This window comes from Halomonas sabkhae, from assembly GCF_030409265.1.
GTDB lineage: Bacteria > Pseudomonadota > Gammaproteobacteria > Pseudomonadales > Halomonadaceae > Halomonas > Halomonas halmophila.
Window position 1 is genome coordinate 181,522 of record NZ_JAUFPM010000003.1, and the last position, 57,671, is coordinate 239,192.

A 57,671-nucleotide genomic window follows, 5' to 3' on the forward strand; every position below is an offset into this window, starting at 1 on the left:
AAGTCCCAGTCATCCTCGATGTCGCGTTGCAGGCGGCGCTCTTCCAGCAGGTCCTCCAGGCGCCGGCGGGCCCGCAGCCGGTCCGCACGGCTGGCGGGACGCTCCGGAGTGGCGTCGGCATCCGTGTCGTCCTCGGGGGCTGCTGCATCGTAATCTTCATCGTCCAGCGTGTCGGGGCGCATGCGATTTCCTCCCATGGCCGGCCGCTTTCCTCGGGAGCGGCGGTTGCCAGCGTTTCCTCGCCAGTGCCGCAGGGCGGCGCAAGGCAAGGGCACCTGCCGGCTATATAAGACGAGATCGCCCTGAGTGCAAGCCCTGACACGCGAACAGCCGATAGCGGCGCAGCCGGTTCACTAGGCCGGGGCCCCGGTTAGACAGTAGTATGGGGACTCCTTTCGGTTGAGATTCGGGGGCTTGATGTCACTTGTTCGAATTCAGTACTGCACCCAGTGCCAGTGGTTGCTGCGCAGCGCCTGGTATGCGCAGGAGCTGCTTTCCACCTTCGGCGAGGCGCTGGAGGAAGTGGCGCTGGCACCCTCCCATGGCGGGCATTTCGAGATCTTTCTCGATGACGAGAGCCTCTGGGAGCGCAAGCGCGATGGTGGCTTTCCGGACAGCAAGGTGCTGAAACAGAAGGTCCGCGATCGGCTGGACCCGGAGCGCGACCTGGGGCACGTCGATCGATAATGGAGGGCGAGCTTCGAGCTTCGAGCTTCGAGGTGTTAGGTGTGAGGCGTGAAGTGTGAGGTCGCGACAAGCGTTCGGGGCGTTTTTTACAGATATAGCGGGGAAATGTCATGACAGGGGATCGTCGCGCGATAGGCTACGGCCTGGGAGCAGTGGGGCTTTGGTCGACGGTGGCCACGGCCTTCAAGGTGGCGCTGGACCAGATGTCGCCCTTGATGCTGATGTGCATTGCTTCCGTGGTTTCCTGGGCGCTGATCGGTGCACTGGTGCTGTATCGCGGCGAAGGGCGTCTGGCCCTGCGCAGTGGCTGGCGTACCGCTGCCTGGGCAGGCTTGATGAATCCGGTGGCCTACTATCTGGTGCTGTTCGCCGCCTATGATCGCCTGCCCGGCCAGGAGGCCATGGCGCTCAACTACACCTGGGCCCTGACCATGGCGTTTCTCGCCGTGCCGATTCTCGGCCAGCGCCTGACGCGCATGGATGTGCTGGCCGGTCTGATCGCCTATGCCGGCGTCTGGGTGATCGCCACCCGCGGTCAGGTGATCGACGTGAATTTCGCCGACCCGCTGGGCGTTGGCCTGGCGCTTGTCTCGACCCTGATCTGGGCCCTGTACTGGCTGCTCAACACCCGCGATCATCGACCACCGCTGGTGGCCCAGTGGCAGAACTTCAGTGTCGGCGTGCCGGTACTGTTCCTGCTGCTCCTGCTCGGCCCCGACATGGAGTGGGTGGGCATGACCGGGCTGGCCGCCGGGGTCTATGTGGGACTCTTCGAGATGGGGATCGCCTTCGTGTTCTGGCAACTGGCCATGCACACGGTGTCGCGCACCGCCCGGATCTCCAACCTGATCTTTCTGTCGCCGCCGATTTCGCTGTTGCTGCTGTTCTTCATCGTCGGTGAGCCCATCCTGCCCTCGACCCTGGTGGGGCTGGTGCTGATCCTTGGCGGGCTGGGGCTGCAGCAGCGACAGAAGGCGCCGGCCGCGGCCAGCGCCCAGCAGTGAAGCAAAGGGGGCGTGAAGCGCAGCCCTCACTCGGCATTGGCGAGTGTCACGCCGCTGCTCTCCAGCAGGGGCGACAGCACCGGCCAGACGTTGTCGAGCACCCTGGGCTGGGCCTCGGCGGTGGGGTGAATGCCGTCTTCCTGCATCAGCCCGTCATTCAAGGCCACGTCTTCCAGCAGGAAGGGCACCAGCGGCACCTCGTAGCGTTCCGCGAGATCGGAGAAGACCTGCCTGAAGGCGTCACGATAGGCCTGGCCATAGTTGGGCGGGATATCGATGCCGAGCAGGGCGACCTGCGCCCCGGAGGCCTGACTGGCCTCGATCATCGCGGCGAGGTTGGTGCGCATCTGCCCGGGTGAAAGGCCCCTTAGCCCGTCGTTGCCGCCGAGTTCGATCAGAACAATATCCGGGTCATGCTGTCCCAGTTGGTCGGGTAGCCGGGTCCTGCCGCCAGCGGTGGTTTCACCACTGATGCTGGCATTGACGACTTCGGCCTTGCCCTCAAGGCGGTCGGCCAGCAAGCTGACCCAGCCGGCGTCACGCTCGATGCCATAGGCCGCGCTCAAGCTGTCGCCCATGACCAGCACCACGGGTCCTGAAGCGGCCCACAGCGGGACGCTGGCTAGACACAAGAACATCGCCAGCCAGACCCGCCGCAGGAACAGCGGGAAGGGATTGCGAACTCGAACCACGGGGGAATGCTCCAGCATGTCCAACTCCTCGCACGCGAATGCCAATACGCCGATTCTACACGCCGAGGGCCTGAGCAAGGAGGTCGTCAGTGGCGAACGCCGCCTGATCATTCTACAGGCCCTGGATCTCGAGGTGCATGCCGGCGAGAGCGTCGCCATCCTGGGGCAGAGTGGGGCAGGCAAGTCGACCCTGCTGGGGTTGATGGCCGGTCTCGACGCCCCGAGTGGCGGCCGGCTGGCCATGTTCGGGCAGTCGCTGGGGGATCTGGACGAGGATGGCCGGGCCGGGCTGCGCGCCGGGCGTGTCGGCTTCGTGTTCCAGAACTTCCAGCTGTTGCCGACCCTGACCGCCCTGGAAAATGTGCTGATGCCGCTGGAACTGACCGCGGCCACCGATGCCGACAGCCTGGCGAGGCGCTGGCTGGAGCGCGTGGGCCTGGGGGAACGCCTCGAGCACCTGCCCAAGCAACTGTCCGGTGGCGAGCAGCAGCGCGTTGCCCTGGCACGCGCCTTCGTGACCGGCGCCGAGCTGGTGTTCGCCGACGAACCCACCGGCAACCTCGACCCCGCCACCGGGGAGCGCATCATCGACACCCTGTTCGAGCTGAATCATGAAGCCGGTACCACCCTGGTGCTGGTCACCCACGACCATGCCCTGGCACGACGCTGCGACCGTTGCCTGCGGCTGGCCGATGGGCACCTGGTCGAGATGACGCGCGATGAGGTGGGCGCATGACGGGCTTGGCACGTCTCTGGGGGCTTTCCTGGCGCGGCCTGAAACGCGACATGCGCGCCGGCGACGTGCGCGCCCTGTTTCTGGCCCTGGCGCTGGCCGTGGCCGCCTCGACCATGATCGGCTTCTTCCTCGATCGCCTCGATCGCGGCCTGACCCGGCAGGCCGGGCAGCTGCTGGGCGGTGATGTGGTGCTCGAGCAATCGCGGCCCTTCGACGCGGTGCTGCGCGAGACGCTCGAGTCCGCGGGGCTGACGCTGTCGGACCAGGTCGACATGGTGTCCATGGTCAGCCAGGACGATGCCTTCCAGTCGGTGAGTCTCAAGGCGGTGGATGATGCCTATCCGCACTATGGTGTGTCGCGGATTGCGCGAGGCGACGAGGTGGCCGAGGTGGCGTCCGGACCCGCGCGTGGCGATGTCTGGATCGCGCCGCGTCTGGCCATGCTGCTCGATGCCGGGGTGGGCGACAGCCTGCGGGTAGGCAGCGCCGAGCTGCGTGTCGATGGGGTCATCGAGCGTGAGGCCGATCCCTCGGCGGGTTTCGGCAGCTTCAATCCGCGTTTGATGATGCATGTGGACGACCTGCCGGCCACGGGGCTGGTGCAGGAAGGCTCGCGCATCGAATACGAGCTGCTGGCCGCAGGTTCGGCCGAGGCGGTGGCTTCGGTGGCGCCGGTGCTCGAACGCCTGCGCGGCGAGGGTGTCGAGGTGCAGGATGTGCGCGAGGATCGGCCGCGACTGGGTAGTGCCCTGGAGCGTGCCGACCGTTATCTGAGCCTTGCCGGGCTGGCGGCGGTCCTGCTGGCTGGCGTGGCGGTGGCCATGGCCACACGGCGCTATGTCGAACGACACCTGGATACCGCGGCGCTGTTACGCTGCTTCGGGGCCAGTCAGCGCGATCTGGTGGGGCTTTTTGCCTTGCAATTGCTGTGGCTGGCGCTGGCGGCGTCGCTGGTCGGTGCTCTGGTCGGACTGGCCGGTCAGGCCCTGCTGCTGGCACTCCTGGGGGCGGTGATGCCCATCGAGCTGCCGCCGCCGGGACTCCTGCCGCTGGGCATGGGCATCTTTACCGCGCTGGCCGTGCTGGCGGGCTTTGCCGGCCCTACGTTGCTTCGCTTGCGACGCGTCAGCGCGCTGAAGGTATTGCGCCGCGAGCTTGATCCGCTGCCGGCCTCGGCCTGGGTCGTGGTGGTCATGGCGGCGGCGGTCTTCGGTGGCCTGTTGTGGCTCTATTCCGGTGATGTGCTGCTGGCGCTGGGCTTGCTGCTGGGGGGTATGATCGCCCTGGTGGTGTTATGGGGGCTGGGAAGTGTCCTGCTGGCGTTGCTGGCCAGGCTCTGCCGGCGGCTGCCCAACGACGCCGGAGCGCCGGACAACCCCTGGCGGGCCCTGAGAATGGGCGGTCAGCAGCTGGCGCGCCGGCGTAATGCCAGCCTCGGCCAGTTGCTGGCATTTGCCACGGCGCTGTTTGCCATGGCCATGATCGCCCTGGTACGCGGCGATCTGCTGGATGCCTGGCAGGCTCAGCTGCCCGAGGACACCCCCAACCACTTCGCCATCAATATCCAGCCCGGCGAGCGTGATGCCTTCGAGGCGACACTCAACGAGGCCGCTGACGCGCACAGTGACCTTTATCCGATGGTGCGCGGACGCATTACTGCCATCGAGGGGCAGTCGCCGCAGGATGTCGTGCCGCAGGAGGCGCGGGGGGACAATGCCCTGCGGCGTGAGCTCAACCTGACCTGGAGCGACGAAGTGCCCACCGGCAATCGGCTGGTCGCCGGGGAATGGTTCGCGGCCTCGGCATCCGCCAGCGAGGGCTGGATGGGCGCCGTGGATGCGCGGTCCATCGCGCCCATCTCGCTGGAAAGCGGCCTGGCGAAACGGCTCGGACTGGGCGTTGGCGATACCCTGACCTTCACGCTGGGCAGCGAGACCCTGCAAGGGCAGATTGCCAGCTTGCGGGAGCTGGACTGGGACAGCTTCCGGCCCAACTTCTATGTCATCTTCCCGCCTGGCGTGCTGGAAGAATTCGGCCACAGCTACATCACCGCCTTTCACCTCGATACGGCCCAGCGTGGCGTGTTGCGCGGCCTGGTCGAGGACTTCCCGGCGGTCACCCTGCTGGATGTCGAGTCGATCCTGTCGCGGGTTCGCGAGGTGCTCGGTCAGGTCACCCGTGCCGTCGAGCTGGTCCTGGTCTTCGTGCTTCTGGCGGGCATCAGCGTACTCTATGCGGCGCTGGTCGCGAGCATGCCGGTGCGTGCCCATGAAGCCGGCCTGCTGCGCGTGTTCGGGGCCGGCAATCGGCTGCTGGCGAGGATCCAGGGCGCGGAATTCGCGCTGCTGGGTCTGGCCAGCGGGGTGCTGGCAGCGATGCTGGCCGAGCTGGCGGCGGCGGGCATCTATATCACCTGGCTGGACCTGACGCCACGCTGGCATCCCTGGCTGTGGCTCGGGCTGCCGTTCGGCGGCATCCTGCTGGTGGGTGGTATCGGGCATTGGCTGTCGAGGGGGCTGCGGCGGCAAGCCCCCATGGCCAGTCTGGGTCTGCTTGGCGAAACCTAGTCAGTTGGCATCCGTTCCCGCCACACCGGCGGGGAAGGCGCCTGTCAGTGGCATGACAGGCTTGGTGCGGGGAGGGAACCAGGGACATGGGCAGGGAGAAACGATGAAGGCATCATGGCGCCTGGAGTTGCTCGAGGCCCAGCTCGAGCTCGCCCGACAGGCCTCGCGCTCGGTCGTCCTGCTGGTGACCGGGCATGCGGCGGCCGGCAAGGCGGCGCTGATCAACGAGCTCAACCATCGGCTGGAAAACCGCCTGACGGAAGTGCATGCCCTGGTGCCCAGCAGCGAGGACCGCGAGCGCCCCTACTGGTGGCGCTTCTGGCGTCGCCTGCCAGCGCGAGGGCGGCTGGGCGTCTTCGTCCATGGCTGGTATGGCGATGCACTCTTCGCCCGCGCCGAGCAACGCCTCGGCCCCGGCGGCTTTGCCGATCGACTGGCCGATATACGTGCCTTCGAAGCGGAGCTGGCCGCCGAGGGCGTGACCATTCTCAAGGTGTGGATGGACATCGAGCCCGAGGTGCAGGGAGAGCACCTCAAGACCTTGTGGCAGGACCCGGAGCAGGCCTGGCAGGTCAAGGATCATGATTGGCAGCGTCACCTTCAGCATGCGGTCATTGATCAGCTCGGGAGCGAGATGCGGGCCGCCACGGATGCCACGCATTCGCCCTGGTATCGACTGCCGGGTGGCCCCGGAACCCAACCCTTCAAGCAACTGGCACAGCACCTGGTCGCGGCCATCACGGCGCCCTTTGGCGAGCCGCCTGCCGAGGCCACTGAAGCAACACAGCATGCTGCCCCGTCACTGAAACACCTCGCCGCCGGGCACAGCGGCGCGCTCGACAAGTCGGATTACCGGCAGCGTCTGGCCGAGGCGCAGGCCCGGCTCGCCCGGAATGCGCGCGAGCTGCAGCAGCGCCGCATTCCATTGGTACTGGTCTTCGAAGGCCAGGATGCCGCCGGCAAGGGCGGCAGCATTCACCGCCTGACCTCGGCACTGGATGCCCGACAGTATCGGGTTCATCAGATCGGCCCGCCCAGCGATGAAGAACTGGCCCACCCCTGGGCCTGGCGCTTCTGGCGACGCCTGCCGCTGGATGGCCGGATCGCCATTTTCGACCGCTCCTGGTATGGCCGAGTGCTGGTGGAGCGGGTGGAAGGGCTGGTGCCGCCAGAGACCTGGCAGCGCGCCTATAGCGAAATTCGGCGCTTCGAACGCCAGCTGCTGGCGCATGGCGCCGTGCTCGGCAAGCTTTTCCTGGCCATCGACAAGGATGAGCAGAAGCAACGCTTCGAGGCGCGTGCCGCCACGCCCCACAAGCGCCACAAGCTGACCGACCAGGACTGGCGTAATCGCGAGCGCTGGGCGGAGTACTGCCAGGCCATCGATGATGTCTTCATGCATACTCATCAACAGGGGGCGGATTGGGCCTTGATCGATGCCAATGACAAGCGCCGCGCCCGCATTGACGTCCTGGAACACGTCAATCGCCTGATGGAAAAGCGGTTGCTCGAGCCGCGATAACCCTTGATTCAAACGATCACCAGGGAGGTGACCGCAATGCGCATGACCCCACTCCGCACCGGCTTGATGGCCGCTGCACTGACCGTTCTCCCCTGCAGCCTGGCTCAGGCCGATGCCGAACGTCTGGAGGCGGACCTCGAGGCATTGTTTGCCGAGCGCCCGGGCGAGCTGACCATCGGTGATGTCTCCGAGAGCATGCTGGGTGGCGAGACTCGGGCGGACAATATCGAATACGTCAGCGAGCAGGGGGAGCGCCTCCGGATCGACCGCTACGTCGTCGAGGGCGATTATGACGACCCTGACCAGGTGCTCATGGAAGGGATCAGGATGGCCGACGAGCAGGGCGACGAGGCTGGCACCATCGAGGTGCAGCGTCTGGTGGCGACCGGTCCGTCTCGCTCGGTATTGTCACTCGAGGACGGGTTGACCGACCTCGAGGCCGAGCAAATGGTGGTCGAGGGCCTGAGCGTCGAGCGTCGTGGCAGCGTCGTGTTCGATGACACCACCCAGCCGGCACGCACGCTGCGTAATCCGCGGCTGGCCATCGAGAACCTGGAGCTCGAGTCGCTATCGCCACAGCACATCGGCAGCCTGGTGGCCCGCAACATCAGCGGTAGTGCCGAGGCCATCGAGGATCTCGGGGATGGTGAATTCAGCCTGGCCAGCCTGGACCTTCAGGGGCTGCATGACCTGAACAGCCAGCAGGAGGCGCGGGCCGATCGTGTCGAGCTCGAGAACCTGGACATCAGTGCAGAGGGTCTGTCGACCACCCTGGAGCGGCTGCTGATCGACAGCGACATGACCGATGGTGCCGGTGGCTTGTGGCTGGAGTCGATGAACCTCGACCTGGCCAGGATGATCGAGCTCGCCCCGGCCGACGAGCGAACCCGGCTGCGCATGATGAGCAATGTGCTGACCGGGGGCAGCGGCCAGCTGACGCTGGATGCCGCCTTCGATGGGCAGTGGGAAGACGAGGGTGACAACCGGGCGCTACTGATCAGCGAGAGCCGTGTCACGGCCGGTGAAGCCTTTCGCTGGACCTTCGACAGCGAGACACCGGCGCGCATGCCGGAGGGCGTCGAGCCGGCCTCCTACCTGCCCCGTCTCGACAGGCTGGATGAGGTTACCCTGCTGGGGGGCGAGGTCGAGACGACCCTGACCGACCTCGGCCTGTTCGGCCGCTTGCCGGCCATCATCGCCTCCACCCAGGGCATGAGCGAGGCCGACTTCCTGGCCCAGGCGCGTACCCAGGCCAAGGGGCTGGGCAGCATGTTCGGGCCGGAAGCGGCCCGGCTACTGGGCGGGCTGGTCGACATGATGGAAGGCAAGGCCAGCGAGCTGATCGTCCACCTCTCGCTGCCGGAAGGCGGTGAGCATGAGATCGAGAGCCTGGCCAATGATCCCCTGGTATTGCCCAGCAAGCTGGACATGAAGGTCCAGACACGGTGAGCGGTCGAGTCGATGCTTCAGAATTTCTCAAGCCCGGATGAGAAATGATGGACCTTCCCGTGACGGCCTCTCATGTGAAAGCCGTCATGGGCTGGGGTATGATGAGCCTACTGATTATCCACCCAAACGAGGTCCTGAGCCGATGTTCAGCCGTGATATGCAGATTGCCGGGTTCGATGATGCTCTTCTCGATGCCATGCAAAAGGAAAGCGAGCGTCAGGAAGCGCACATCGAGCTGATTGCCTCCGAAAACTATGCCAGCCCCCGGGTGCTCGAGGCGCAGGGCAGCCAGCTGACCAACAAGTATGCGGAAGGCTACCCCGGCAAGCGCTACTACGGCGGCTGCGAGTTCGTCGACATCGTGGAGCAGCTGGCGATCGATTATGCCAGGCAACTGTTCGGTGCCAGCTACGCCAATGTCCAGCCGCACTCCGGCTCCCAGGCCAATGGCGCGGTCTTCCAGGCGCTGGTCAAGCCCGGCGACACCGTGCTGGGCATGAGCCTGGACGCAGGTGGCCACCTGACCCATGGCGCGCGCCCCAACTTTTCCGGCAAGCACTACAATGCCGTCCAGTACGGCATCGACGAGAGTGGCCGGATCGATTACGACGAGGTCGCACGGCTGGCTCGCGAGCACCAGCCGAAGATGATCATCGCCGGCTTCTCGGCCTATTCGCAGATCATCGACTGGGCGAGGTTCCGCGAGATCGCCGATGAGGTGGGTGCCTACCTGCTGGTCGACATGGCGCACATCGCCGGCCTGGTGGCGGCCGGAGTCTATCCGAGTCCCATGGCACATGCCCACGTGGTCACGACCACCACGCACAAGACGCTGCGCGGGCCGCGCGGCGGCCTGATCCTGTCCAGCGAGGACGACGTCGAGATCGAGAAGAAGCTGCAGGCCGCCGTCTTTCCGGGCGGGCAGGGTGGCCCCCTCGAGCATGTCATCGCCGCCAAGGCGATCTGCTTCAAGGAAGCCATGGAGCCCGAGTTCAAGACCTATCAGCAGCAGGTCGTCAAGAACGCCCAGGCCATGGCCGACGTCTTCATCGAGCGGGGCTTCGATATCGTCTCCGGCGGCACCGAGGACCACCTCTTCCTGCTGTCGATGGTCAAGCAGGGGCTGACCGGCAAGGACGCGGACGCCGCCCTGGGTCGTGCCCACATCACCGTCAACAAGAACGCCGTGCCCAATGACCCGCAGAGCCCCTTCGTGACCTCCGGGCTGCGCATCGGCACCCCCGCCGTGACCACCCGCGGCTTCAACGCGGACGATTGTCGGGCACTCGCCGGCTGGATCAGCGATATCCTGGACGTCATGGTCAAGGGCGAAGACACCAGCGCCATCGAAGCCGAGGTGAAGGGCAAGGTCGAGGAAATCTGCGGCCGGCTGCCCGTGTATCGGTAAGCGTCCGTGGCGATGCTGATGGGGCTGCAGGGCCCATGAACGACGACACCCCGCCGCGGCGGGGTGTCGTCGTTTCGGGCGCAGGGTGGTATCAGGCGATGTCCGTGCCGCTGTCCAGGTTCAGGCCCACGATCACCGGATCGTGGTCGGAACTGCGGAAAGCGTCCGGGGCGTATAGCGCCGCGTCCTGAGCGTCGTTGGTGTAGTCGATGTTGTAGTCCAGGGCGGAGGCTTCGTCGGCATTGATGTGCCAGGTGGTGGTGCCGGTGACCTGGCCGCTCAAGGAGTCGCTGGCCAGGGCATGATCCAGAGAACCCCAGAAACCGTCATAGACGTATGAATAGTCCTCGTTCAATTGTTCGAAACCGGCCTCGGTCAGGGTCGTGATGGGATCCTCCATGGAGTAGGCATTCAGGTCGCCCAGGATCAGCACGTCGCTGTCTCCACTGCCGGTGGGGTCGCTGGCGAGCCAGTCCCGCAGCTCCTGGGCTGCCCGACGCGCGTCGGGTTATTGTTGCCCTGGCCGTCCCCGGTGGCGGCTTCATCGTTGATGATGCTGCCCTTCGACTTGAAGTGATTGACCACAGCGGAGAAGGTCTCGCCACTCGCGTTATCCTGAAAGGTCTGCAGCACAGGAGCGCGGTTGGCCTCGGCGAAGGCTCCCTCAGTGTTGGTACGAGCATCGCCCTGGGCTGTCACGGCCTGGCTGTTGTAGATCATGCCGACGGCGATGGCGTCATTGCCTGGCGCCGCCGTATGGCCGTCGGCATCACGCGGGATGCTGTACTCCCAGGTCACGTCGTCGCCGGCGGCGGCGTTCAGTGCCTCCACTAGATGGGCAATGGCACTGTCCGGCCCGAAACCATTGTTCTCGATTTCCGTGAGACCGATGACATCCGCGTCGCTGCCGTTGATGGCCTCGACCAGCTTGGCTTGCTGACGCATGAACTCCTCGCTGTTATCGGCTCCGCGAGGCTGATGTGAGGTTCCGTCTGCGGTGACGGTCTGGTTGCCGGCCTCATCCAGAGTGTTGAAATAATTCAGCACGTTGAAGCCGGCGACCTTCAGGGAGGCGTTACCCAGGGCGTCGGCATCAGGGGCCTGTGGACGCACATCCCCCGTGAAGTCGAGACCGCCAGTGTTCTGCACACGCCATTCATCGAAGCTGAAATCAAGAACGCCTTCCAGCGTGTCCAACTGGTCGCCGCCGCGCAGCGGATTGTCGGCACTGAGCACTTCACCGTTACGCCCATGGGTCACCGGGTCGGGGTTCTGGATGCTGCTGGCGTCGTCGAGCAGGATGCTGCGTGCTTCGGCCCGCGCCAGCCAGTCGGCATTGGCCGCTGCGTCCGGTGCATTGACCTCGCTGAATTGCTCCAGACGCCCGCCCGAGGAAAGCATGACCTGCCCATAGCGGCCCAACTGATAAAGCTCGGTGACGGTCAGTGGTTCGCCGCCCTGACCCTCGATGGCCATGCGCATGCCTTCGAAGGCCTCCAGTGCCGACTTGTCCGCCACCGGCATGTTCAGGTGCGTGCTGGCCGGCAAGTTGAGGTCGCTTTCGAGTACCGTGATGTTGTCCGAATCAGCGCTGATCTGCGTCTTCTCGTGAAACTCGGCAACTTCGCCGCTCAGTTGAACCTTGTCGCCCGCGCGGATATCGCGTGATTCACCGCTGCCCGAACCGGTATAGACAAAGATACCCTCGGAGGTCGCTGCATCATTGTCATTGTCGGCATCCTCTTCTTGAACAAAGAAGCCGTCCAGTCCTGGAGTGGCCATGGTGACGATGGCTTCGACGGCCACCTGTTCGCCCTCGAGCGGGCTAGTGGTCGAGCTGCCCTGAATGTCCGAGATCAGCGTTGTCATAGGCGTGGTCCCGGCGCTCCCCGGCGAGGCGATGGCCGGCACATCAGAGTCGTCGCCACCCATGAGCGTTGAGCTCAGTGTGTTGTCGTCGCTCTGCTTGCTGAAGGCTTCGGCTTCAGGTAGCCAGGAGGCCGCATCGTGCTGCTCGGTGTCGGGGTAGGTGGCGGTGGCGACCCGGTCACCATCCACCGTGGGATCGTCTTGCCAAAGGATGGCGCTGTCGCCGCCGCTACCCAGTCCTGCTGCATCCCGGGCATAACCGATCTGAAGGTTGTCGATCGTGTCGAGGTTGGACCAGGCGGCGCGGAAGGTGTCGACAGCGTCGGGACCTGCATCGGCCAGCACGATCGCCGATTCGCCCGGCTTCAGTTCGCCGAGCCCCTCGACCCGAACGGCTTCCGCGGGTGCGGCACTTTCGTCGTCGTAAAACAGCGGCTCGGCGGCCAGGTCAAGCGTGGTTTCGCTCTGGTTGGTAATTTCGACCCAGTCTTCGGTGATGTCATCACCCGACTGGCCGGGCCAGATTTCGCTGATGGCCAGGCCGATGTCACGCTCACCCGGCTGGTAGGGCGTATCATTGGTTCCGATGCGGAAGTCGCGGGTTGCATCATCGGGCAGCGCCGCGTTGTCGCCACTCCAGTTGGTGGCATCGGCGATGGCCGTCAACAGTGCCGCGGCGGTATCCTGCCCGCTTCCCGCATAAGCCGCATTGTCGTATTCCGTGCTTGCGTCGGCACCGACGGCAACCGCCGTAACGCCCTCTTCAAGGCCGCTGGGCAGGGCGGAGTCGTTGGAACTGCTGGCTGTGTCTTGCCACTCGCTCGCGTTGGTCTGAACCGCGAACAGGAAGTTGGGCGCCTCGGCCTCGCCCGTGAAGGCGATGAGTTGATCACCCGATGCGGAAAGGTTGAGACCGTTGTTGCCCACGGCATCGCCGTTGGCATCGCGGAATTGATCGGTGTGGTCCTGGAGGGAAACCCGTGTGCCGGGGGCGACGCCTCCTTCAGGGGCTGTCCAGCTCACGGCACCTTCATTGGCCCGGAAGCTGTCGCCGGTCCAGCCGGAATCGGTAAAGGTGATGGTACTGCCGGCGGCGATGCCCTTGAGGGCCACGAAGCTGAAATCGTCCGGGTTGTCGCTGTTCAGGGAGGTGATGGCGATATCGCCCAGTCGGGGTGTGAAGTCCATGCTGGCTGGCAGGCTGATATCGCGACTGACGAAGCGCTGCTGCTCGGCCGGTAGATCCTTGGACGCCTGGCCGTCGCCCAGCCAGTCGACGTCGCCGCTGTCGAAGAGTACGCCGGCCTGGCCGCCGGAGCTGTCGAGTGTTGCGTCGTACAGAGCTTCCGGGCTGGCGCCGAGTTGATCGGCAACCTGGTTGAGGTCAATGTCGCCGAGCTGGCGGACAGCGTGTGCACCATCCCACTGATACAGGGCAAAGCCTGCGTCGCCGTCGTCGTGCTCGGGGCCGGCGAGCACCAGTGCGTTGCCATCCTCGAGTGTGATCATGTCACGGACTGCGCGGCCGTCCATGTCCAGCTTTCGAGGACTGTCAAAGGCGACTTCGGTTGACGCGCCGGTGACCAGTGCAGGCAGGTTGCTGACCGGGATCGTGACGGCCATGCCTGCATCCAGCGGGCCTCGCAAGCCGAGGTGCAGGGTATCGCCGATGAAGACGGCACCTTCCAGGTTGATCTTGTCACTGAGGCCCAGAGCATGTTCTCCAAGACCATGCTCACCATTGGCATCCCACGACTTCAACTGATCGTGGAGGCCTGCGAAGCGCCCCGTTACCTCAACGGAAAGGTCGTCGGGTGCCTCACCCGTGATCTCGGTGGCGAATACAAGCGACCGGTCCTGCCCCTCATGGGAGCCCAGCCAGTATTGCGTGCCGTTGTGGCTGGCTACGGCTTCCAGGTCGAGCTCATCATCTCCGTCAAGGCCGAGGTCAGCGTTGAGGTTGAATTCGGTTAACGGGGCGCCGCTTGAGTCCCGGTCGTACAGACGCAGCGTCTGGTCCTCATCGTCGGCGACCAGCATCAGGCGGTCGCCGATGGCGATGGCAGCCGAGGCGTCGGAAGCGCCGCGATGGTAATGCTCTGCCAGATCCAGGCTGGGGTTGTCGGCCGCCTCATCACCGCCATCATCATTGTCGTCGGAGTCGTCGGAGTCGTCGGAGTCGTCGGAGTCGTCGGAGTCGTCGGAGTCGTCGGAGTCGTCGGAGTCGTCGGAGTCGTCGGAGTCGTCGGAGTCGTCGGAGTCGTCGGAGTCGTCGGAGTCGTCAGAGTCGTCAGAATCGTCACTGTTGTCGGTGTTGTGGCCACTGTCCGCCGAAGGCAGCCCGTCCAGATACGACGCGATGATGTCGGCGGTGTCGGTCTCCTCGGGAACATCAAGCAGGGTGCGAAGCGCCATGTCACTTTGCTTCTGTTGTGCTTCGCTGCTGTTCAGTATGCGGCTCTGGACTTCCTCGCGACTGCTGTCTTCGTCCAGCTTGCCCAGCCAGTAGTCACGGCCCCCGGCGTCGGGCTCGCGTTGCAGTACGCCTGCATAGAGACTGCTGAGCCAGGACTCGTCCGTTTCCAGCTGCATGAGCCGGGCGTGTTCGGCGGAGTCTTGCATGTCACTGGCGATCTGCTCGAGCGATGTGCCCTGACGGTGGGCGTCGACCCAGTAGGCGAGTCCAGCTGCATCCGGGGCGCGATGCAGCTGTTCGGCATACAGCGACATGATGGGCTGGATCTGCTGGGCGTATTCTTCGCTTGCCATGAAACTCTGCACAATATCGCCGAGACTCGCGGCACCCGATTCGAGGCGGGAGTGCCAGAAGGCGAGCCCGGATGGGTCGGCGTCGCGCAGCAGGATATCGCGGTAGAGCGTCTCGAGTTGCTCGGTCAGTGACATGGTCTGGCCTTGTAATCAGGAATGGGGCAACAAGGCTGCGCAATAAAGGTGGCGTTCCTGTTACGGCACGGTGACGCCATTGTCATCTACCTGCCATATCGACCTGACAGTCTCTGTCTGGAAGCTATTCTTGTTACTGCTGACCACTGCCGAGGGAAGATTCATGAGTTATCGTCTTCAGTTGCTGCATGCCGCTGACATGGAAGGGGGCGGCGGAGATCTGCTGAATGCCCCAAATTTCGTTTCCATTGTCGACTATCTGGAAGATCTCGAGTCGAATTCGTTGTTTGTCAGTTCGGGGGACCTGGTGTTGCCCGGCCCCTATCTTGAAGCGGCCAGTGACGACAGCCTGCAGCCGGCGCTTCAAGCGGCCGCCGAGACCATCTACGACCAGCCCGAAGGTAGTCTCGAGGGCATCACGGCGGCGTCCGGGCGAGTGGAAACCCTGCTGGCCGACCTGATGGACACCGAAGCTGTCACCCTGGGCAATCATGAGTTCGACCAGGGCACCGGGCTGATTGCCGACATGGTGGCGGCTCGCGCCGGCGAGAGCGGTGAGCTGGCGGATATCGAGTGGCCCGGTTCAGGCTTTCCTTACCTTTCCGCCAACCTCGACTTTTCCGCTGATGAGGCACTGGCCGGGCTGGCCAGCGGCGAGCCGCTCGAAGACGCTGCCTTTCGTGCTTCTCCAGAGGCAGTCGCGGGAGGCGCAACACCGCCCAAGCTGGCGCCGGCCATGGTCACCGAACGGGGAGGTGAGCAGATCGGTGTGATTGGCCTGACGACCCAGATCCTGGAGAGTGTCTCCTCGCCGGGAGGCACCGAGGTGCTGGGCGGCGACGAGAATGACATGCCGGCTCTGGCCGAGATCGTGCAGCCGGTAGTCGACCAGCTGGAGTCGCAGGGGGTCAACAAGATCATCCTGGCTTCGCACCTGCAGCAGATCCAGCTCGAGGAGGAGCTGGCCACCCTGCTGGACGGGGTGGATATCGTCATGGCAGGCGGTTCCAACACCCTGCTGGCCGACCAGGAAGACTCCGAGCGGGGCCTGTTTCCGGGCGCCGGCGAGCCCTACAAGCAATACCCGATCATGACGCAGGACGCCGCGGGCGATGACGTGGCCGTTATCAACACGGATGGTGGCTGGCGTTATGTCGGGCGGCTGGTCGCCGAGTTCGACGACCAGGGACGCTTGATCAAGGAATCCATCGAGCCCCAGGACTCCGGGGTCTATGCCAGCACCGACGAGCAGGTCGCCGATCTGTGGGGCAGCCGGGAAGCGGCCTTCGCCGAAGGTACCAAGGGAGCGGTGGCCGAGGACCTCGTGGGGTCGGTGCAGGATTTCGTCGCCGAGCAGGACGGCAATGTTCAGGGCCTCAGTGATGTGTACCTCGAGGGCAGGCGTGAAGCGGTCCGTACCGAGGAAACCAACCTGGGCAACCTCACGGCCGATGCCAACCGCTGGTATGCCCGCCAGGTGGACGACAGTGTCCAGGTGTCGATCAAGAATGGCGGTGGTATCCGCGAGCCTATCGGCACCAGCGTGGTGGAGGGTGCCGATGGTCGGGTCGAGACGCTTCCGCCGCAGGCCAACGAGGAAATCGGCAAGCCGGCCGGCGGTGTGTCGCAACTCGATATCGGGGCGTCCCTGCGGTTCAACAACGACCTGGCGATCGTCAGCCTGAGTCGCGAGGAGCTGGTGGGCGCGCTGGAACATGCGGTGGCGGCATCGGCGCCGGATGTCACGGCCGGGCAGTTTGCCCAGGTGTCCGGCATTCGTTACAGCTTTGACTGGTCGCAGCCTGCCGGTGAGCGTCTGCAGAGTGCGGCCATCGTCGACGACAACGGTGATATGGCCGATGTGCTGGTGGCCAACGGCCAGCTGATAGGCAATGCCGATAGTGAAGTGCGTGTCGTGACGCTTGGCTTCCTGGCTGACGGTGGAGATGGTTATCCGCTGGGCGAGGGCGTCAACGATGAGCGCGTCGATCTGGTCGAGTCGGATATTGCCGCCGGCGAGTCCACTTTTGCGAAGACAGGGACCGAGCAGGATGCCTTCGCCGAATACCTACAGGCCATGTACAGCGAAACGCCTTTCGCGCAGGAAGAAACGCCGGCCAGTGAAGACAAACGTATTCAGAATCTGAATGAACGCGGAGATAGTGTGCTTGTCGGAAATGTCGATGGGGTCGCTCGCCTCTATGATGCCGCCTTCGATCGTGCAGCCGATGGCTCTGGGCTGGGGTACTGGCTGGGACACAGCGAGCAACTGAATCTGGATGACATCGCCGATTATTTTGTCTCATCCCAGGAATACGCTGCTCTGCATGGCAATCTGGACGATGACGCCTATGTTGATATGCTCTATGCCAATGTTCTGGAACGTGAAGCGGATGCCGACGGCCGTGATTACTGGATGCAGCAGTTGCAGTCCGGTGACTCGCGCGGCGATGTCATGGTTGGCTTTACCGAATCGGAAGAAAGTCTGATGTTGGCGGGTTGAAACTTCCAGAAACCGGATCGCTCGTGGCACACCTCTACCTTCGGGTAGGGGTGTCTGTTATTCTGCGCGATCATTTCCATCGCTTGACAATCTCTCCTCCCAACGGTGAATCGCTAAATGGCAAAGCAACAGGATGCCACAGACCTGCAGCGCGCATTGAGAGCCTGCAAGGGGTCGTTCGTTTCGGTGGGGTTCTTCAGCATGTTCGTCAACCTGCTGATGCTCGTCCCCCCCATGTACATGTTGCAGGTTTATGATCGAGTGCTGTCGACCCGCAGCTTCGAGACACTGCTGATGCTGACATTGGTGGTGGTATTTCTCTTCATCGTGATGGGGGCGCTGGAGCAAGTGCGCTCGCGGATACTGGTACGTGTCGGCAATCGTCTCGATACGAGCATCAATGCACGCCTTTACAGCGCGATGTTTCGGCGTAGTGTCGTGACTCAGGGGCAGCAGTCGGCTCAACCCCTGAACGATCTGACCAGTCTGCGTCAGTTTCTGACCGGCAACGGGCTTTTTGCCTTTTTCGATACGCCCTGGGTGCCGATCTATCTGGGCGTACTGTTTCTCTTCAATGTGTGGCTGGGTGTTTTTGCAACCTGCGCCGGCCTCATCCTGCTGGCGCTGGCCATCGCCAACGAAAAGGCGACCAAGGATCTGCTGGCGGAAGCCAACAGTGAGCATATCAAGGCGCAGGACCTGGCCAATGCCAACCTGCGCAATGCCGAGGTCCTGCATGCCATGGGCATGTTGCCGGGAATCATGGGCCGCTGGGCGACCAAGCATCATGAGTTTCTGGCCAAGCAATCCCGCGCCAGTGACCGCGGCGGCGTCTTGACCAACACCTCGAAAGTCCTGCGGATGCTGTTCCAGTCGATGATTCTCGGCCTGGGTGCCTGGCTGGTGCTCGAGGGGCAGATGACGCCCGGGATGATGATCGCCGGCTCCATTATCATGGGTCGTGCGCTGGCCCCCATCGACCAGCTGATCGGTAGCTGGAAAGGATTCGTGGGGGCCCGCGGGGCTTATGACCGCCTCAATGAACTGCTGAGCCAGATCCCCGAGGAGGAGCGTCGCATGTCGCTTCCGGCGCCCGAGGGCAGGATGTCGGTCGAGACGGTGGCCGCGGCGCCGCCGGGCGTGCGCATGGCGACCATTCGCGGTATCAACTTCGAGGTGGAGCGTGGCGAGCATATCGGCATCATCGGCCCCAGTGCGGCGGGCAAGTCGACGCTGGCGCGCGTGCTTCTGGGGGTCTGGCCGACCCAGGTAGGAAGCGTCAGGCTGGATGGTGCGGAAATGCAGCACTTCAATCGCGATGAACTGGGGCCGCACATCGGCTACCTGCCTCAGGACATCGAACTGTTTGACGGTACCGTCAGCGAGAATATCGCGCGCTTCGGCGAGGTGGATCCCGAGAAGGTGGTTAAGGCCGCGCGCAAGGCAGGCATGCACGAGATGGCGCTCGAGCTGTCGAACGGTTACGACACCTACATTTCGGCCACCAGTGGGGCGCTTTCCGGCGGTCAACGCCAGCGTGTCGGTCTGGCCAGGGCGCTCTACGGTGACCCGGTCATGGTGGTGCTCGACGAGCCCAACTCCAATCTGGACGATGCGGGCGAAAAGGCGTTGTCGGACGCCATCGCCCAGCTCAAGCAGGAAGAAACGACGCTGTTCGTGATCAGTCACCGAACCAGCGTTCTGAAGAACATGGACAAGCTGATGGTCATGAAAGAGGGCCAGGTCGGCATGTTCGGCCCGCGTGACCAGGTACTGGCCCAATATGCCAAGAAACCGAACGCCAATCGGCAGGTGGCACAAGGCTCCAGTGGTCATCTGGCGGCCATCCGTGGCGGTAACGGTCGCTCGGAGCAAAGTGGTGGCAATACCGAGGAGCAGACGTAATGGCTGACGATAGACAGGACGATCGGCAGGTATCGACACGCCCTGCCATTGATATCACGCCTTCGTCGCAGCCACTGGAAGGCGAGTACAGTGAAAAGCTGCCGACCAATGATCGCAAGGTGAGACGCATCGGCATGCTGATCCTGCTGGTGGCGCTGGGCGGTTTCGGTGCCTGGGCCTTGACGGCACAGCTGGCGGTGGCCGTGGTGGCGCCGGGCAATGTTTCCATCGAGTCTTTCAAGCGCACGGTACAGCATCTCGAGGGTGGTATCGTTAAGGAGATCCTGGTCGAGGACGGCGATCATGTCGAGGCCGGTGAACCACTGGTCGTGCTGAGTGACACCAAGGCCAGATCCCAGCTGGAAATCGCGCGCTCCCAGTATCTGATCAATCGGGCCATGGAGGTTCGCCTGCTGGCGGAGCAGCGTGGCGCCGAGACGCTGGAGTTCCCGCCCGAGCTGACGGACAGCGACAAGCAGCGTGTAAAGCAGGTCCTGGCGGTTCAGCGCAGCCTGTTCGCGGCACGCCGGCAGTCGTTGGATAGTACACTCGAGTCGCTGGATTCGCAGACGGATCAGATGCGCGAACAGATCGAAGGACTCGAGGCACAGATCAACGTCAACCAGCGCCGTATTCAGTCGCTGCGGGGTGAAGCCGAGGACTATCGCTCGCTATACCGCGAGGGGCTTGGCGATAACCAGCGGCTGCGCGAGCTGGAGCGTCAGGTGTTGCAGTACGAGGGACAGGTGGCGCAACACCGTTCCGAGATTGCTCGCCTCAAGTCGCAGATCAGTGAAAACCAGGTCAAGAAGGAGGGGCGCCGCCAGGAGTTCCAGTCGGAAGTCGGCGAGCAATTGCGCAATGCACAAACCAGCATTGCCGAAGCCGAGGAACAGATTACCTCGCTCTCCGACCAGGTCCAGCGTACGACCCTGGAAGCCCCCGCCACGGGAACCGTGGTGGGCCTGAAGGTGCATACCGTGGGGGCGGTGATCAGTCCGGGGGATCCGGTCATGAGTGTCGTGCCGAGCGGTGATGGGTTTGTCGTGGAGGCGCGGGTCCCCAACCGTGATATCGACAACATCTATGTGGGGCAGAGCGCGGATATCCGCTTTTCGGCGTTCAATCAGCGCCTGACCAGCGAGATTGCCGGCGAAGTCATTCATGTCAGCGCGGACAGCTTCGAGGATGAAGCCACGGGCGAGCAGTATTACAAGGCGCGTGTCAAGGTCACCGAAGAAGGGCGCAAGGACATGACCGAGCGGATGCAACTGCTGTCCGGCATGCCGGCCGAAGTCATGATCCGTACTGGCGAGCGGACCTTCGCCAGCTACATCGCCAAGCCCATCAGCGATATGCTGTCTCGTGCCATGCGTGAGGAGTAAGGCAATGCGCCGTGAAGCCCCGACAACCAGGATAAAGCCAGCTCGACTGTCGTCGAAGTCGGGAGGCGCCGCCCTGGCGACCCTGTGTCTGGTGTTATCCAGCCCGGGCCTGGCGGCGGAAGAGAGCGCCGGCGGTACCTCGATACGCAGTGAGCTCGAGGCCCAGGCCTCGGGAGAAGGGCGACTGCCGTCCATGGCCAGGCTCTTCCGGTTGGCACTGGATAATGACAGTGACCTGGCCAGTCAGCGCTATGAGCTGAGGGCAACGGAGAAGGAGATCGACAAGGCCTGGTCGGAGCTCAAGCCACAGGTCTCGGGCAGTGCCTCCTATACCTACCAGGTCAGCGACAACTTCTATACGGACAATCCGAACTACGACCCCAGCAATGATCGGGTGAGCGCCGACAACGAGGCTCGCTATGAGGGCGAGACGCGCGACACGTCCTGGCAGGTATCCTTGAGTCAGCCGTTGTTCAGCGTCGAGCGCTGGCGTGGCGTGGACCAGGCCGAGGCTCAGGTCGAGGCGGCCCGTCTTCAGCTGGCGGTGGGTGAAAGCAAGCTGGCGATGTCGGTGGTCGAAGCGTATCTGAATGCCTTCCTGGCCTCTCGCAAGGTCGGCCTGCTCGAGTCCAAGGAAGAGTCCCTGGAACTGAAGCATCGCCAGGCATCGCGCTCCTTCGACCTGGGGGTGGGCGACAGAATCAATGTACTCGAGTCGCAGTCCCGGCTGGATCAGGCCGTTGCGGATCGCATCAAGGCCGAGAATCAGCTGGACTCTTCGCTGTCCGAGCTGGAACGCCTGACCGGCCTGCGTCCCACCTTCGGCCACTCCCTCGGGGATCTACAGTCAGCGCAGCTGGAGCCGGTGGAAGGCAAGCTGGGCGATTGGCTCGAACAGGCCACCAATAACCTCGAGGTCGAACTGGCCGAGCGCCGGAGTGATGTGGCCGAGGTCAAGACCGAGGTGCGGCGTGCAGGCCATTATCCCGAGGTATCGCTCAACCTGAGCTATTCCGACCGAGGTTCCAATGATCCCTTCAGGGACAGTCGCGACGGTCAGGCAAGCGTCCAACTGGATGTGCCGATTTATCAGGGGGGCTATACCAGCGCCAATGTGCGTCAGGGTGAACTCTCTGCCATGGCCAGCCAGGAGTCCCTGACCAATGCGCGGCGGGTCGCGCGTCAGGAGGTGCGCAAGCGTTATCGCAATATCAACGGTAACCTGCGCCAGCTCAGTGCACTTGGGCAGTCCATCGAGTCCAGCCGCCTTTTTCTGCAGGCAGCCGAAAAGGGCGAACAGCTGGGTCTTCGCGACCTGGTCGATGTCCTGGATGCCAGGGCCGAGCTGTATGACCTGAGGATTCAGTACATAGACTCGATTCGCCAGTACATGATGGATCGGCTGCATCTGGAACTGGCGATTGGTGATCTGGCCTCCGACGACCTGATGAATGTCATGGGCACGCTGCATGCGTTGACCCGTTCGTCGCAAAAGGCGGATTGAGGTTTCGGCTTGAGCGTATCGGGGACGGACTGGCTGCGCCGCTTGATGCGCTGCTTCGATGCCATGATTGCGATCATGGCATCGGTGGCGACCCTGCTGGTGATGTCCCGGCTGGAGTATACCGATGGCCTCGATTATCCGCTGCTGATTCTGGCCGGAAGCCTCCTGCTGCCGGCCTGTGGTGAAATGGTCGGTCTTTACCAGCCTTGGCGTGGACGGAGCCTGTTCACCATGCTCGGCATCTATGCGCTGAGCTGGCTGTTGACCATCATTTTGCTCAGTGTCTTTCTGGTCGCCACGCAGCGAGGCATCGTGTTTTCCAGAGCATGGATGCTGATATCGGCCATTGCTGTGTTGCTGCTGGGATGCCTGCTGCGCGCCGGCCTGTATGCCTACCTGCGTGTGTTGCGTGCCAGGGGGCGTAACATCAAACGCGTGCTGGTCATCGGCAAGGCCGCCAATATCGAACGGGTTCGTGAGCGCCTCGATGGCTTGCCGTATATCGGCTATCGCCTTTGCGACGTGTTGGTGGACTCTCCCGATGAGGATATCAGCGAGCGGGTCAGGACGCTGGCCGAGCAGAGCATGTTCCGGCGTGACTATGATGAAATCTGGCTGACTTATCCACTGAGCGATGGCGAGGCGGTCAAGCAGATTGCCAGCAGTCTGCTGGCGGTGCCGGTCAATCTGCGCTATTTCCCCGACCTCTCGGATGTGCGCCTGCTCAACCACCGAGTGGCACAAGTGGCCGACATGTATTCACTTGACCTGAACGTGAGCCCACTCAACGGCCCGGTGCGCGTTGTGAAAGCGCTGGAGGACCGGATCCTGGGTATGGCGCTTTTCCTGTTTTTCCTGCCCGTCATGTTGATCGTCGCCGGCCTGGTCCGCTGGCAGATGGGAGCTCCCGTGCTGTTCAAGCAGTATCGCCACGGGCTGGACGGCAAACGATTCCGTATCTATAAATTCCGCACCATGAGTGCCGGCCCGGAAGCAGGAGCGACTCGGCAGGCCAGTGCAGGCGACTCGCGCATCACGCCCCTGGGCGCCTTTCTGAGACGCACCAGCCTTGATGAACTTCCCCAGTTGTACAATGTGCTACAGGGGCGCATGTCGCTGGTGGGACCCAGGCCTCACGCCATGGATCACAATAACCATTACAAGGATGTGATCGAAGCCTACATGCAACGCCACCGGGTCAAACCGGGCATGACCGGCTGGGCTCAGGTCAATGGCCTGCGGGGCATCACCGATGATGTGGCCTTGATGAGGCGCCGAGTCGAATACGATCTGTATTATATCGACAACTGGTCTCCGGGCCTGGATTTCAAGATTCTGTTGATGACGGTTCCGCGCGGTTTCGTCAATCGCCAGCCTTGAAGATGTCCCCAGGGGGCGCTCTGCGGGTATCGGCAGCGGTGTAAGCCGGGTACGGCAGTGTTACCATTGGCGGCTGCATCGCCTGGCGATCATGGGCCTCCTGACGGGGGCGAGATGGACGTTCCTTATATTACGGAGGATACATGGTTCTGCCTGTCATATTGTCCGGAGGCTCCGGGTCGCGCCTCTGGCCGGTGTCGCGCGAACATTACCCCAAGCAGTTCCTCAAGTTGAACTCCGAGACGCATACGCTCCTGCAGGAAACGGTCCTGCGCCTGGATGCCGTACATGGGGCCACGCCTCCCCTGGTGGTCTGCAACGATGAGCACCGCTTTCTGGTCGCGGATCAGTTGCAGCAGCTGAATGTACGCCCGGGGCGCATACTGCTGGAGCCGCAGGGCCGCAACACGGCGCCGGCCCTGGCGCTGGCGGCGATGGTGGCGCTTGAGCAAGAGGATGATCCGACACTGCTGATCATGCCTGCCGACCATGTCATCGAGGACACTCAGGCATTTGCCAATGCGGTTTCCCGCGGGCTTGAACTGTGCGGGCAAGGTTACATGGTGACCTTCGGTATCCAGCCTTCTTCCCCGCACACGGGATACGGCTATATCCGCAAGGGTGATTCACTATCCGCGGGCCACCGGGTGGCGGCCTTCGTGGAAAAACCCGATCTCGAGCGCGCCGAACAGTATCTCGCCAGTGGTGATCATGTCTGGAACAGCGGCATCTTTCTCATGCGTGCCCGGCAGTATCTGGCGGAGCTTGGGAAACATGCCGACGACATCCTGCATGCATGCGAGGCAGCCTTCGCAGGCCGTAGCGAGGACCTGGACTTTCTGCGCCTGGATGTCGAGCGCTTCGCCGAATGCCGTAGCGAGTCGATTGACTACGCTGTCATGGAGCAGACCCAGGCAGCGGCTGTCGTGCCCATGGATCCCGGCTGGAACGATATCGGTGCCTGGGATGCGATTCATGAGCTGAAATCGCGTAGGGCAGGCCCCGAAGGCAATGCTGTCCAGGGTGATGTGATGCTGCACGGGGCGCGTGGCAATCTGGTCAGGAGTGAATCGCGCCTGGTGGCCGCGGTGGGTGTCGAGGATCTGGTGATCGTCGAGACGGAAGATGCCGTGCTGGTAGCCGGCAGGGAACATGCCCAGGATACCAAGCACATCGTCAATGCCCTGAAATCGGCTGGCCGGAGCGAATTCCAGGCACATCCCAATGTCTACCGCCCCTGGGGGCACTATCGCACCATGGTGCTGACGTCCAGCTATCAGGTGAAGGAAATCGTGGTCAATCCGGGAGCCAAGCTCTCCCTGCAGATGCATTACCACCGCGCCGAGCACTGGGTCGTCGTCCAGGGAACCGCCCGTGTCACCCAGGGGCAGGGCCATGGTGATGCCGAGCAACTGACGAGTTTTCTGCTGTCAGAGGATGAGTCGACCTACATTCCACTGGGTACAGTGCATCGCCTGGAAAATCCTGGCGTTGTGCCATTGAGGTTGATCGAGGTACAGACCGGGTCTTACCTCGGTGAAGACGATATCGTGCGCTTCGGCGATGATTATGGGCGTTGCGACGACCCGTCATGAGCGAGATGCTGACCTCCCCACTGCAAGACCTGCAGCGTGAATATCGTGGCTGGCGAGTCGCTATCGTCCACGATTGGCTGGTCACGCAGGGCGGCGCCGAAAAGGTGCTGGATGCGCTGCTGCAGGCCTTTCCTCAGGCTGAAGTCTACACCCTGGTCGATGCCATGCCCGATGAGCAGCGTGGCAGACTGAAAGAGCATGCCGTGCACACCAGCCTGGTTCAGTCACTGCCTTTCGCGTGCCGCCATTATCGATATTATTTGCCGGTGATGCCCTACGCTATCGAGCAATTCGATTTGCGTGACTTCGATCTGGTGATTTCCTCGAGTCATGCCGTGGCCAAGGGCGTGCCGACCCATCCGGGGCAGTTTCATCTTTGCTATTGTCACACCCCGGTGCGCTATGCATGGGATATGAAAGAAGCCTACCTGCGTGATGCCGGTTTTCCTGCTCCACTGGAGTGGCTGGTGCGGGGTGTGCTCAAGCGCCTGCGCCAGTGGGACCACTTTGCCTCCAGCCAGGTCGACCACTTCGTCGCCAACTCGCGCAATGTGGCGGCGCGAATACACAAGTACTATGGACGTCAGGCGGATGTCATTCATCCGCCGGTGGACCTGCAGGCCTTCCCGTTCGCGGAAGATCGCGAGGGCGACTATTACCTGGCGGCCTCGCGCCTGGTGGCCTACAAGCGACTCGACCTGATCATCGAAGCGTTCAGCGCTGCACCTGAACGTCGATTGAAGGTGGTCGGTGACGGTCCGGAGCGCAAGCGTCTCGAACGCCTGGCTGCAGGCCACGACAACATTGAACTGCTGGGGTATCAGCCGGCCGGTGAACTGAGGGTGCTGATGTCGCAGGCTCGGGCTTTCGTGTTTGCCGCCGACGAGGATTTCGGCATTCTGCCCCTCGAGGCACAGGCCTGCGGTACACCGGTGGTGGCCTTCGGCCATGGCGGCGCGCTGGAAACCGTGCGTCCCTACGGCGAAGCGGCCCCAACCGGCATGTTCTTCGAGACACAGCAGGCCGATAGCCTCAATGCGACGTTGAATACCTTCGAAACGTTACACTTTCTTCCCCAGGATTGCCGTGATCAGGCGCAGCGATTCGGGGCCGAGGTGTTCTACCGTCGGCTTTTCGAGTGCCTGCAGGCGCGAATGACGAGAGGGATTGGATGCAACGAATGAAGCGCTGGCTTCGGCCTCTACTGAGCAGGTTCGCACGTTCCCTGCTGAAAGTGCCCTATGCCAGGCGCCTGGGTCAAAGGGTGCTGGCGCCCTTTCCCGGCTTGCGTGGTCGCGTCATTCGTCTGATTCATGGTGGGCACCTGGAACCCATGGGGAGCAACCCGGTCGATGGCCGAGGAGAGGGGCAGCAGCGGCTGATCGAAGACCTGGAACAACGCTGGAATCACCCTTCATGACGTTACTCCTGCTGGTAGATAATCACCCGGTGGATGGCCCATGCCGTGAGCTGGTCGACAACCTCCACGCCCGTCTTGCCGACCTGGATGAAGCGCAGCGCGCCGACACTCGCGTCCTGCTGGTAGGCTTCGACCAGTGTGCGCTCGTGGCGCAGCGCAGAGCGCTGTCGGCGTGGATAAGTGAGCGCCGTATACAGGCCATATCGGCGGAAGTGACAGCCGACTTCGGCGCGGTCGGCAGTACACTGGAGCAACTGCTGGTGGCCCGCTGGGTAGATGGCCAGTTACCGGCGCGTGTCGAATATCTATCGGCAGAGTCGGGACCGGGGCGCCTGGCTAGTTGCCTGGCGGGGAGCGGCCCTGCAGCCGATGCGACTCGGCCCGCGGAGAGTACCTCGCTGCCGACGCTGGCTCTGGTCTCCCCGATGCCCCCTCAGCCAACCGGCATCGCCTGCTACAGTGCCGAGTTGTTGCCGTATCTGGCAGAGCATTTCCGTGTCTCCCTGATCGTGGATCAACCCGAAGTGGACCCCGAGCTCCGGGCCGCTTATGACGTTCTCGATGCACAGGCATTCAGCAGGTCGGCAGGGGAGTTTGATCATGTCCTCTACCAGGTCGGTAACTCGCTCTATCATGCCTATCAGTTCCCTCTGATGCGACGCTACCCGGGGGCGGTCGTGTTGCATGATTTTTATCTGTTCGATGCCGTCTGGTGGCTGCAGGAGAGTGGTGCCTGGCCCGAGGCGTTGAGGCAGCAGCTGTATCGGGATCATGGCTATCCGGGGGTCATAGAACTGGACAAGCCGGATGGTTCGACGACTCGAGGTCCGGAGTCCTATCCGGTCAATGGGTTCGTGACTCGTGAAGCGGCCGGGCTGATCTACCACTCGGAATATGCGCGCTCGTTGGGCGATCAGTGGCAGCCGAGGCAGGAGGATATTACCCGTGTCATTCCGCATCTGCGCCAGTTGCCCGAGGAGGTCGACCAGGCCGGAGCGCGCGGGGTATTGAATGTGGGGCCGGATGAGCTGGTGATTGCCAGCTTCGGCGGCATCAATCCCAAGAAGATGACCGATACCCTGGTCGATGCCTTTCTCGACAGCCCGCTTGCCCAGCAGGAAGGTATCAGGCTGGTACTGGTGGGGGCGCAACATGGCGGGGAGTTCGGTCATCAACTGGCTCGTCGGCTCCGTCGGCACCCGGCCGGAAAGCGTGTTCAGATTACCGGCTATGTCGATCGGGAGCGCTATGTGCAGTGGCTTTCCGCCGCCGATATGGCGGTCCAGCTGCGATGCCAGTCACGGGGCGAAACCTCCGGAGCCATCCTTGATGCCATGGCGCACCGCGTGGCCGTCATTGCCAATGCGCATGGCTCGGCGGCCGAACTGCCGGGCGAGGCGGTGGAGCTGCTGACCGAGTATCCCGGGCGTGAAGACGTCGAACATGCCCTCCGGTTGCTCGCCGAGAGTCCGCAGCGTCGTCAACAGCTGGTCCAGCAGGCCAGCGACTACGTGGCAACCGAGCTTTCGCCGCAACGCATCGCGGCGCAATATCGCCAGGCACTGGGGGAGGCCCGGCAAGCGTCCCGCCGCCATCGGCACGAAGCATGGCTGGACCGTCTGGCTGCAACCCCGGGAGTGCGGGAAGCCTTGAGTGGGTCGTCTGAGCAGGCGCAGCATCTCTCTCGCCCACTGGTGACTCTGGATACCACCGCACACACACCTCGCCCGCGCATCCTGTTCGATGTCAGCACCATTGCCTGGCATGACCTCAAGACCGGCATCGAGCGTGTCACGCGGCGCCTGGCGGATCATGTGTTGCGCCATCCACCGCAAGGCTGGCGCGTCGAGCTGATCCGCTGGGGAGGGGATGACTTCTATCTGGCGCGCGGTTTCGCCACCGAGCAACTGGGGCTGGCGATGCCGCCGGGCCCCGATGTCCCTGTCGAAGCAAGAGCCGGGGATATTTATGTCACGGTGGAGTGGGCCCCACCTTTGTTGGAACAGGCCGGCCATGTGATGCAACGCATGCGCGCCGAGGGCGTGCGCTTCTATTTCACGGTTCACGACCTTCTGCCACTGACGTTGCCGTCCTGTTTCCCCGCTGATATCCCGGCCACCATGCGGAACTGGGTGAACCGCATCGACGAGCTGGCCGATGGGGTCACCTGTGTATCGCGCCAGGTAGCCGATGAAGTCCGGCAGACCCTGAGCGGGCCCTGGGTCGCGCCCTTTCATCTGGGGGCGGATTTTTCAACACCTGCCCGGGAAGATCGCGCGTCCTTGTCGAGCACGGAACATCAACTGCTGGACAGTATTGCCGGACTGGATGGTCCGACGCTGTTGATGGTGGGTACCGTCGAGCCGCGCAAGGGGCATCGTCAGGTGTTCGCCGCCATGGAGCTATTGTGGCAGCGTGGCGTCGCCATAAACCTGGTGATCGTCGGCAAGCAGGGCTGGGATGTCGAGGACCTGACACGCCGGATCAAGCGGCACGAGCAATTCGAGCGGCGAGTTTTCTGGGTGGCCGGAGCCAGCGACGCTATGCTGGAACGGCTCTATGCCGACAGTGACGTCCTGGTCGCGGCCTCTCTGGGCGAGGGGTTTGGGCTCCCGCTGATCGAGGCGGCTCACCACCGGATTGCCATCCTGGCCAGAGATATCCCGGTATTTCGCGAGGTTGCCGGTGACTTTGCCGAGTACTTCCAGGCTCGCAGCCCAGAAGAACTGGCCGGGGTCCTGGAGAACTGGCAACAGCGCTGGCGAGGCGGTGACACGATCGACTCTTCCGGCATGCCGTATCTGAGCTGGTCGCAGAGTGCTCAGCAATGGATGTCACGTATTCTGGCCGACCCGGCACTCTGCCATTCAGGAGCCGTTTCATGATGTACTCTCGTTTATCGCCGCGCCTGGCCGGCTGGCGAGCGCAATTACCCCTGATATGGCTGCTGGCCCGGCAAGAGCTGATCGATCGCCACAAGGGTTCCGTGCTGGGCAAGGCCTGGACACTGGTGTCGCCACTGGTCAATATCCTGGTCTTTGTGCTGGTGTTCTCCAAGATCATGGGGGCCAAGCTGGAGGGCTTCGGTGCCGAAATAGATCAGTACACCTACAGCATCTATCTGATCTGCGGGATACTGGCCTGGACGGCTTTTGCCAGGAGCCTGGGCACGGTTACCAACCTCTACACCGAGCAGGCGCACCTGATCACCAAGGTCAAGGTGTCATTGAAGGCCCTGCCGGTGTCCGTCCTGCTGGCGGAAGCCATCATCTACGCCATCAGCATGGTCTTTTTTGCCGTCTTCCTGCTGGTCATCGGCTTTCCATTCAGTACCTGGTGGCTGGCCGTGCCGCTGGTCTTTGGTCTGCAGCTGGCGTTCACCTACGCGCTGGGCTTCCTGCTGGCCTTGCTGGCCGTCTACCTCAAGGACATCAAGGAAGCCGTTACGGTATTGCTGCCGGTCTGGTTCTGGACCACGCCCATCGTCTATGTGGACGATATTTTGCCGACCTGGGTGATGAGCTGGATGCAGTTCAATCCGCTGTTTCAACTCGTCGACGCCTACCGCGAACTGATCATGTACCAACGGCTTCCCGACCTGGGTGGGCTCGTGGCAGTTACCTTGGCCGCTGCGCTGCTGTTCGGGATCGCCGCCTGGCTGTTGAAGCGCACGGAACGTGACTTGCGGGATTGCCTCTAGGAGAGCCTGAACATGATTAACGTCAGCGATCTGCACAAGTCCTTCAAGCTCTTCGCCAGGCCGTCCGATCGGTTGCGGGAGGCCATTACCGGCCGTAACCGACACAGTACTTACACGGCGCTGGACGGGGTTGGATTCACTGTCGCCGAAGGGGAGGTGCTGGGCATTCTCGGGCGCAATGGTGCCGGCAAGTCAACGCTGTTGAAGCTCATGACCGGTGTGCTCATGCCGGATGCCGGTACCATCGAGATCGGCGGTCGTGTGACCGGGTTGCTGGAACTGGGTACCGGCTTCAACCCCGAGCTGAGTGGCGCCGACAATATCACCGCCAATGCGCTGATGCTGGGAATGAGCCACGCCGACATCGACGCCCGCCGCCAGCAGATCATCGATTTTTCCGAACTGGGCGCCTATATCGATGAGCCCTTGCGCACCTATTCCTCGGGCATGGTCATGCGCCTGGGGTTCTCCATCGCCATTCATGCAGAACCCGCCTGTTTCCTGGTGGATGAAGCGCTATCCGTGGGGGATGGCTACTTTCAGCAGAAGTGCATGAAAAAAATCCGCGAGTTTCGCGAGAATGGTGGTGCCATTCTGTTCGTCTCGCATGACCTCAATGCAGTGAAGGTGCTGTGCGACAGGGCTCTGGTGCTTGAGGGGGGGCGCGCGGTGTACTCCGGCTCGCCCGATGATGCCGTGAATGTCTACAACCGTCTGATGGCTCGGCAGGCCGAAGAAGAGGAAGCCCGGCAGGTCGAACGCCATAGCGGTGCCTACGGCACTCGACAGGCGGTTGTCGGCAAGCTCTCCGCCGTGGGACGTGACAGTCAGGGGGCAACCCTCGGCAGCGGCGAAATGCTGGATATCCGTCTGCATGTAGAGGCCAACGAGAAGCTGGAGAATGTGGCGCTCGGTGTCATGGTCCGGGACCGGTTCGGTCAGGACATCTTCGGCATCAATACGTTCCAGTTGCAGGGCGCTTTTCACCTGGAACAAGGCGAGGAACGCGATGTCTGCCTGTCGATCCAGGCCGCTCTGGCACCGGGGAAATACACGATCACTCTGGCGTTGCACTCGGGCGAGCACCACCTCGATGACTGTTACTGGTGGCACGATAATGCGCTGCAGTTCGAGGTGGCCGGATATCAGGGGGCCAAGTTCTCGGGGATCTGCCGCCTGCCCTGTGCAGTGAGCCTGGGCGAGGCCGCATCCGCTGCCGAGAGCCACCAGCCCGAGGAAAGCTTATGAGCGAGCATCGCGACGAGTCCATGGATGTCGAGACACTGGAGCGGCGCCTGCGAGACAGCGCTGCCACTATTGATGCGGAGCAGCCGCCACTGGCGCCGCCAATAGGTAGCTGGCCGCAAAGGCTTCGCAACTCAGGGAGAGCCCTGCCGACCTGGTTGCCGGTACGTGATCCCCTTCAGCCTTCCCTGGCCGAGCTGCTGATGCTTGACCAGGATGATGCCACCTTCGTGGAAAGTACTTATCAGCATCTTTTCGGGCGTGCTGCTGACGAGGAAGGGCGAGAGCACTACCTCGACGCTGTCAAGCGCCAGGGCCGGCTCCATGTACTGGCCAGTCTTTATGAGGCGCCGGAATGTCTGTCGCATTGTGCCGCAGCAGGAAAGGTTCTGCCCCGCAACCGCAAGCTGCCGGCGCCACGTCGTCTGGTGCGGCGCTGTGGCCTGCCAGCCGGTCTGCGAACCGCCATTCTGCGAGGGGTCTATGCCGGGGTAACGCGACTCTTCCGGCATCGCTGGACACGCGAGGCCCTGCAGTGTCGTCAGCAGATGGCGGATGAGGAGGCTCGTGATACGCGCCGCCTCTTGGTCGAGGCCGTGCTGGAGCTCGAAGAACGCCAGCGGCATATCAGTCATCGCCAGGAGCATGATCAGACGCGCCAGCGCAGCATGGCCGGACAGGTGGCGGAGCTGAGGCGCCGGATGTCGCGGCCCAGTGAGGCTCCAGTGTCTGCAACGGCGCCGGACACTCCGGCAGTCACAGCTCCACCGTCCGAACTGGATGCCTACTACCTGGCCTTTGAAGATGCCTTCAGGGGTGACGAGCGCACGCTATATCGACACCTCGAACAATACCGGGGGGAGTGGCTGTTGGCGCGTCAGGCCGGGGATCGGGCGCTGGACCTGGGCTGCGGCCGAGGTGAATGGCTGAAGCTGCTGGCGGATAGTGGCTTTGTCTGTGAAGGCGTGGACCTCAACGCCACCATGGTCGAGCATTGCCAGATCGCGGGCTTCAATGTGAAGCATCAGGACGCGATCGCCGCCCTGGCCGACAGGGAGTCCGAAAGCCTGGCGCTGATCAGCGGCTTTCACATAGCGGAGCACCTGCCATTCGAAGCGCTCTTCCAGCTGGTGTCGGAAGCCCGGCGCGTGCTAGTGCCGGGGGGCGTTCTGATCCTCGAAACCCCCAACCCGGAAAACCTGATCGTGGCCAGTCACAGCTTCTATCATGACCTGACCCATCGTAACCCCCTGACCCCCGCGACCTTCGAATTCCTGCTCGACTTCCACGGTTTTGCCCGGGTATCCGTCAAACGCTTCAACCCACCACCCGACGAGACCCGGGTTCCGGGTGATGGTGCCCTGGTGGAACGCCTCAACCACATGCTGTGCGCGCCCATGGATTATGCCGTGGTCGGTGTCAAGGGAGAGTCCGCCGGTACAGGTGACGCTGGATGAAAATCCTGGTAACCGCCAATCATACGCCCTACATCGCCGGGGGAGCGGACTATCATGTCGAGGGACTGGTGCAGGCCCTGCGTCAGGAGGGCCACCGGGTCGAGCTGATGCGTTTGCCCTTTCATCATGATGAGGCAAGCATCGAACGCCAGATGACGTTCACCGAAGGCCTGGAAGTGCAGGCTCCCAACGGCATCGAGGTTGACCGGGTCATCAGCCTGCAGTTTCCGGCTTACGGCGTTCAGCACCCGGATCATGTGGTCTGGCTGATGCATCAGCATCGTGTCTGCTACGAGCTCTTTGACCCGGCAACCGCCTCGGAGGCGCTGCAACGCCTCAAGCCCAGGGTCGAGGCCTTTGACCAGCGACATCTGGGCAATGCCAGCGCCCTGTTTGCCAATTCACCGAGGGTGGCCGAGCGGTTGGAGAGCTTCAACGGCCTTCAGGCCCAGCCCTTGTACCATCCCCCTTACCGCCCGGAACGTCTGATCTGCGAGGATGAGTGGGGCTATATCTTTTACCCCAGTCGACTCGAACCCTTGAAACGACAGTCACTGCTCGTCGAGGCAGCGGTGCATCTTCGGACGCCTGCGCGCATCGTGATTGCGGGGGAAGGGTCCTGCGGCATCGAGCTGGCGCAACGGGTGGAGGAACTAGGGGTCGCCGACAGGGTCGTGCTGATGGGGCGTATCAGCGAAGCCGAAAAGCTGACCTGCTATGCGCACAGCCTGGCCGTGTTCTTCGGACCCTATGATGAAGACTATGGGTATGTGACGCTGGAAGCCATGCTTGCCGCCAAACCCGTTATCACCTGCCGTGATAGCGGGGGGCCGCTGGCCTTTGTTGAGAATGGCGAGACGGGCTGGGTTGTCGAGCCCTCTCCCGAGCAAGTGGCGGCTGTGATTGATCAAGCCTGGCGTGGCAAGGCGTGCGCGGCGCGAATGGGGCGAGCCGGCAGGCAGGCCTACGCCGAGCATGACATTCATTGGGCTAACGTCGTAGGAAAGCTTCTTGAAGGCTAGGTGGATGACTGAGATTATCGGGCTTTTCGAATGAGATGTTGATCAGTCTGGATTCAGATACTTCAGCTTTGTTTCAAATTGTTTTGCTGACCCCGAATTCAATCAGGATGTCTCACTTCTGCGGCATACAGGGCTCCTGAGCTCTCTTCCAGGAGCGCTTGTGTCGCGGTTGATAGCTGAGTCGTTTTGACAACGACCATTCAACCTCCTGATTAGCCTCGGCTTGCCCCCTTGCCAATGAGGGCCTAGCCTGAGGTTCGGGGTCTTAATACTTTGGTCAAGAAAGGATCAAGCGCCACAACAAGGTGGAGTGGTTTCTCGAGATCCGGGCAAGTGAATTTAGCCGTTATACGGTTGTATCGTTGACTTGCAATGAAGTTGGCCTATACATTATCCACCGTTCGCCCTATATTTCGGGGTGTTCCTCAAGTCGAACGGTGTTTTGCTAGGCGCTTTGGTTGAGTGACCACCATAAGATATAGTTGGGCAACGACAAGGCATGTCCTTGAGCGCTCAAGGCAGGAAAGAGGGCTGATCGCTATGGCGTTTCAGCATCTTTGTAAAGCAAGGAGACTATAGTCCCATGGCAACACAAGATTCCATTGATCTGGTTCAGAAACTGTACGTGGCGTATTACGGCCGTCCGGCCGACTCCGCCGGTCAGACTTTTTGGGCCGAAAAAATCGACAACGAAGGCGCTGATGCCGTCATCAACGACTTCGGCAACTCCGCCGAGTACGAATCTCGCTTCGGTGACCTGGGCAACGAAGAACTGGTCAACAACCTGTATCAGCAGCTGTTCGGACGCGATGCAGAGCAGGATGGCCTGGACTTCTACACCGGCAAGCTCGAGTCCGGTGAGCTGTCTCTGGCAGATATCGCTCTGGTGATCGCCGAAAACGCCGAGAACGCCGACGCCGACGTGATGGCCAACAAGGTCGCCGCGGCTCAGTCGTTCACCACCGAAGCCGGTGACGACTATGCTGGCGATGCTGCTGCTGATTATGCGTCCGAGTTTCTCGGTGGCGTGAATGCCGACACCGACGTCGCCAACCTGGACGTGTCTTCCGTCGTGGCCGATATCCCCGCTAGCCAAGATGGTGGCGGCGATGGCGATACAGGGCAACCGACTGATACTACCGACATCAACTTCATTACCTCCGGCACTGGCCAGGGTGGATTTGAAATCGGTGAGAATGGTCAGCTGAACTGGGTGCCCGGCACTGGCGAAGGCGGTGAAGACGTCTATGAAGCCGACGTCGATGGCGAACTGTCCCAGGTCGACCTGAACCCGAACGTTCAGCAGGTCATCAACATCGGCAAGGCCGAGTGGGATGAAGCTGGCCAGGTCGCGACGACGTCCAAGGACTACACCTTCAACCTCACTGATCAGCTCAACCAGGCTGGTGAAGTCGAGCAGTACGAAGGTCTGTTCCTGAGCCCGCTGCTGACCGCTGAAGATCGCACTGCCAACTCTCAGCTGTTCATCGACCTGCTCGACCTGCGTACCGCCGGTACTGATCGTCCGCTGGGCGACCTGCCGGTCAACGGCTTCCGTTTCACCCTCGACGGTGAAGAAGTGGTCATCGAGTCCGAGGAAATCTTCCAGGCCGAGACCTATCCGCAGCTGCTGACGGCGGTTCAGGATGCACTGGCCAACAGCGAAGACGCGCGTCTCGAAGACTTCTCTGCCAGCCTGGGCGGCCAGTTCACCGCACAGGACGAGCAGGGTAACACCCAGACCGGGACGACCCTGGTGCTGACCGATGGCAGCGGCGGTGCCATCGAGCAGGGCAACTTCACTTACAGTGACGACGCCTCTGCAGGCGGCTTCACCCTTTATGGTGAACAGAGCACCGAAGCCCCGGAAAACATCCAGGAACTGATCGAGACCAACCTCGACCTGGACAACGTCGGTTATGGCTCTCAGGGCGGCAGCGTCAACCTGGTCGGCCAGTCCAATTCCGACAAGGGCATCGAGCAGATGAATGTCAACGCCACCAACGGCGTCTGGCTGACCCGTCTCGAGTCCAACAGCAGCATGGATTTCCTGAAGGAAATCAACCTGGAAGGTAACGGCTACTTCAAGGTCGGTTCTCAGGATGGTCAGAATGTTCATGGTCTGGAAGACCTGTTCATGGGTACCGGCCAGGTCGGCCTGATGGACGTTCAGGATCTCAACGGCGGTGACTTTGGCGGCGATATCAAGATCAGCGCCGAAATCACCGAAGAAGTCATCGGGCGTGATCTCGACGCTACGGATGATGACGTCGATCCGAAGAGCGACAACGCGACCTTCAATTACACCACTGCCAACGGCGATGATCAGGTGTCCCTGGCTCTGTCCAGCAACCTGATGGCGCGTGAAGACGCTAATGTGGTCGTTGATTCCGGTGCTGGTGATGATGTCGTTGAAACTCTGATCAGTAACAACCTTTCCGAAGGCAACATCAATGATCTGAGCGATCAGCAGCTGAATGCCAACCAGACCATCTCTACCGGTGCGGGCAACGACGTTGTCACCACCTGGGGTCAGGGCGATGCCGTGATCGGCACTGGTTCCGGCGGTGACGTCATCTACGCCGACAACTCCGGCCTGCTGACCGGCAACCGCGATCGCTGGGAGTTCAACTCCACAGCAGCGGCCGGCGCTGCGCCGAATGGTCAGTCCAACAGCGATGTTGAGCTCTCCAACGGTGCCAGTGACGTTGCCCAGACCTTTACCGTCAACACGGCCGCTGAAGTTCAGGTCCTTGTTGACTTCAAGGGCTTCGGTTCCGGCTGGGTCGATGTGCCGAGCAGCAATGGTGAAATCAGCACTCTGCAGGTCAACCAGGCCATCAAGGATGCCGTCAACAACAATCATGTGCTCAGCAACCTGATTGAAGCCAGCGATGGCGACGGCAACATCCTGAACATCGAATCCCTGATCGATGACAACAACCTGGATCAGCTGGCTGTCTCCTTCCGTGATCAGAACGACAACAATCCGTCGGATCTGACCGGTATCGAAGACATCTACAGCGCTGATGCAGCCGCCCAGGGCGGCCCGGGCGTCGCCAGCACTGCCGAAAGCGACAACACCATCGATGCCGGCGCAGGCAACGATGTGGTTGTTCTGGGCACTGGCAGCGAAAGCAACGACACCCTGCTGCTGTCTGACAGCTTCGGTCGTGATGCCGTCGTCAACTTCACCGCAGGTGAAGGGGCCGGTCACGACATTCTGGACTTCACCAGCTATGCCGTGAACAACGGCACTGTCGGTAATGACCTGGATGTCGACAACAACGAAGTCAATGTTCTGGACTTCGCTGCGGGCGACTACGGCAATGGCGTTTCCTTCGCCAACCTGAGTGCTCAGGATGTTCAAGGTGCCATCTCCGGTGTCGAGAACGGTCGTGTCGACAGCATCGTCATGGTCGAGAACGGCGACAGCGGCGTTTACAAGGCATTCGACGTGAACTCCACGGCCAACTCCACTGATGCCACTGCCACCATGATCGGCACCCTGGACTTCGGTGCGTCTCAGGACTTCGTCGACGCCAACATCGCGTAAGAACCCTGCTGTCATGCCCACCCTCTGACGAGGGTGGGCAGCGCAAGCGAATTGCCGGCAGTGTCCGGTTGAAAAAAGCCCCCGCTCAGTTTCTGAGTGGGGGCTTCTTGTTGATATGATGCCAATCGTTTGGATGGCGCTCAGGAGAAGTTATGTCTCGCTACATGGCGATTGACCCGCATCAGCACCGGTCGGCGGGGTGGTTGCCCTATCCCGACTATGGATTCGCGGCGGCCGATGCACTGGTGCCGGTCGTCGCCGATGAGATTCCGCAGATCATGGTTCATATGCCTCTGGCATTTCACGCTCAACAGGGCGGCCACGCCCTGGTGTGTGTGCAGTCTCTGACGGGCAACCTGAATCTGTGCGTACACCCGGATGGTCGCTGGCTGGCAGGCTATGTGCCGGCCTACTATCGCGGCTACCCGTTCCGCTTGCTGCCCGAGCCCGAGGGAAAACGGTTGCTGTTGTGCATGGATGCCGAAAGTGGGCTCTGGCTGGATGACGCCTCGGATACGGGGCAGCGGTTCTTCACCGAGGATGGTGAGTTGACGGAGCGCTTCACCAGACTGAAGGCGTTCCTGGAAAAGCTCGAGGAAGGGAGGCGGCGTACTCATCGAGCGATTGCGGTTCTGGAGAAACATGAGCTGATTGTGCCCTGGAGGCTGAAGACCCAGTCGGACTCCGGTGAGACTCAGGCTGTCGAGGGTATTTCCTGTATCGATGAGGGGGCCCTGAATGCGTTGGCTCCCGAGGCACTGGCGGAAGTGCGCCAGGAGGGCGGTTTGTCACTGGCCTACGCACAATTGCTGTCTCAACATCGCATCTCGAGCCTTTCGCGTCTGTATCAGCTGCGTCACCAGCTTGATCCCCAGACACCGGATATAGACGGCTTCTTCGAGGGAGATGAAGAACTGAGTTTCGATTTCGATAGTTGACCGCCAACGCTGACGGAATCGGTCGTAGTCAAGGCTCGGTTGCCGCCGTTGTGGCCTGGAAAGGTATCGGTGGAATGCCAACGGACCCGGAAAGCATGGTACGCTCAGGCATATATTCCGGATGTGGTTGAACGCCTTCAACTGCACTGACAATCATGCAACAGACAACACTCAACAACCGTTGAGACGGAGAGAATCATGGCGGAGCAGACGACCCCAGACTCGCAGGAACAGACCCGGACAGTCACCATTGATGGCAGGGAGTATCCGCTGGACCAGCTTTCCGAGTCGGCGCGTAATCAGGTGAGCAACCTGCGTGTCACCGACCAGGAAATTCAGCGTCTTCAGCAGCAGTTGGCCATTGCTCAGACTGCGCGCACGGCCTATTCCAATGAGCTCAAGGCGGAACTCGACAAGTTCAACGCTACGAGCACTTGAGGAAAAGGTGGCGTGCTCCTGGGACGACGGGGATGCCTTCGGGTATCCCCGTCGTCGTTATTGAGGGCGTGTCGCGCGGATAACTGGGCGCTGTGCCTGCAAACCGTTACAATATGACAAAACGTCACTTTCTTTTACTTGTCGGGTGATTGCCATGCACTGCCCCTTTTGTGGCGCCAATGACACGCGCGTTTCCGACTCACGCCTGGTTGCCGAAGGGGACCAGGTCAGGCGTCGTCGCCAATGTGCGGTATGCAGTGAACGCTTTACTACCTACGAGACGGCCGAGTTGATCATGCCGCGGGTGATCAAGTCGGATGGCTCACGCGAACTCTTCGACGAAGCCAAGCTGCGTGCCGGCATGCTGCGCTCCCTGGAAAAGCGTCCAGTGGGGGCCGAGGCCATCGAGGCGGCCGTTGAGCGTATCCGCCAGACGCTGCGGGCGCGTGGCGAGCGGGAAATCCATGCTCGTGACGTGGGCGAGGAGGTCATGCATGCGCTCAAGCGCCTCGACAAGGTGGCCTATATTCGCTTTGCCTCGGTGTATCGCAGCTTTCAGGATATCGACGAGTTTCGCGCCGAGATCGACCGCCTGGCGCAGGAGCCCAGTTTCCGCCCCGATGATACGGGGGCGCAATGACTCCCGAGACCCCCGCGCATGCCTGGATGGCGCGAGCCCTGCGTCTGGCACGCCGGGGACTCTACACCACCGACCCGAACCCCAGGGTAGGCTGTGTGCTGGTCAATCAGGACAGGCTGGTCGGCGAGGGCTGGCATGAACGGGCCGGCGAGGCGCATGCCGAGATCCATGCCCTGCAGCAGGCCGGCGATGCGGCGCGCGGAGCCACGGCCTACGTCACTCTGGAGCCATGTTCTCATCAGGGGCGCACCGGACCCTGCGCCGTGGCTCTGGCCGAGGCGGGTGTGGCGCGTGTGGTCGTCGCCATGCAGGACCCCAACCCCGAGGTTGCGGGACGTGGAATCGACTTGCTGAAAGAGGCTGGGGTCGCGGTCGAGGTCGGCGTCCTGGAAGAAGAGGCGCGCGCCCTCAACCCCGGCTTCATCTCGCGCATGGCGCAAGGGCGGCCGCATGTTCGCCTCAAGATGGCGATGAGTCTGGATGGCCGTACGGCCATGCGGTCCGGGGAATCCCAGTGGATCACCGGGCCTTCGGCACGACGTGAGGTCCAGCGTCTCCGGGCGCGCTCGAGTGCCGTGTTGACGGGGGTCGAGTCCGTGATCTTCGACAATTCGCGTCTCACCGTGCGCCCCGATCAACTCGAACTGGAGCAGGCCGAGTGCATTGCCCGGCGCCAGCCGCTGCGTGTGATCGTCGACTCCCGGTTGCGTCTGCCCCTGGCGGCTGCCTGTCTGCGCGAAGCCGGGCGTACACTGGTGGTCACGGTAGCCGGCCATGATCGCGAACGCCGGGCCGAGCTGGAAGCCGCCGGTGCCGAGGTGGTGGAAGTGGCGGCCGAAGAGAGCGGACGCGTCGAGCTGGCGGCGCTACTGGCCTATCTGGCGACCCGGGAGGCGGCCAATGAGGTGCTGCTGGAGACGGGGGCAACGCTGGCAGGGGCCATGTTCGATGCCGGCCTGGTGGACGAGATGCAGTTGTTCGTCGCCCCGACCCTGCTGGGCGGCGAGGCGCGGCCGCTTTTCGAGCTGCCGGGGATGACGCGCATGGATGAGCAGCGTCCGCTGCAGATTCTGGATATTCGCGCCGTGGGCGAGGACTGGCGCATCACCGCCGTGCCTCGTCAGCGCGAGCTGTCGGTATCCGTCTGACGCCACGTTCTGACCTGGAGAGGGCATCAGGGGGCGCTCCTGCGGTCGACTGACCTGGCACTGGCTGACAAGCTGACGAGGGAAGGTTGGACCACGCCTAGCGCCCGCGCCCGTGCCACGGTACCCTAACGCGGTTTCAGGCGGGTGACGCCTGACGGCGACGGAAATGTGGTCACTCGGCGACAGCCGCCACGCTCAAAGATGGAGAATCCATGGTGCACTCCTCCAACGGGGGCCTTTCCCCCATTCCCGAGCTGATCGAGGATATTCGCCAGGGGCGGATGGTCATCCTCATGGATGATGAGGATCGCGAGAATGAAGGCGACATCATCATGGCCGCCGAGAAGGTCGAGGCCGAGCACATCAACTTCATGGCGCGGCATGCCCGGGGATTGATCTGCCTGCCGATGACGCGCGAGCGCTGTGAAAGGCTGCAGCTGCCGCTGATGGTCACCGGCAATGGGTCGGGGTTCGGGACCAAGTTCACGCTCTCCATCGAGGCCGCCGAGGGCGTCACCACCGGCATTTCCGCCGCCGACCGCGCGCGCACGGTCCAGGCCGCGGCCGCGCGGGATGCCAGGCCGGAGGATCTGGTCCAGCCCGGGCATATCTTTCCGCTGATGTCGGAGCCGGGTGGCGTGCTGCGGCGTGCCGGCCACACCGAGGCGGCTTGCGACCTGTCGGCGCTGGCCGGTCTGGACCCCAGCGGGGTCATCTGCGAGGTCATGAATGATGACGGCAGTATGGCCCGTCGTCCCGAGCTGGAGCGCTTTGCCCAGGAGCATGGCCTGAAGATGGGGACCATCGCCGACCTGATACACTACCGGATTCACAATGAGCAGACCGTCGAGCTGGTCGAGTCGCTGCCGGTTCAGACACCACACGGCGAGCTGGATCTGCATGTCTTCCGCGATCGCATTCAGGGCGCTCACCATCTGGCTCTGGTCAAGGGCAGGCCGGATCCGCAGACATTGACCACGGTGCGTGTCCACTTGACCAATGTGGTGCGAGACCTGCTGTCGCTGCAGAAAGGGGAGCATGACAGCTGGTCGGCCCATGAGGCAGTGGCGGAAATCGCCCGGGTCGAGCAGGGGGTTTTCGTGTTGCTGGATGATGGCCGCCCGCGACAGGACCTGCATGACCTGGTCGAGCAGTTCCTCGAACGCCGTCGGCCGTTGCGCACCACCGACTCCGATGGCGCCGGCAACTACCTGACCATCGGCACCGGCTCGCAGATCCTGCGTGACCTCGGCGTCGGCCGGATGCGCCTGCTGAGCTCGCCCTGGCGGTTCTCGGCGCTCTCCGGCTTCGATCTCGAGGTTGTCGAGCGTGTCGACCCCGATGGCAGGACGGTGGCTGCCGGCGATCACTGAAAGTGCCATCACCAATGGATGAACAACGCGCAGCTGCGCCGCCCGTGTCGAGACTCGGACTCGCGAATCGGCAGCTCGCCATACCGGATTGATCAGGAACAGAACATGCAACCGATTTCTCAAGTCGAAGGAAGCTTCGTCGACGTCGATGGCCGCTACGTGATCGTGGTCGGTCGCTTCAATCATCATGTGGTCGACAGTCTGGTCGAGGGCGCGGTGGACAGCCTGACCCGCCATGGGGTGGATGAAGCCAATATCGACATTATCCACGCCCCCGGAGCCTGGGAGCTGCCGCTGGCGATTCAGCGCGCCCTGCGTGCGGTCCAGCCCGAAGCGGTGATTGCCCTGGGCGCGGTGATCCGCGGCGGCACGCCACATTTCGAACATGTGGCCGGTGAGTGCAACTCGGCGCTGAGCCGTCTGCAGCTGGAGTTCGAGACGCCGGTGGCGAATGGCGTGCTGACGGTCAATTCCATCGAGCAGGCCATCGAACGCGCTGGCACCAAGGCCGGCAACAAGGGCACCGAAGCGGCCATGGCGGCCATGGAAATGGTGTCCTTGATGCGCCGCCTGGAAGCGCCCTCAAGCGGAGACGAGCAATGAGCGGTCAGCAGCGTCAGCCCTCGAAGTCCCAGCAGTCGCGTCGTGCCGCCCGTGAGCTGGCCGTCCAGGGGCTTTATCAATGGCACATGACCGGCAAGGCGGTCACCACCCTGGAAGCCGAATTCCGTGGCCAGGTCGCCGACGAGGATCTGGAAGATCATGAAAACTGGCACAAGGTCATGGAGATCGCTGACCTGGCGCTGTTTCACGAGCTCCTGCATGGCGCGGTGAGCCAGCAGGAGGTCATCGACGAGCATCTGGCACCGGTCCTCGATCGCCGCCTGGATGAGCTGGACGCCATCGAGCTGGCCATTCTGCGCCTGGGCACCTATGAGCTGGGCTTTCGCATGGATGTGCCGTACCGTGCGGCCATCAACGAAGGCGTCGAGCTGGCCAAGTCATTCGGCGCCACGGAGGGACACCGCTATGTCAATGGCATTCTCGACAAGCTGGCGGTTCAACTTCGCGCCGCCGAGGTCGAAGCGCGTCGTCGCTGAAGGCTGTCGAGCGAATGCATAGCGAATTCGAGCTGATTTCCCGTTTTCTCACGCCTGCCTCCCGCAGCACCGAGGCGGGCGTCGCGCTGGGGATCGGAGATGATGCGGCCCTGCTGACGCCCGCGCCGGGGCAGCGCCTGGCGGTGAGTGTCGATACCTCGGTGGCCGATGTGCATTTTCCGGCCTCGGCCCCGGCACGGGCCATCGGCCATCGGGCGCTGGCGGTCAGCCTCAGCGATCTGGCGGCCATGGGGGCCAGGGCGCGCTGGTGTCTCATGTCGCTGACGCTGCCGGAGCCCGACGGGGACTGGGTGGCGGCGTTCGCGGAGGGCTTTCATGCGCTGTGTCGCGACACGGGCGTCGAGCTGGCGGGAGGCGATGTCAGCCGTGGTGAGCTGGCGGTGGGCGTGACCGTCATGGGTGAGGTCCCGCCAGGCGAAGCGTTGACGCGAACCGGGGCCGAGCCGGGGCATTATCTGGCAGTGACCGGTGTGCTGGGTGGCGGGGCAGGTGGCCTGGCGCACTGGCAGGCCGGCGAACGTGACCTGTCCACGCCCCTGCTGGGGCGCTATCTGCTTCCCGAGCCGCGCCTGTCGGCCGGAATGGCACTGCGTGGTCTGGCGAGTGCCGCCATCGACATCTCCGATGGCCTGCTGGCCGACCTGGGGCATCTGTGTCAGGCCTCGGGGCTGGGGGCCAGGCTCTGCCCCGACTCATTTCCGCTGGCCGTGGGACTCGTCGATCGGCTGGGCACTGACTCGGCGCTGCAGGCCGCGCTGAGTGGTGGGGATGATTACGAGCTATTGGTGAGCCTGTCGCCGGACAGCCTTGAACCGGCCAGACAGCGACTGGCGGCACTGGAGGTGCCGCTGACCGTGATCGGTAGCTTCACCAGTGAGCCTGGCCTGCAAGGCGTCGATGCCTCGACGCCATCGGGCTGGCAGCACTTTCCGGGAGAGAGGCCATGAATCGAGCCCCGAAGAGCGTCTGGCATCGTCCGGCCCATTTCCTGGCATTCGGCTTCGGCAGTGGTGCGGTGCCCTTTGCCCCGGGCACCTTCGGTACCTTCGCCGCGATCCCCTGCTACTGGTTGCTCTCGGAACTGCCCCTGGGCTGGTACATGCTGGTCGTGGCGGTTGCTTTCATCTGGGGCATCTGGCTGTGTGACAAGACATCCCGCGACCTCGGTGTGCATGATCACTCCGGTATCGTCTGGGACGAATTCGTCGGCTACTGGCTGACCATGGCCGCGGTCCCCTTCTCCTGGGAAGCGGCGCTCTGGGGCTTCGTGGTCTTTCGGGTGTTCGATGTCTTTAAGCCCTGGCCGATCCGCTGGGCGGATCGGCGCGTGGCGGGCGGATTCGGCATCATGATCGATGATGTGCTGGCCAGTGTGTATGGCTGGAGTACCATGCACCTGTGGTTCTGGCTGCATTGAGCCGAGCAGCCGGTGTGGTGCGCCTGAAGACTCGGGGCGCCCGCCGGTGAACACCGGGCGGTCGCGTCAGCAGACATGGAGCAGTCAATGCGCAAGGAAAGATTGATCGTGCCGGTCATCTTGGGCGTGGCATTGACCTGGGCGGTGGCCCAGACGATTGCCAGCCTGATGTTCGAGCGCGAGCTGTCTCGCGCCATTCGCGATCTCCAGGCGCGTGGTGAGCTGTCCATCTGGCGCAGTGAGGCCGACCAGGGCTGGCTGACCTCGTCCGGGGTCATTGAACTGGCGCCGCTGTTCGGTGATTTCTGGAGCCTCGAGATTCATTACCATGCCCGCCATGGGCTGCTCAGCACGCGCATGGAGGGGGCTCTCGACCCTCACCTGGATGGCGTTGCCGAAGAGGCTGCCATACGCCCCGCCTGGGAGGCACGCTATCACCCGCTTTCCGGCACCTTCGATGGCTCCATGGAGCTGGCCCCACTGGTGGTGCGTCAGGAAGCGCGCACTTTCACGTTGCGCGGTACGCGCTTTGCCGTGCAAGGCGAGTTCGGTAACTGGAGAGGTCGGGCCCATGTCGAGTCGGCTCGTCTCGAGGATGGCGAGACCATGCTCGAGGCGGGCCCCATCACGCTCGAGAGCCGTTATGCCTATGTCGATGGCGCCTATCATTTCACCCAGCGGGATCTGCTCAAGGTCAACGGTCTCAGCTGGCGCTCTCCCGATCTGGCGCTGAACGCCGAACAGCTGGTGCTGCACAGCAAGACCGAGCTCGACGAAGAAGAGCTGCGGGTGCGCGCCGAGCTGGGTCTGGGGCAGGTGATGTCGGCGGATCAGGTCCTGCTGGAAGGTTCATTGGTGGGTGAGCTGTCGCGCCTCGACGCCGATGCCCTGCGTGCCCTGCTGACACACCTGAAAAGCGCCACCGCGCGCGGTGGTGCCGGCCTGCAAGGACGCGACCTGCTGGCTTACCTGGCCGACGACATGCGCTGGCTGATGAGCGATTCGCCGCGCTTCGACCTCTCCGAGGTGGATCTCGACAGCCCGATGCTGGGCTTGACGCTGAACGGTGAAGGTGCCCTGATCTTCGATGGTCGCGATCTGTCGGCCCTGGAGCCGGAACTCCTTTACACCGAAGCGGAGCAGGGCGTCTGGCGCGAGCGCCTGGACGGGGACTTCCTGTGGCACGATCTGCCTGCGGTGGTCTCGCTGTGGCTGGGCCTGCCGCTGGATACCGACGACCTGCAGCTCGACGTCGTCAGCGGCCGGGTGCGACTCAACGGTCGTCCGCTTTCGGCATTCTCACCGCCCCTGCCATGACTTGAAGTTTCCGCTCTTCGCCCGCATTCCCTGATCATCACGGGACGTATTATCCCGTCCTTTCAGGATGAGGTACGCATGAGCGACGACAACGATCAAGGTATCGAACAGGACGGCCTGGAATGGGTCCAGGTCGAGGAAAGTGAAGAGTCCCTGCAGCCCGGCAGTGGCATGGGGCAGGCCGTCGTGCCGGCCAGTGACAGCCTTCCCGAGCGCATCTATCTGCTGCCGGTGCACAATCGTCCCTTCTTTCCGGCCCAGGTTCAGCCCCTGGTGATCAATCGTGAGCGCTGGGAGGAGACCATCCAGCGGGTCGGTAACACGCCTCACCAGATGGTGGGGCTGGCCTTCGTCGGCGAAACCGGCGTCGAGGAACTGGGCCATGAGGATTTCCCGGAAGTCGGCACCACCGTCAAGGTCCACAAGCTCCAGGGTGAAGACTCCCAGCTGCAGTTCATCGCCCAGGGCATGCGCCGCTTCCGCATTCAGCGCTGGCTGTCCAAGGAACCGCCCTATCTGGTCGAGGTCAGCTATCCACGCGAGCCGGTCGAGCCCGAGGAAGACGAGACCCGCGCCTACGCCATGGCCCTGATCAACGGCATCAAGGAACTGCTGCCGATCAATCCCCTGTATGGCGAAGAGCTCAAGCACTACCTCAATCGCTTCAGCCCGCATGAGCCCGGTCCCCTGACCGACTTTGCCGCGGCCATCACCTCGGCCAAGGGTCCCGAACTGCAGGATGTACTGGGGACCCTGCCGGTCATCGAGCGCATGCAGAAGGTACTGCCTCTGCTGCGCAAGGAAATCGAGGTGGCCCAGCTGCAGAGCGAGATCAGCGAGCAGGTCAATGCGCAGATGCAGGAACGCCAGCGCGAGTTCTTCCTGCGCGAGCAGCTCAAGGTCATTCAGCGCGAACTGGGCATTTCCAAGGATGACCGGGAAAACGATGTCGACACCTTCCGCGCCCGGCTGGCCGACAAGGTGGTGCCCGAGCGGGCCATGGAGCGCATCAACGACGAGCTCGACAAGCTCTCGGTACTGGAGACCGGTTCGCCGGAATATGGCACCACGCGACACTACCTCGACTGGCTGACCTCGCTGCCCTGGGGTGTCACCAGCGACGACCAGCTCGATCTGGCGCATGCGCGTACGGTGCTGGATCGCGACCATGATGGCCTCAAGGACGTCAAGGAACGCATCGTCGAGTTTCTCGCCGAGGGCACCTTCAAGGGTGATGTCGGCGGATCCATCCTGCTGCTGGTGGGGCCCCCGGGGGTCGGCAAGACCTCGGTCGGCCGCTCCATCGCCGAAGCGCTGGGGCGTGAGTTCTATCGCTTCTCGGTGGGCGGCATGCGTGACGAGGCCGAAATCAAGGGCCACCGTCGCACCTATGTGGGCGCCATGCCCGGCAAGCTCGTGCAGGCCCTCAAGGAGGTCGAGGTCGAGAACCCGGTGATCATGCTCGATGAGGTCGACAAGATGGGGCAGTCCTTCCAGGGTGACCCGGCCTCGGCCCTGCTGGAAGTGCTCGATCCGGAGCAGAACATCGACTTTCTGGATCACTATCTGGATGTGCGCCTCGATCTGTCGAAGGTGTTGTTCGTGTGCACCGCCAACACCCTGGACTCCCTGCCACCGGCCCTGCTGGACCGCATGGAGCAGATTCGTCTTTCCGGCTACATTGCCGAGGAAAAGATGGCGATCGCCAAGCATCACCTCTGGCCCAAGCTGCTCAAGCGCGACCAGATTCCCAAGAAGCGCATCAATCTCACCGATGCCGCGCTGCGTCAGATCATCGAGGGCTATGCCCGCGAAGCCGGGGTGCGGCAGCTCGAGAAGCAGCTGCATCGCATCGTGCGCAAGGCGGCGGTCAAGCTGCTGGAAAACGGCCAGCAGACGATCAAGGTCTCGGTGAAGAACCTGGAGGAATTCCTCGGCGCGCCGACCTTCCGCAAGGAAAAGGTCATGAAGGGCGAGGGCGTGGTGACCGGCCTGGCCTGGACCTCGATGGGCGGTGCCACCCTGTCCGTCGAGGCCGGCAAGGTGCATGCGCTGGATCGCGGCTTCAAGCTGACCGGTCAGCTGGGCGAGGTCATGAAGGAGTCGGCGAACATTGCCTACAGCTATGTGCTGGGGCACCTGACCGAGTATGGGGCCGATGCCGACTTCTTCGATTCGGCCTTCGTGCACCTGCACGTGCCGGAAGGCGCCACGCCCAAGGATGGCCCCTCGGCCGGGGTGACCATCACCACGGCCCTGCTGTCGCTGGCGCGTCACGAGCCCGTCGACCGGCCGCTGGCCATGACCGGAGAGTTGACACTGACCGGGCAGGTCCTGCCGGTGGGCGGCATTCGCGAAAAGATCATCGCGGCGCGTCGCAGCGAGATCTTCGAGGTGATCCTGCCGGACGCCAACCGGCGTGACTACGAAGAGCTGCCGGACTACCTGCGCGAGGGCATGACGGTGCATTTCGCCGGTCATTATCGGGATGTGGCCAGGGTGGTGTTCGCTTAGGAAACCACTGATTTATTACTGCGCTCGATATCTTGGCTGCCGGCGGTACTCGTGCGCGAGCCCGGCCAATATCCTCATTTACTGGCGTGTAAACTGCGGTATTTCCGTTCCGGCGGCAGCCAACCTATCTTCGCTCGTCACATAAATCAGCGCTTCCTTGGCCGCTGGCCACGAGCTACGAGTTGGAGACGCGCCGCCAGTGGATGGGTTGCCGTCTGTCTGGGCGGTGCCATCGTTTTGCTCGCCGCTCGCCGCTCGCCGCTCGCCGCTCGCCGCTCGCCGCTCGCCGCTCGCCGCTCGCCGCTCGCCTCGCTATCGAAAATCTTCCATGCTTTCCCGGTAGTCGATAAAGGCCTGCCTGCGTTGTTCGGCATGGGCCAGGGCATTGGGGGCGCCGTCCTGCTCGGCGACCTCCATGGCGACATCCAGCTGCTCGATGCCCTGGTCGATACGCCCCGTCAGTTGCAATTGCTCGGCACGGGCAATATGCCCCCAGGCCTTGCGCTCGCTGTGGCCAGCCGCTTCGGCCAGCAGGGCGTACACCCGGGGATCCTCGGGGTGGTCGTTCGCCAGGTCGTGCAGGACGTGGTAGGCCGCGTTGGCGTCACGCTGCAACAGCGCTTCACCGAGCACCAGGCGGGCCGGGAAGTAGCCCGGCATCAGCCGTAGCTGGTGTCGGCTGCGGGAAATGGCCTGCTCGACGAGGCCGGCATCCAGCGCTATTTCGGCGGCGGTGGCCGGCAGCAGGGAGAGGTCCGGATGCTGATCGGCCAGGGCATCCAGGCTATCCAGCGCCCTTGAGGGGCGGCCTTCCTCGGCATCGATCAGCGCTCGCAGGTAGCGTCTGGCGTCCTGCGGGGCGCCGTCCTTTTCCTGACGCGTGACGGCCTGGCGCGGGTCACGGTGATGAATGGCCAGCAGACTCCGGGCGCGCACCAGCTGATACTCCAGGCTGTCGGTTCGCGAGGCCTCGGTCTGCAGCTGATCGACCCGGCTCTGGGCGTCACTGATGCGGGACTGGGTGACCGGGTGCGTCAGCAGGAATTCCGGCGGGCTTCCGCCCTGCAGGGAGATCATGCGCTGCATGGTACGAAACATGTCGACCATGGCCTGTGGCTCATAACCGGCCCCGGCCATGATCTGCAGCCCGCTGCGATCGGCCTCGTGTTCGTAACGTCGGGAGTAGGCCAGCTGGTCCTGGATGAAGGCGGCCTGTGAGCCCATGGCGGCGGCAATGCCGGCGTCGCCTCCGCCGCCGGCCGCGATCAGCATGCCGGCCAGCATGGCGGCCATGGTCGGGATCTGGGTCTGTTCGGCGCGAGCCTTGCCACGAGCGTGATGACGTTGGGCCAGGTGACCGAGCTCATGGGCGACGACCGAGACCAGCGGCGCCTCCTGCTCGGCAAAGGCGAACAGGCCGGCGTTGATGCCGATGACCCCGCCCGGTACGGCAAAGGCATTGAGCCGTTCACTGCTGACCAGGGTGATAATCGGGTCGATGCCGCCCAGGCTGGCATGGGGCAACAGCCGAGCCACCAGAGAATCGACGTAAGCCTGGGTAATCGGATCTTCCCAGGTCGAGGCCCGGGCGCGGAACTGGCGCAGCCAGGTCCGGCCGAGGCGGACTTCCTCGCCACTTACCGCCTGAGTATTGCTGTTGACCAGCGTCGGTAACTCGGGTGGTTCCAGATCCAGGGCTGTACTCGGGGTGGCCAGGGTCAGGCACACCATCGCCATGCCAAGGCAGGTTGCGAGTCGTCGTAGCATCTTGGTCTCGTCAGGTACTTGAATCCAGCGTCAGCGGTTTCGTCCGGCCATCTTTGCGTGCCAGCCTTCCTGTGACAGCCGCAGGGGTCATAAAGTGCCGAACCGGTTTTCGTCCGGGTAACGTGGCTATAGACGCCAGCCTAGAGTAATGCCAACTGCAGAGTACAGAGTTGCCTGTTGCGTTCTTCGGGTCCTGCCCGTGGTCTAAATGCTTCTCGACAGGGAGAAAAATGCAGTAGGCTAGCTGAGGTGCCGCGTCTCTTGCGGGCGGCGATCACTTCTTGTGCTGGGTGACAGTACGTCATCCCCTGGCATCGGAGCACTTGGGCATATGCGCAACTCTCGAGGTCTTATCGGCCGTCTTCCTGCCGCCGCTTGCGTTTTCGTGGCGTTTGTCAGTGTGGTGGCCACATCCAATGCCGGGGCTCAGCAAGGGGGCGGCGAGGCACCGGCGGTGGTTCGGGCCGAGGCCGAAGCCGAGTTCTCCAGCATCCTGGCCGGCACCGTCAAGGCACTGCCATTCGAGGAAGGTGCATCCTTCGCCAAAGGCGAGCTGCTGGTGCAGCTGGACTGTGCGGAGCAGCGGGCCGAGGCAGAAGCCGCCGCAGCCGATTATCAGGCGGCCAGCGCCGAGTATCGCTCGCGTCAGGCCCTACTCGAGCGCGGGGCCATCGGCCGGGTCGAGGTCGAGGTTGCCGAGGCCAGGGCGGCCGAAGCCAGGGCCCGGCGACAACTGACCCAGGCCCGAGTGTCCGGTTGTGATATTGCTGCCCCCTTCGCCGGGCGTGTCGCCGAGTTGTCGGTCAATGCGTTTGAATATGTCGAACCGTCTCAACCACTGCTGCACATCGTGTCGACTGAAAGACCGACTGTCGAGATCCAGGCACCAGCGGAGTGGTTGCGCTGGATGGAGTCCGGTACCGCGGGGCAGGTCAGCTTCGATGAAGCCGAGGGTTCCTTTGCCATCGAGGTCACCGGGTTCGGGGCAACCGTTGACCCGGTCAGCAAGACGGTCGAGCTGACGGCGGCATTTCAGAGCGAAGTGCCCGACATTCTGCCCGGCATGTCCGGCATCGCCAGGTTCGAGTGAGCGTCATGGCATCGCCACAGGATCCCGGCAAGCAGACATTTACCAATCCGCATGCGAGTGTTCAGTCGGCAGAGGACTCGTCATCCGGCAGTGCCGCTGGCCTGCTGCGCATTCTGCAATTCGAAGCGGATCTAAGGCGCCTCGAGTCCGAGCGTGAGCTGGCCTTCTATCTGGCCAATGAGAGCCGCCAGGTGCTCGGGTTCAGACAGGCCTTCGTGTTCCGCAAGCGCCGCCGGTGGTGCCTTGAAGCCGTGTCATCGGTGACCAATTTCGACCGCCATGCGGCGATCAATCGTCAGATGACACAGTTCGTGGAGGGTCTGGAACCGTCAGTCGCCAGTGAGACGGGACGCCTGACCTTGACGGACGCGCCTGAACTCGAGGCCTTGCAGGATCACCTCTTTGTCCAGGCACTCTGGATCCCCCTGAAAACGCGCAAGGGGAGGCTCTTCGGCGGTGTCCTGGTGCTGCACGAGAAGCCCTGGTCGGAGCATGTGCTGCCGCTGGCACAACGAGTTTCCGAGGCGGGGGGACATGCCTGGCAGGCCCTGAAGGGCCGTAAACTCGAGCGTCGGCGCTGGCTGCCTGGACGCATCCTCTGGCCTGCGTTGCTGCTGGTGGTGCTGCTCCTGGGCTTCTTGCCGGCCCCCTTGACGGTACTGGCGCCGGTGGAGGTGACCAGCCAGGAACGGTTGGCGGTGCCGGTGCCCATTCAAGGCGTTATCGACGCGGTCGAGGTGGAGCCCAATCAGCCGGTGGAGAAGGGGGATGTGCTGGTTCGCCTGGAGGACACCGAGCTGCGTAATGAGCTGTCGATCGCTGGTCGCGAGGTGGCTGTGGCCCAGTCGCGCCTGACGCAGTTACAGAACGCGGCCTTTAGCGATCGCGAGGCCGCTCGTGAATTGAAGGTGGCCCAGGCCGAGCTGGCGCTGGCCCTGTCCGAGCGGGCTCTGGCCCAGGAGCGACTGGATCGTGTCACGATTCGAGCCAGGGAGGATGGCGTGGCGGTTTTCGATGATCCCACGGCGCTGACCGGTCGCCCCGTGAGTGTGGGGGAAAAAGTCATGGAGCTGGTTTCCCCCGACACACTCGAGTTCACCATTCGCTTGCCCGTGATGGATAACATCGATCTGGAGGAGGGGGACACGGCACGTATCTTTCTCGATGGTGATCCGCTGAATCCCATCGATGCTCGTCTGACGCGCACCAGCTATCGCGCCGTCACCCAGCCTGACGGCAGTTTCGCGTATACGCTCAAGGCCGGCGTGGCCGAGGGCGAGCAAGGGCTGGAGGATGTCCGCGTGGGTGCCTATGGCACGGCACAGCTCTATGGCGAGGAGCACAGCCTTTATTACATCGTCTTCAGACGGCCGCTGAGCTGGTTGCGGCAGACCCTGGGGATCTAGACCATGAGCGCCGACAGCCAGGAGGATACGCCACTCCCGCCGCTGCGCGAGGATCTGCGGATCTCCCCGGGGGCCCCGCTGCTGAATGGCGCACCCAGCTGGGTGATCCATGATCCGGTGCGGCATCGTTTCTTTCAGGTCGGTCAGCGCAGCGTCGAAATGATTTCGCACTGGTCGGCAGGCTCGGTCCAGCGCCTGAGTGAAGACCTGCGACGCCAGCGGGCACTCCAGGTTGGCGAGCAGGAAATTCAGGCCGTGGTGCAGTTTCTGAGGTTGAACGACCTGCTGGCGGAGAGTGGCCCTGGCATCGCCAGGCGCTTTGCCAAGCGAGCCGAGAGTCAGCGAAGCACCCTGCTGCAATGGGCATTGCACCGCTATATCTTCTTTCGCGTGCCGCTGGTGCGCCCCAATGGTTTCCTGCATGCCAGCTGGCCGGTGGTGCGCCCCTTGTTCACGCGCGGCTTCGTGATACTGACCTGCCTCGTACTGCTTATGGCGCTCTACCTGGGCAGCCGGCAGTTCAGTGACCTGATCGAGTATTTTCAGGCGTCTTTCACTCCTGCTGGCGCGGTCACCTATGCCGGTGCCCTCGTCTTCGTGAAGATTCTGCACGAACTGGGTCATGGCTATCAGGCGGTGGGGCGAGGGCTGCGCGTGCCTGTCATGGGAGTGGCGTTTCTGGTCATGTTCCCCTTGTTGTATACCGATCTGACCGATGCCTGGCGTTTGCGCAAGCGGCGCGACCGGCTGATGGTCGATTTCGGTGGCGTCATGGTCGAGTTGACGATCGCCGTCTATGCCACTCTGGTCTGGTGTTTTCTGCCGGATGGTCCGGCGCGCAGTGCGGCCTTTGCCATCGCTACGGTGAGCTGGTTCTTTTCGCTGCTGGTCAACCTGAACCCGCTGATGCGCTTCGATGGTTATTACCTGCTGGCCGACGCGCTGGGCGTGCACAATCTGCAGCCGCGCTCGTTCGGCATGGGCAAGTGGGCCCTGCGCGAGTTACTCTTCGGGCTCGGGGATCCATCGCCCGAACGACTTTCCAGGCGCATGCGCGTCTTCATGGTGAGCTACAGCTATGCGACCTGGATATACCGGTTCTTCCTGTTCCTTGCCATTGCGCTGATTGTCTATAGTTTCTTCTTCAAGGCGCTTGGCATCATCCTGTTCTGCGCGGAGATTGCGTTCTTCATCGCCTTTCCTGTTTGGCGCGAGTTCAAAGTGTGGGGAAAAATGCGCCACCGAATCGCACGATCGCGACGAAGCTGGATGACCTTCGGTGCTGTAGCAGTGCTGCTGCTATTGCTGTGCATGCCCTTTTCCACCCGTATACAAGTGCCGGCCATCCTGGATGAGGCGCGTCAGCAGGCCATTTATTCGGCGGTCGAAGGACGGCTGGCGGCAGTCAGGGTTGAGGAAGGCCAGCGAGTCCAGGAAGGTGAGTTGTTGTTCGCCTTCGAAGACCCGGAACTCCCCCTCGAGATAGAGCAGGCCAGGCAGCGTATCGCGCTGAGCGAGGCTCAGCTTCAGGCCATTGCCGGTGACGAAGTGGCGCGCTCCCGACGCACCGTGGTGGAACGTCAGCTCGACCAGCAGCGGGAAACGCTGGAATCCCTGCAGGACAAGCGTGCGGACATGCAGGTGCGAGCGCCTCACGACGGCGTGGTGCGCGACATGATGCCCCTGCTGCGTACGGGGGTCTGGTTTGGGCGCCAGGAGTATCTGGCGCGCGTGATCGAGCCCGGCAACCCGGTGGTGCGGGGCTACATTCGCGAAGCTGACTTGAGGCGACTGGATCAGCACGCTGGAGGTGAGTTTGTCGCCGATGCGTTGAGTATCCCCGGCTTGTCTCTCGACACCCTGTCGATTGCCGACTATTCGGTGCAGAGCCTGCCGGATGGGTACCTGACAACACCCAACGGGGGCGATATTCCGGTGCAGCAGGGCTCTGGGGCGTCGGCGGGGCCGTCGCAACAAGAGGATCGTCCGACACCAAAAGGGGTGTGGTATCCGCTCAAGGCCCGTGTATCTGCTGGGGCGATGCCCGAAGTGCCCGAACTGGACACGGTCCAGCCAGGCGTGGTGGTCGTGCATAGTCAGCCGGAGGCACTCGCGACCCGATTGTTCCGCCGGGTGGCGCAGGTGCTGATACGCGAGACCGAGTTCTAGGTATTGGCTGAAAAGTCGGCGTGCAGCCGGTCTTCCGACAATGCTCAGGTCGCGCCGTGGGATGCAGCCACACCAGCTTTATTGTCATCAGATGCTCGGTTTGTCTGTTTCGAGATATGAAGCGGCTAGCTCTCAGGACTTGAGGAGGCCGGGTGTCACGAAAGTTCACCTGTCTCTATTCATGCCGGAAAGTATCCTGCCTCTTCTCTGGGAGATGGAAGTGGGGTTTAAACGCAACAAACTGCGTTGAACCTGGCATATGCATTAGTTTCATATGATTGAGTTAATGGCATATCAGGGACAGGTGATGGTGTGCCCTGATTCATGGTCATGAATAAGGTACAAGAGTTGGGTCGCAGGCACTCTTTTGCCGCTATGGGGCAAGATGTTTTGATATAGTCTGTGTTGATTACTACTCTAAGTACTAGGGATTTGGTTTTTGGATACAATGACCAAACTATGCTCTGGCGCCAGTGACCCGCTGCAGCGCCGAGAACCCAGGTGAGCCGATGAGTGACGAATTCGAGCGTGATCAAAGCGTTACTCCTTCCGAGCCGCAGGATCGGCATGAGGCGTACGACGCCGATTTCCTGGCGCTGGAAGAGCGCATCATGTTCGATGGTGCCATGGGCGCCGAGGCGGCCGACGCTGCGGTGGATCAGCAGGATGATCAATCCCGACCCGGTGACAGCACAGAGGCCGAATCCGGGGCGTCCGATGCGGGTGAGGGCGAGCAGCTGGCATCGGCGGTTGCCGCTCCGTCAGCTTCATCCGAGCGTTCGGAAATCTATTTTGTCGATTCGCGTGTCGATAAGCGTGACAGTCTTTTGGTATCCATGCCCGAAGGGGCGGAAGTGGTGGTGCTGGATGGCGGCTCGGGCGGTGTCGAGCAGATCCAGACAGCCCTCGAGGGCCGCAGCGACCTCGATGCCATCCACCTCCTCAGCCATGGCGAGCAGGGCCGGATCCAACTGGGCAACACGACCCTGAATGCTCAGAGTATCGTCGGCGAACACGCCGAGGCGCTTACGGCGATCGGCACCAGCCTTTCGGACAATGGCGATATTCTGGTCTATGGTTGCGACTTCGGCCAGGACGAGAGCACGCTCACGGCCTTGTCCAACGCGACCGGTGCCGATGTGGCGGCGTCCACGGATGACACGGGGCATGCCGATCTGGGTGGTGACTGGGAGCTGGAGGTCGAACAGGGTGGCATCGAGACACAGCCACTCGTGGCGGAGGCCTGGGATGATGTCCTCGCCCAGAACAATACTGGCAATTGGACTATCCCGACCACGGATGGCGATACCACCGCCTTCAATACCACCGCCGGTGTCACCACCACCATCGACCTGTCATCGGAAGACGACAATACTTCTTTCACTGGCAACTCGAACGACTCGTTCAATACGATCCCGGCCTTTACGCCCGATGTGCAGGGAGCTCCCTCCCTGTCGACGAGTTTCGCATGGGATACGGACTCTGAGAATGGTGAGCAGGCGAGTAATGATGCCGGCACAGGCCGGGTAACCATCTCCTTTTCCGAAGAGGTGACCAACCCGATCATTCATCTGGACCGGCTTGGTGGCTTCGATGACACTTCTGGCGAAGTTCATAACGGCGCTCAACTGACGTTGGATACGTCAGGCGTCACATTGTCGCGATTGTCGGGCTCGGATCATTTTGCCGTTGACTCCAGCGCTGGCACCATCTCTAACGCCGCCGTGGGAGACGCCACCGGCTCGGGTTACTCGAGTGAGTCGAGCATGGTTGCCGATGATGGCTCGGCTGCCGGCAGTGTCCAGGTCACTGGTACCGTGACCTCTGTCGAGTTCCTGATCTCCGCGGCCCCCGGCAGCCTTGAGGGAACTGGCGCGGATGGTATCGAATACGGGGTTTCATTCGACCCGTCGCCCACGGCCAACTCGGAGAGCGTGGTCGCCATCCCGGGTGCCTCGACCAATGTCGACGTGCTGGCCAATGATTCCGACCCCGATGACGATCCGCTGACGGTCACCGGCATCATCGACCCCAGTGATCCGGGCACGACCATTCCGTTGTCCACCGGCTCGCCGGTGACGCTGGCGACCGGGACCACCGTGACCCTGCTGGGCGATGGGAGCCTCGATGTCCAGATGGACCCCGGGGCACCGCAAACCGAGACCTTCGATTACGAGGTTTCCGATGCCAACGGCGGGAGTGATACCGCCACGCTGAGCCTGCAAAAGGACACCGATACCGATGGTGATGGCGTCTTCGACAGCATCGACATCGACGATGACAATGACGGCATTCTCGATATCAATGAACAGGGCGATGTCATCAACGAGACCTCGGGACTGACGACCGCCTTCGAGCCCATGATTGACGCCGGCTTCGCGGATGGCACCTACGATGTCGGCAACCCCGGTGAATATCAGTTCTCCACTACCGATGCCTCCGCGCTGGATGGCAGGCTGGATACCTTCGACCCTGGCACTCAGGGGTCGGATGATGGCATTGGGCTCAACGGCCCCACCACGGGCGGCCTGACGCTGGACTACACCAATCCGGTTACTGACTTGAGCTTTGCCTTGTCCGAGTTCGAGTCGGATGTCGAGGAAGCCACCATCGATGTCTATGACACCGATGGCAACCTGCTGGATGCCAGTAATTACATTGCCCAGATCGGTAATCCCATTGAGTTTCTCGGCAACAACACCTGGGCCGGGCCGACGACTGACAGTGGTGCCGACGACCAGGATCTCTTCGGGCAGATACAGTTCGACTTCGGCAGCCTGTCCATCGATCGCGTTGAGGTCTCCTGGGACATTTCCAGCGGCT

The 57,671-nt window shown here is 62.7% G+C and carries 41 protein-coding genes (2 of these 41 only partly in view); 36 read left to right on the top strand and 5 right to left on the bottom strand.

The window, feature by feature from the left end:
* Positions 1-182 carry the 5' portion of a PA3496 family putative envelope integrity protein gene (locus QWY79_RS02555; RefSeq protein WP_141317226.1) on the bottom strand. 22 nt of this gene lie to the left of the window's left edge, so the window shows 182 of its 204 coding nt (coding positions 1-182); it begins with the start codon at positions 180-182; its stop codon lies beyond the left edge, outside the window.
* Between the two features lie 235 nt (positions 183-417).
* Here QWY79_RS02555 and QWY79_RS02560 point away from each other — a divergent pair, with 235 nt between their 5' ends.
* A complete protein-coding gene (locus tag QWY79_RS02560; RefSeq protein WP_290269596.1) occupies positions 418-687 on the top strand; it encodes an Rdx family protein in 270 nt (89 codons plus the stop codon).
* A 110-nt stretch (positions 688-797) separates the two neighbouring features.
* Positions 798-1,691, top strand: coding sequence for a DMT family transporter (locus QWY79_RS02565; protein ID WP_290269597.1), 894 nt, complete (start codon positions 798-800; stop codon positions 1,689-1,691).
* Positions 1,692-1,717: 26 nt separating this feature from the next.
* On the opposite strand, the gene QWY79_RS02570 is transcribed toward QWY79_RS02565, so the two are convergent.
* On the bottom strand, positions 1,718-2,401 hold the full coding sequence (locus QWY79_RS02570; RefSeq protein WP_290269599.1) for an arylesterase: 684 nt from the start codon (positions 2,399-2,401) through the stop codon (positions 1,718-1,720).
* On the opposite strand from QWY79_RS02570, the gene QWY79_RS02575 reads away from it, so the two are divergent.
* The 5 genes from QWY79_RS02575 (at position 2,400) to glyA (ending at position 10,065) form a co-directional block, all read left to right on the top strand.
* The gene (locus QWY79_RS02575) at positions 2,400-3,119 is read left to right on the top strand and encodes an ABC transporter ATP-binding protein (protein ID WP_290269600.1); all 720 of its coding nucleotides are present in this window, start codon (positions 2,400-2,402) and stop codon (positions 3,117-3,119) included. The two genes, QWY79_RS02570 and QWY79_RS02575, sit on opposite strands and share 2 nt — an antisense overlap.
* Positions 3,116-5,686: an ABC transporter permease gene (locus tag QWY79_RS02580; protein ID WP_290269601.1), complete on the top strand. Its 2,571-nt coding sequence runs from the start codon at positions 3,116-3,118 to the stop codon at positions 5,684-5,686. The genes QWY79_RS02575 and QWY79_RS02580 overlap by 4 nt, the downstream gene beginning before the upstream one ends.
* Positions 5,687-5,789: 103 nt before the next feature.
* Positions 5,790-7,208, top strand: a complete 1,419-nt coding sequence (locus tag QWY79_RS02585; protein ID WP_290269602.1) for a hypothetical protein — start codon at positions 5,790-5,792, stop codon at positions 7,206-7,208.
* 42 nt (positions 7,209-7,250) lie between these two features.
* Positions 7,251-8,657: a hypothetical protein gene (locus tag QWY79_RS02590; RefSeq protein WP_290269604.1), complete on the top strand. Its 1,407-nt coding sequence runs from the start codon at positions 7,251-7,253 to the stop codon at positions 8,655-8,657.
* A gap of 142 nt (positions 8,658-8,799) precedes the next feature.
* On the top strand, positions 8,800-10,065 hold the full coding sequence (gene glyA / locus QWY79_RS02595; protein ID WP_290269606.1) for a serine hydroxymethyltransferase: 1,266 nt from the start codon (positions 8,800-8,802) through the stop codon (positions 10,063-10,065).
* 91 nt (positions 10,066-10,156) lie between these two features.
* On the opposite strand, the gene QWY79_RS02600 is transcribed toward glyA, so the two are convergent.
* Positions 10,157-10,498, bottom strand: a complete 342-nt coding sequence (locus tag QWY79_RS02600; protein WP_290269608.1) for a hypothetical protein — start codon at positions 10,496-10,498, stop codon at positions 10,157-10,159.
* Entirely contained in the window at positions 10,492-14,838 is a 4,347-nt protein-coding gene (locus tag QWY79_RS02605) for an ExeM/NucH family extracellular endonuclease (protein ID WP_290269610.1), read from the bottom strand. Before QWY79_RS02605 ends, QWY79_RS02600 begins: the two co-directional genes overlap by 7 nt.
* Positions 14,839-15,001: 163 nt before the next feature.
* Here QWY79_RS02605 and QWY79_RS02610 point away from each other — a divergent pair, with 163 nt between their 5' ends.
* The 25 genes from QWY79_RS02610 to lon all read left to right on the top strand — a co-directional run bounded on the left by QWY79_RS02610 (position 15,002) and on the right by lon (position 48,416).
* The gene (locus tag QWY79_RS02610) at positions 15,002-17,341 is read left to right on the top strand and encodes a DUF4214 domain-containing protein (RefSeq protein WP_290269612.1); all 2,340 of its coding nucleotides are present in this window, start codon (positions 15,002-15,004) and stop codon (positions 17,339-17,341) included.
* 117 nt (positions 17,342-17,458) lie between these two features.
* The gene (locus QWY79_RS02615; RefSeq protein WP_290269614.1) at positions 17,459-19,246 is read left to right on the top strand and encodes a type I secretion system permease/ATPase; all 1,788 of its coding nucleotides are present in this window, start codon (positions 17,459-17,461) and stop codon (positions 19,244-19,246) included.
* The gene (locus QWY79_RS02620) at positions 19,246-20,631 is read left to right on the top strand and encodes an HlyD family type I secretion periplasmic adaptor subunit (RefSeq protein ID WP_290269616.1); all 1,386 of its coding nucleotides are present in this window, start codon (positions 19,246-19,248) and stop codon (positions 20,629-20,631) included. The genes QWY79_RS02615 and QWY79_RS02620 overlap by 1 nt, the downstream gene beginning before the upstream one ends.
* A gap of 4 nt (positions 20,632-20,635) precedes the next feature.
* A complete protein-coding gene (locus tag QWY79_RS02625; protein ID WP_290269619.1) occupies positions 20,636-22,135 on the top strand; it encodes a TolC family outer membrane protein in 1,500 nt (499 codons plus the stop codon).
* Positions 22,136-22,144: 9 nt separating this feature from the next.
* A complete protein-coding gene (locus tag QWY79_RS02630) occupies positions 22,145-23,515 on the top strand; it encodes an undecaprenyl-phosphate glucose phosphotransferase (protein WP_290269621.1) in 1,371 nt (456 codons plus the stop codon).
* Positions 23,516-23,658: 143 nt separating this feature from the next.
* Positions 23,659-25,110, top strand: coding sequence for a mannose-1-phosphate guanylyltransferase/mannose-6-phosphate isomerase (locus QWY79_RS02635; protein ID WP_290269622.1), 1,452 nt, complete (start codon positions 23,659-23,661; stop codon positions 25,108-25,110).
* Positions 25,107-26,294, top strand: coding sequence for a glycosyltransferase (locus QWY79_RS02640; RefSeq protein WP_290269624.1), 1,188 nt, complete (start codon positions 25,107-25,109; stop codon positions 26,292-26,294). The genes QWY79_RS02635 and QWY79_RS02640 overlap by 4 nt, the downstream gene beginning before the upstream one ends.
* Positions 26,291-26,530, top strand: a complete 240-nt coding sequence (locus tag QWY79_RS02645; protein ID WP_290269626.1) for a hypothetical protein — start codon at positions 26,291-26,293, stop codon at positions 26,528-26,530. Before QWY79_RS02640 ends, QWY79_RS02645 begins: the two co-directional genes overlap by 4 nt.
* Positions 26,527-29,415, top strand: a complete 2,889-nt coding sequence (locus QWY79_RS02650; RefSeq protein ID WP_290269628.1) for a glycosyltransferase — start codon at positions 26,527-26,529, stop codon at positions 29,413-29,415. Before QWY79_RS02645 ends, QWY79_RS02650 begins: the two co-directional genes overlap by 4 nt.
* Positions 29,412-30,230, top strand: a complete 819-nt coding sequence (locus QWY79_RS02655) for an ABC transporter permease (protein WP_290269629.1) — start codon at positions 29,412-29,414, stop codon at positions 30,228-30,230. The genes QWY79_RS02650 and QWY79_RS02655 overlap by 4 nt, the downstream gene beginning before the upstream one ends.
* A 12-nt stretch (positions 30,231-30,242) precedes the next feature.
* The gene (locus QWY79_RS02660) at positions 30,243-31,478 is read left to right on the top strand and encodes an ABC transporter ATP-binding protein (protein ID WP_290269631.1); all 1,236 of its coding nucleotides are present in this window, start codon (positions 30,243-30,245) and stop codon (positions 31,476-31,478) included.
* Positions 31,475-32,932: a class I SAM-dependent methyltransferase gene (locus QWY79_RS02665; RefSeq protein WP_290269634.1), complete on the top strand. Its 1,458-nt coding sequence runs from the start codon at positions 31,475-31,477 to the stop codon at positions 32,930-32,932. The genes QWY79_RS02660 and QWY79_RS02665 overlap by 4 nt, the downstream gene beginning before the upstream one ends.
* Positions 32,929-33,954, top strand: a complete 1,026-nt coding sequence (locus QWY79_RS02670; RefSeq protein WP_290269635.1) for a glycosyltransferase family 4 protein — start codon at positions 32,929-32,931, stop codon at positions 33,952-33,954. The genes QWY79_RS02665 and QWY79_RS02670 overlap by 4 nt, the downstream gene beginning before the upstream one ends.
* 583 nt (positions 33,955-34,537) lie before the next feature.
* Complete coding sequence (locus tag QWY79_RS02675; protein ID WP_290269638.1) at positions 34,538-37,510, top strand: DUF4214 domain-containing protein; 2,973 nt, start codon at positions 34,538-34,540, stop codon at positions 37,508-37,510.
* A gap of 152 nt (positions 37,511-37,662) precedes the next feature.
* A complete protein-coding gene (locus tag QWY79_RS02680) occupies positions 37,663-38,448 on the top strand; it encodes a SapC family protein (RefSeq protein ID WP_290269640.1) in 786 nt (261 codons plus the stop codon).
* A 198-nt stretch (positions 38,449-38,646) separates the two neighbouring features.
* Positions 38,647-38,886 carry a DUF6447 family protein gene (locus tag QWY79_RS02685; protein ID WP_290269642.1) on the top strand — a complete coding sequence of 80 codons (240 nt, stop codon included), beginning with the start codon at positions 38,647-38,649 and terminating at the stop codon, positions 38,884-38,886.
* A gap of 154 nt (positions 38,887-39,040) precedes the next feature.
* Positions 39,041-39,526 (top strand): transcriptional regulator NrdR, encoded by a 486-nt coding sequence (gene nrdR, locus QWY79_RS02690; RefSeq protein WP_141317235.1) that lies wholly within the window; start codon positions 39,041-39,043, stop codon positions 39,524-39,526.
* Positions 39,523-40,674: a bifunctional diaminohydroxyphosphoribosylaminopyrimidine deaminase/5-amino-6-(5-phosphoribosylamino)uracil reductase RibD gene (gene ribD, locus QWY79_RS02695; protein WP_290269645.1), complete on the top strand. Its 1,152-nt coding sequence runs from the start codon at positions 39,523-39,525 to the stop codon at positions 40,672-40,674. The genes nrdR and ribD overlap by 4 nt, the downstream gene beginning before the upstream one ends.
* Before the next feature lie 212 nt (positions 40,675-40,886).
* Positions 40,887-42,047 carry a bifunctional 3,4-dihydroxy-2-butanone-4-phosphate synthase/GTP cyclohydrolase II gene (gene ribBA, locus QWY79_RS02700; RefSeq protein ID WP_290269647.1) on the top strand — a complete coding sequence of 387 codons (1,161 nt, stop codon included), beginning with the start codon at positions 40,887-40,889 and terminating at the stop codon, positions 42,045-42,047.
* Between the two features lie 105 nt (positions 42,048-42,152).
* Positions 42,153-42,650, top strand: a complete 498-nt coding sequence (ribH, locus tag QWY79_RS02705; protein ID WP_141317238.1) for a 6,7-dimethyl-8-ribityllumazine synthase — start codon at positions 42,153-42,155, stop codon at positions 42,648-42,650.
* Complete coding sequence (gene nusB, locus QWY79_RS02710) at positions 42,647-43,147, top strand: transcription antitermination factor NusB (RefSeq protein WP_290269650.1); 501 nt, start codon at positions 42,647-42,649, stop codon at positions 43,145-43,147. Before ribH ends, nusB begins: the two co-directional genes overlap by 4 nt.
* A gap of 14 nt (positions 43,148-43,161) precedes the next feature.
* The gene (gene thiL, locus QWY79_RS02715; protein ID WP_290269652.1) at positions 43,162-44,115 is read left to right on the top strand and encodes a thiamine-phosphate kinase; all 954 of its coding nucleotides are present in this window, start codon (positions 43,162-43,164) and stop codon (positions 44,113-44,115) included.
* Complete coding sequence (locus QWY79_RS02720; protein ID WP_290269654.1) at positions 44,112-44,585, top strand: phosphatidylglycerophosphatase A family protein; 474 nt, start codon at positions 44,112-44,114, stop codon at positions 44,583-44,585. Before thiL ends, QWY79_RS02720 begins: the two co-directional genes overlap by 4 nt.
* An 87-nt stretch (positions 44,586-44,672) precedes the next feature.
* Positions 44,673-45,902 carry a DUF945 family protein gene (locus QWY79_RS02725; protein WP_290269656.1) on the top strand — a complete coding sequence of 410 codons (1,230 nt, stop codon included), beginning with the start codon at positions 44,673-44,675 and terminating at the stop codon, positions 45,900-45,902.
* A gap of 78 nt (positions 45,903-45,980) precedes the next feature.
* Positions 45,981-48,416, top strand: coding sequence for an endopeptidase La (gene lon, locus QWY79_RS02730; protein WP_290269658.1), 2,436 nt, complete (start codon positions 45,981-45,983; stop codon positions 48,414-48,416).
* Between the two features lie 312 nt (positions 48,417-48,728).
* On the opposite strand, the gene QWY79_RS02735 is transcribed toward lon, so the two are convergent.
* Positions 48,729-50,183: a M48 family metalloprotease gene (locus tag QWY79_RS02735; protein ID WP_290269660.1), complete on the bottom strand. Its 1,455-nt coding sequence runs from the start codon at positions 50,181-50,183 to the stop codon at positions 48,729-48,731.
* Positions 50,184-50,568: 385 nt separating this feature from the next.
* Here QWY79_RS02735 and QWY79_RS02740 point away from each other — a divergent pair, with 385 nt between their 5' ends.
* The 4 genes from QWY79_RS02740 to QWY79_RS02755 all read left to right on the top strand — a co-directional run.
* Positions 50,569-51,273, top strand: coding sequence for an efflux RND transporter periplasmic adaptor subunit (locus QWY79_RS02740; RefSeq protein WP_290269662.1), 705 nt, complete (start codon positions 50,569-50,571; stop codon positions 51,271-51,273).
* Between the two features lie 5 nt (positions 51,274-51,278).
* Positions 51,279-52,679, top strand: coding sequence for an efflux RND transporter periplasmic adaptor subunit (locus QWY79_RS02745; RefSeq protein ID WP_290269664.1), 1,401 nt, complete (start codon positions 51,279-51,281; stop codon positions 52,677-52,679).
* Between the two features lie 3 nt (positions 52,680-52,682).
* Entirely contained in the window at positions 52,683-54,848 is a 2,166-nt protein-coding gene (locus tag QWY79_RS02750) for a biotin/lipoyl-binding protein (RefSeq protein WP_290269666.1), read from the top strand.
* A gap of 509 nt (positions 54,849-55,357) precedes the next feature.
* A protein-coding gene (locus QWY79_RS02755; protein WP_290269668.1) for an Ig-like domain-containing protein crosses the window boundary here: on the top strand, positions 55,358-57,671 show its 5' end (the start). Its footprint extends 4,049 nt past the window's final position; the window shows 2,314 of its 6,363 coding nt (coding positions 1-2,314); the start codon lies at positions 55,358-55,360; the stop codon falls past the right edge of the window.

Coding starts and splice junctions, on each gene's coding strand:
- QWY79_RS02605 (WP_290269610.1), bottom strand. CDS start 14,838: ATGTCACTGACCGAGCAACTCGAGACGCTCTACCGCGATATCCTGCTG.
- lon (WP_290269658.1), top strand. CDS start 45,981: ATGAGCGACGACAACGATCAAGGTATCGAACAGGACGGCCTGGAATGG.
- QWY79_RS02745 (WP_290269664.1), top strand. CDS start 51,279: ATGGCATCGCCACAGGATCCCGGCAAGCAGACATTTACCAATCCGCAT.
- glyA (WP_290269606.1), top strand. CDS start 8,800: ATGTTCAGCCGTGATATGCAGATTGCCGGGTTCGATGATGCTCTTCTC.
- QWY79_RS02685 (WP_290269642.1), top strand. CDS start 38,647: ATGGCGGAGCAGACGACCCCAGACTCGCAGGAACAGACCCGGACAGTC.
- QWY79_RS02670 (WP_290269635.1), top strand. CDS start 32,929: ATGAAAATCCTGGTAACCGCCAATCATACGCCCTACATCGCCGGGGGA.
- QWY79_RS02735 (WP_290269660.1), bottom strand. CDS start 50,183: ATGCTACGACGACTCGCAACCTGCCTTGGCATGGCGATGGTGTGCCTG.
- QWY79_RS02565 (WP_290269597.1), top strand. CDS start 798: ATGACAGGGGATCGTCGCGCGATAGGCTACGGCCTGGGAGCAGTGGGG.
- QWY79_RS02640 (WP_290269624.1), top strand. CDS start 25,107: ATGAGCGAGATGCTGACCTCCCCACTGCAAGACCTGCAGCGTGAATAT.
- QWY79_RS02625 (WP_290269619.1), top strand. CDS start 20,636: ATGCGCCGTGAAGCCCCGACAACCAGGATAAAGCCAGCTCGACTGTCG.
- QWY79_RS02590 (WP_290269604.1), top strand. CDS start 7,251: ATGACCCCACTCCGCACCGGCTTGATGGCCGCTGCACTGACCGTTCTC.
- QWY79_RS02560 (WP_290269596.1), top strand. CDS start 418: ATGTCACTTGTTCGAATTCAGTACTGCACCCAGTGCCAGTGGTTGCTG.
- QWY79_RS02570 (WP_290269599.1), bottom strand. CDS start 2,401: ATGCTGGAGCATTCCCCCGTGGTTCGAGTTCGCAATCCCTTCCCGCTG.
- nusB (WP_290269650.1), top strand. CDS start 42,647: ATGAGCGGTCAGCAGCGTCAGCCCTCGAAGTCCCAGCAGTCGCGTCGT.
- QWY79_RS02655 (WP_290269629.1), top strand. CDS start 29,412: ATGATGTACTCTCGTTTATCGCCGCGCCTGGCCGGCTGGCGAGCGCAA.
- QWY79_RS02580 (WP_290269601.1), top strand. CDS start 3,116: ATGACGGGCTTGGCACGTCTCTGGGGGCTTTCCTGGCGCGGCCTGAAA.
- ribBA (WP_290269647.1), top strand. CDS start 40,887: ATGGTGCACTCCTCCAACGGGGGCCTTTCCCCCATTCCCGAGCTGATC.
- QWY79_RS02585 (WP_290269602.1), top strand. CDS start 5,790: ATGAAGGCATCATGGCGCCTGGAGTTGCTCGAGGCCCAGCTCGAGCTC.
- QWY79_RS02675 (WP_290269638.1), top strand. CDS start 34,538: ATGGCAACACAAGATTCCATTGATCTGGTTCAGAAACTGTACGTGGCG.
- QWY79_RS02750 (WP_290269666.1), top strand. CDS start 52,683: ATGAGCGCCGACAGCCAGGAGGATACGCCACTCCCGCCGCTGCGCGAG.
- QWY79_RS02575 (WP_290269600.1), top strand. CDS start 2,400: ATGTCCAACTCCTCGCACGCGAATGCCAATACGCCGATTCTACACGCC.
- QWY79_RS02680 (WP_290269640.1), top strand. CDS start 37,663: ATGTCTCGCTACATGGCGATTGACCCGCATCAGCACCGGTCGGCGGGG.
- QWY79_RS02650 (WP_290269628.1), top strand. CDS start 26,527: ATGACGTTACTCCTGCTGGTAGATAATCACCCGGTGGATGGCCCATGC.
- QWY79_RS02720 (WP_290269654.1), top strand. CDS start 44,112: ATGAATCGAGCCCCGAAGAGCGTCTGGCATCGTCCGGCCCATTTCCTG.
- QWY79_RS02665 (WP_290269634.1), top strand. CDS start 31,475: ATGAGCGAGCATCGCGACGAGTCCATGGATGTCGAGACACTGGAGCGG.
- QWY79_RS02725 (WP_290269656.1), top strand. CDS start 44,673: ATGCGCAAGGAAAGATTGATCGTGCCGGTCATCTTGGGCGTGGCATTG.
- QWY79_RS02635 (WP_290269622.1), top strand. CDS start 23,659: ATGGTTCTGCCTGTCATATTGTCCGGAGGCTCCGGGTCGCGCCTCTGG.
- ribH (WP_141317238.1), top strand. CDS start 42,153: ATGCAACCGATTTCTCAAGTCGAAGGAAGCTTCGTCGACGTCGATGGC.
- thiL (WP_290269652.1), top strand. CDS start 43,162: ATGCATAGCGAATTCGAGCTGATTTCCCGTTTTCTCACGCCTGCCTCC.
- QWY79_RS02610 (WP_290269612.1), top strand. CDS start 15,002: ATGAGTTATCGTCTTCAGTTGCTGCATGCCGCTGACATGGAAGGGGGC.
- nrdR (WP_141317235.1), top strand. CDS start 39,041: ATGCACTGCCCCTTTTGTGGCGCCAATGACACGCGCGTTTCCGACTCA.
- QWY79_RS02660 (WP_290269631.1), top strand. CDS start 30,243: ATGATTAACGTCAGCGATCTGCACAAGTCCTTCAAGCTCTTCGCCAGG.
- QWY79_RS02645 (WP_290269626.1), top strand. CDS start 26,291: ATGAAGCGCTGGCTTCGGCCTCTACTGAGCAGGTTCGCACGTTCCCTG.
- QWY79_RS02615 (WP_290269614.1), top strand. CDS start 17,459: ATGGCAAAGCAACAGGATGCCACAGACCTGCAGCGCGCATTGAGAGCC.
- QWY79_RS02620 (WP_290269616.1), top strand. CDS start 19,246: ATGGCTGACGATAGACAGGACGATCGGCAGGTATCGACACGCCCTGCC.
- ribD (WP_290269645.1), top strand. CDS start 39,523: ATGACTCCCGAGACCCCCGCGCATGCCTGGATGGCGCGAGCCCTGCGT.